34 protein-coding genes (1 of these 34 cut by a window edge) are annotated in these 45,082 nt (G+C 41.7%); 20 read left to right on the forward strand and 14 right to left on the reverse strand.

Features of this window, described 5'->3' with window-relative positions; translation table 11 throughout:
* Positions 1-1,225, reverse strand: the beginning of a protein-coding gene (gene fdnG, locus AABS66_RS15150; protein ID WP_349415923.1) for a formate dehydrogenase-N subunit alpha. 1,823 nt of this gene lie to the left of the window's left edge; only the first 1,225 of its 3,048 coding nucleotides appear in the window; the start codon lies at positions 1,223-1,225; its stop codon lies off the left edge, out of view.
* A gap of 173 nt (positions 1,226-1,398) precedes the next feature.
* On the opposite strand from fdnG, the gene fdhD reads away from it, so the two are divergent.
* The gene (gene fdhD / locus AABS66_RS15155) at positions 1,399-2,229 is read left to right on the forward strand and encodes a formate dehydrogenase accessory sulfurtransferase FdhD (protein ID WP_430225125.1); all 831 of its coding nucleotides are present in this window, start codon (positions 1,399-1,401) and stop codon (positions 2,227-2,229) included.
* A gap of 198 nt (positions 2,230-2,427) precedes the next feature.
* Here fdhD and AABS66_RS15160 read toward each other — a convergent pair whose 3' ends face one another.
* The 6 genes from AABS66_RS15160 to rpmH form a co-directional block, all read right to left on the reverse strand.
* A complete protein-coding gene (locus tag AABS66_RS15160; protein WP_206085634.1) occupies positions 2,428-4,098 on the reverse strand; it encodes a trypsin-like serine peptidase in 1,671 nt (556 codons plus the stop codon).
* A gap of 462 nt (positions 4,099-4,560) precedes the next feature.
* Complete coding sequence (mnmE, locus tag AABS66_RS15165; RefSeq protein ID WP_206085632.1) at positions 4,561-5,925, reverse strand: tRNA uridine-5-carboxymethylaminomethyl(34) synthesis GTPase MnmE; 1,365 nt, start codon at positions 5,923-5,925, stop codon at positions 4,561-4,563.
* 115 nt (positions 5,926-6,040) lie between these two features.
* Positions 6,041-7,690, reverse strand: a complete 1,650-nt coding sequence (yidC, locus tag AABS66_RS15170) for a membrane protein insertase YidC (protein ID WP_206085629.1) — start codon at positions 7,688-7,690, stop codon at positions 6,041-6,043.
* A 2-nt stretch (positions 7,691-7,692) separates the two neighbouring features.
* Positions 7,693-7,953, reverse strand: coding sequence for a membrane protein insertion efficiency factor YidD (gene yidD, locus AABS66_RS15175; RefSeq protein WP_036959180.1), 261 nt, complete (start codon positions 7,951-7,953; stop codon positions 7,693-7,695).
* On the reverse strand, positions 7,917-8,276 hold the full coding sequence (gene rnpA / locus AABS66_RS15180) for a ribonuclease P protein component (RefSeq protein WP_004906229.1): 360 nt from the start codon (positions 8,274-8,276) through the stop codon (positions 7,917-7,919). The genes yidD and rnpA overlap by 37 nt, the downstream gene beginning before the upstream one ends.
* 21 nt (positions 8,277-8,297) lie before the next feature.
* The gene (gene rpmH / locus AABS66_RS15185; RefSeq protein WP_004906236.1) at positions 8,298-8,441 is read right to left on the reverse strand and encodes a 50S ribosomal protein L34; all 144 of its coding nucleotides are present in this window, start codon (positions 8,439-8,441) and stop codon (positions 8,298-8,300) included.
* Positions 8,442-9,200: 759 nt separating this feature from the next.
* On the opposite strand from rpmH, the gene dnaA reads away from it, so the two are divergent.
* The 7 genes from dnaA to AABS66_RS15220 all read left to right on the forward strand — a co-directional run bounded on the left by dnaA (position 9,201) and on the right by AABS66_RS15220 (position 20,672).
* Complete coding sequence (gene dnaA, locus AABS66_RS15190; RefSeq protein ID WP_206085627.1) at positions 9,201-10,592, forward strand: chromosomal replication initiator protein DnaA; 1,392 nt, start codon at positions 9,201-9,203, stop codon at positions 10,590-10,592.
* A 5-nt stretch (positions 10,593-10,597) separates the two neighbouring features.
* Positions 10,598-11,698 (forward strand): DNA polymerase III subunit beta, encoded by a 1,101-nt coding sequence (gene dnaN / locus AABS66_RS15195; protein WP_430225126.1) that lies wholly within the window; start codon positions 10,598-10,600, stop codon positions 11,696-11,698.
* Positions 11,699-11,707: 9 nt separating this feature from the next.
* Positions 11,708-12,802, forward strand: coding sequence for a DNA replication/repair protein RecF (gene recF / locus AABS66_RS15200; RefSeq protein ID WP_206085623.1), 1,095 nt, complete (start codon positions 11,708-11,710; stop codon positions 12,800-12,802).
* 18 nt (positions 12,803-12,820) lie between these two features.
* Entirely contained in the window at positions 12,821-15,235 is a 2,415-nt protein-coding gene (gene gyrB / locus AABS66_RS15205; RefSeq protein WP_206085621.1) for a DNA topoisomerase (ATP-hydrolyzing) subunit B, read from the forward strand.
* A 299-nt stretch (positions 15,236-15,534) separates the two neighbouring features.
* Positions 15,535-18,432, forward strand: a complete 2,898-nt coding sequence (locus AABS66_RS15210; RefSeq protein WP_430225127.1) for an autotransporter domain-containing protein — start codon at positions 15,535-15,537, stop codon at positions 18,430-18,432.
* A gap of 243 nt (positions 18,433-18,675) precedes the next feature.
* The gene (locus AABS66_RS15215) at positions 18,676-20,256 is read left to right on the forward strand and encodes a phosphoethanolamine transferase (protein WP_272539760.1); all 1,581 of its coding nucleotides are present in this window, start codon (positions 18,676-18,678) and stop codon (positions 20,254-20,256) included.
* 68 nt (positions 20,257-20,324) lie between these two features.
* Complete coding sequence (locus AABS66_RS15220; RefSeq protein WP_206085608.1) at positions 20,325-20,672, forward strand: DUF1622 domain-containing protein; 348 nt, start codon at positions 20,325-20,327, stop codon at positions 20,670-20,672.
* 77 nt (positions 20,673-20,749) lie between these two features.
* Here the strand turns inward: AABS66_RS15220 and asd are convergent, their stop codons facing one another.
* The 4 genes from asd to AABS66_RS15240 all read right to left on the reverse strand — a co-directional run bounded on the left by asd (position 20,750) and on the right by AABS66_RS15240 (position 23,348).
* On the reverse strand, positions 20,750-21,856 hold the full coding sequence (gene asd, locus AABS66_RS15225; RefSeq protein ID WP_206085606.1) for an aspartate-semialdehyde dehydrogenase: 1,107 nt from the start codon (positions 21,854-21,856) through the stop codon (positions 20,750-20,752).
* A 317-nt stretch (positions 21,857-22,173) separates the two neighbouring features.
* Positions 22,174-22,314, reverse strand: coding sequence for a type B 50S ribosomal protein L36 (ykgO, locus tag AABS66_RS15230; RefSeq protein WP_206085604.1), 141 nt, complete (start codon positions 22,312-22,314; stop codon positions 22,174-22,176).
* A gap of 2 nt (positions 22,315-22,316) precedes the next feature.
* Positions 22,317-22,577, reverse strand: a complete 261-nt coding sequence (locus tag AABS66_RS15235; protein ID WP_206085597.1) for a type B 50S ribosomal protein L31 — start codon at positions 22,575-22,577, stop codon at positions 22,317-22,319.
* Between the two features lie 147 nt (positions 22,578-22,724).
* On the reverse strand, positions 22,725-23,348 hold the full coding sequence (locus AABS66_RS15240; RefSeq protein WP_206085583.1) for a YagU family protein: 624 nt from the start codon (positions 23,346-23,348) through the stop codon (positions 22,725-22,727).
* Between the two features lie 278 nt (positions 23,349-23,626).
* Here AABS66_RS15240 and nagK point away from each other — a divergent pair, with 278 nt between their 5' ends.
* From nagK to AABS66_RS15265, 5 genes are all read left to right on the forward strand, one after another.
* Positions 23,627-24,538 (forward strand): N-acetylglucosamine kinase, encoded by a 912-nt coding sequence (gene nagK / locus AABS66_RS15245; RefSeq protein WP_272539761.1) that lies wholly within the window; start codon positions 23,627-23,629, stop codon positions 24,536-24,538.
* A gap of 314 nt (positions 24,539-24,852) precedes the next feature.
* The gene (locus AABS66_RS15250; protein WP_272539762.1) at positions 24,853-25,488 is read left to right on the forward strand and encodes an OB-fold-containig protein; all 636 of its coding nucleotides are present in this window, start codon (positions 24,853-24,855) and stop codon (positions 25,486-25,488) included.
* A gap of 76 nt (positions 25,489-25,564) precedes the next feature.
* Positions 25,565-27,766 (forward strand): flotillin family protein, encoded by a 2,202-nt coding sequence (locus AABS66_RS15255; protein ID WP_206085573.1) that lies wholly within the window; start codon positions 25,565-25,567, stop codon positions 27,764-27,766.
* A gap of 75 nt (positions 27,767-27,841) precedes the next feature.
* Positions 27,842-32,782 carry a DNA repair ATPase gene (locus tag AABS66_RS15260; RefSeq protein ID WP_206085571.1) on the forward strand — a complete coding sequence of 1,647 codons (4,941 nt, stop codon included), beginning with the start codon at positions 27,842-27,844 and terminating at the stop codon, positions 32,780-32,782.
* Positions 32,779-33,327, forward strand: a complete 549-nt coding sequence (locus AABS66_RS15265) for a rhomboid family intramembrane serine protease (RefSeq protein ID WP_371007474.1) — start codon at positions 32,779-32,781, stop codon at positions 33,325-33,327. The genes AABS66_RS15260 and AABS66_RS15265 overlap by 4 nt, the downstream gene beginning before the upstream one ends.
* Here the strand turns inward: AABS66_RS15265 and AABS66_RS15270 are convergent.
* A complete protein-coding gene (locus AABS66_RS15270) occupies positions 33,324-33,983 on the reverse strand; it encodes a helix-turn-helix transcriptional regulator (protein WP_206085565.1) in 660 nt (219 codons plus the stop codon). The genes AABS66_RS15265 and AABS66_RS15270 overlap by 4 nt on opposite strands.
* A gap of 74 nt (positions 33,984-34,057) precedes the next feature.
* Here AABS66_RS15270 and AABS66_RS15275 point away from each other — a divergent pair, with 74 nt between their 5' ends.
* On the forward strand, positions 34,058-35,467 hold the full coding sequence (locus AABS66_RS15275; protein ID WP_430225128.1) for an MFS transporter: 1,410 nt from the start codon (positions 34,058-34,060) through the stop codon (positions 35,465-35,467).
* Between the two features lie 34 nt (positions 35,468-35,501).
* On the opposite strand, the gene AABS66_RS15280 is transcribed toward AABS66_RS15275, so the two are convergent.
* Complete coding sequence (locus AABS66_RS15280) at positions 35,502-37,001, reverse strand: MFS transporter (RefSeq protein WP_272539766.1); 1,500 nt, start codon at positions 36,999-37,001, stop codon at positions 35,502-35,504.
* Between the two features lie 94 nt (positions 37,002-37,095).
* Here AABS66_RS15280 and AABS66_RS15285 point away from each other — a divergent pair, with 94 nt between their 5' ends.
* The 6 genes from AABS66_RS15285 to AABS66_RS15310 all read left to right on the forward strand — a co-directional run bounded on the left by AABS66_RS15285 (position 37,096) and on the right by AABS66_RS15310 (position 43,826).
* Entirely contained in the window at positions 37,096-37,644 is a 549-nt protein-coding gene (locus AABS66_RS15285; protein ID WP_430225129.1) for a TetR/AcrR family transcriptional regulator, read from the forward strand.
* Positions 37,645-37,699: 55 nt separating this feature from the next.
* Positions 37,700-38,599: a hypothetical protein gene (locus AABS66_RS15290; protein WP_206085557.1), complete on the forward strand. Its 900-nt coding sequence runs from the start codon at positions 37,700-37,702 to the stop codon at positions 38,597-38,599.
* A 129-nt stretch (positions 38,600-38,728) separates the two neighbouring features.
* Positions 38,729-39,571: a helix-turn-helix domain-containing protein gene (locus tag AABS66_RS15295; protein WP_430225130.1), complete on the forward strand. Its 843-nt coding sequence runs from the start codon at positions 38,729-38,731 to the stop codon at positions 39,569-39,571.
* Positions 39,572-39,706: 135 nt separating this feature from the next.
* Positions 39,707-41,851, forward strand: a complete 2,145-nt coding sequence (locus AABS66_RS15300; protein ID WP_430225131.1) for a TonB-dependent siderophore receptor — start codon at positions 39,707-39,709, stop codon at positions 41,849-41,851.
* Between the two features lie 5 nt (positions 41,852-41,856).
* Positions 41,857-42,723 (forward strand): PepSY domain-containing protein, encoded by an 867-nt coding sequence (locus tag AABS66_RS15305; protein WP_430225132.1) that lies wholly within the window; start codon positions 41,857-41,859, stop codon positions 42,721-42,723.
* Entirely contained in the window at positions 42,723-43,826 is a 1,104-nt protein-coding gene (locus tag AABS66_RS15310; RefSeq protein WP_272539772.1) for an ABC transporter substrate-binding protein, read from the forward strand. Before AABS66_RS15305 ends, AABS66_RS15310 begins: the two co-directional genes overlap by 1 nt.
* 73 nt (positions 43,827-43,899) lie before the next feature.
* Here the strand turns inward: AABS66_RS15310 and AABS66_RS15315 are convergent, their stop codons facing one another.
* The gene (locus tag AABS66_RS15315) at positions 43,900-45,066 is read right to left on the reverse strand and encodes a hypothetical protein (protein ID WP_272574337.1); all 1,167 of its coding nucleotides are present in this window, start codon (positions 45,064-45,066) and stop codon (positions 43,900-43,902) included.
* Between the last annotated feature and the right edge of the window lie 16 nt (positions 45,067-45,082).

Consider the following 45,082-nt stretch of genomic DNA (forward strand, 5'->3'; position numbering starts at 1 on the left):
CATATAAGAACGATGCTGTTTTATCTTTAACACTGGTTTCTGCAAGGTATTCACAGACTTGCAGGAAGTCTTTGATTGGCGTACCACAGATGTTATTCACCACTTCTGGTGTATAACGGCTAACGTGTTCTTTTAATAAATTCAGTACACAACGTGGGTGTTTTAGAGTCGGATCGCGCAGCGCAAGGCCGTTTTCATCCATCTCATAGTTCCACGTGGTCTTATCATATTGGCGTTTTTCTGCATCATAGCCAGTAAATAGACCATCATCGAAGCCAAAATCTTCACGGATCACTAAACTCGCATTGGTATACGCTTCCACGTATTCACGCTGAATTTTTTCATTATCCAGTAAGTATTTGATAACACCTGATAAAAACGCAATATCTGTACCTGAACGGATAGGCGTGTAGAAATCCGCCACTGCCGCTGTACGGGTAAAGCGTGGGTCAATAACAATTAATTTGGCTTTATTATGGATTTTAGCTTCCATCGCCCAGCGGAAACCAACTGGATGCGCTTCTGCCGCATTACCACCCATAACAACGATTAGGTTTGCATTTTTAATGTCAACCCAATGGTTGGTCATCGCACCGCGACCAAATGTTGGAGCAAGACTTGCTACCGTTGGTCCGTGTCAGACACGCGCTTGGTTGTCTACGGCAAGCATGCCGAGAGCGCGGGTGAATTTTTGTGTTACAAAACCAGTCTCATTGCTTCCAGCTGATGCACACAGCATACCGGTGGTTAGCCAACGGTTAACCGTGACACCGTCTTTATTTTTTTCGATAAAGTTCGCATCGCGGTCTTCTTTCATCAACTTAGCGATACGGTCAAAAGCGTCGTTCCACGTGATACGTTTCCACTCATTGGTACCAGGCTCACGCACTTCGGGGTATTTTAAGCGGCTTTCACTGTGGATGAAATCGATAAGTCCAGCACCTTTCGGACAAAGTGCACCACGGTTTACCGGATGATCCGGGTCCCCTTCAATATGGAAAATGCTCTCTTTTGCATTTTTCGCGCCATCACCGAGGCTGTACATTAACAGCCCACAGCCGACAGAACAGTAGGTACAGGTATTTCTGGTTTCCTTCGCACGCAGTAATTTATACTGGCGCGTTGACGCTAACGCGGTTGCAGGTGCAAAACCTAACGCCGCTGCCGTCGTACCTGCCATACCGCCAGCGCAGATCTTAAAGAACTGCCTTCTGCTGACTTGCATGGGGATCTCCTCATTTACATTGCTCATGTTTACCTAACGTCAATTGCGATAATCAGGTAAACTGTTTTTATTCAACGTCTTCCTTACGTCCCAGGTTCATTGCCTGGCAAATGGTGTAAATTCTTTTTACCCATAATTAATATTATGTATCATTAATGCTAGGAATTCATCTAATGTATGAAACAAATACTACAAATGACTCCCAAATCACCCAAATGATTGGCTTAAACAGCACAATTGCGCAACAAAAAGGCAACCTTGATTCACCAGTGAAAGATTACGTTGCAGAAGAATATCCTGTTGCATTAGTGTTCAATGGCATATCCCATGTGGTAATGATGGCAACCCCAAAAGATCTTGAGGATTTCGCTGTCGGGTTCTCACTTTCGGAAGGCATAATACAGTCCAGTGATGAAATTCGTGGAATTGATATCGTTGAAGGCTGCAATCGGGGCATTGAAGTTCACGTGGAATTATCTAGCCGCCGCTTTATGGAACTCAAAGAACGTCGTCGTAATTTAGCAGGCCGCACAGGCTGTGGTATTTGTGGCACAGAGCAGCTTGATGAAATTTTTAAGCCTATCTCTCCCCTACCTTTCAGCCAAACCTTCTCTCTCTCGCACCTTGATAATGCATTGCATGAATTGAAAAAAGTACAGGAAATTGGCGCACTAACAGGCTGTACCCATGCCGCTGCATGGATATCCCCAGAAGGTCAATTAGTCGGTGGTTGTGAAGATGTCGGCCGCCATGTTGCTCTTGATAAACTACTGGGAATGAAAAGCCGTCATCAATGGCAACAAGGAGCCGTTTTGGTTTCCAGCCGTGCCAGTTATGAAATGGTGCAAAAAGCCGCAAGCTGCGGCGCGGAAATTCTGTTTGCTGTTTCCGCCGCGACCGCACTTGCCATCGAAGTAGCAGAGAAAGCCAATTTAACCTTAGTGGGTTTTTGCCGCCAAGGTAAAGCGACGGTGTTTACCCATGGTAGCCGTATTACGGATTAACGTGTTGAGCCTGAAAGTGAATGCAGCACCCCACCCACAAACAAGAAAGGGATTAATAGCAGATTAAAACGCTCACATTCGAACTTGGCCTTAATAAACAGTGCATACACTAAATTTCAGCTAATACACTGGATGGCAATATTGATTTACTAAACACCTTAATTCATTCAAATACAGAGAAATATTAAATCACGACAGTTATTCAGACTGCAAAGAGACCTTAATTAAAATGTTTTTGCTGGGTTCCCCTTGCCATGATTTTGCCTGCAACGGAATGATCCCTTCATAAACACTATTTTCTAATACAAGGTGTGGGTTATCTTTAGGAAAGTATTCCAATACTAGCCGAGAGAATTTATTCTGGGAAGCACATGAAGCAGCCGTATTCATTGAGTTCGTAGCGCACTCTGTTTGGCGAGAAGCTCTGAAATTAACAAGGACTTCATCACCTAATGAATTCTTTAACAGCCCCTTTACCTGTGAGTATGCTTTTTCAATCCAGACCAAAGACAGTGGCCCCTGCCCGCGATACAACGCAACAAACCCATAATAATCATTGCCATTTACCGTGTAGCTTGTCGCATTTTTTTTATCTTGGCTAAGGTTCAATGCTAACATTTCAGCACTTTCGATATCAAATGGGGCCACATAAGGATCATATCTATCATAAATCAACCGGATAACGTGATTTTTAATATTTTGATTATCATTAGATATTTTGAATGCAATCCAACATTTCACTAATTTTTCTGCTTCAATGTCAAAATGATAGAACTTTAAGAACACATCTCCTGTGATCTCATCATCATGGAGATGTGTTTGATGCCCCTCTTTCACTACACTTGCTTTAAATGACAACGGGAATATCTCATGAGTCACTAAATCAATAGCATCAACATACATTATTGAATAATTTTCATAGTCTTCAATTTTCACCGTATCAAAAGGAATAATACTACTCCCTTCATTCAGTGATATCGGTATTAATGTTTCTAACGCATTAATGGGATTTAGTTCCAGGTTGGTTGATGCAACATGACCAAGCCCAATAACGGATATATTGCTATTTCCAATCAACCCGCCTAATTCAGCATTCAAATTTTGAACTGCGACACCCACATTGACAGTCCCGCCCCCCCAATGTAATCCAATAATTTGATTACTGGCTCTTGATATAACTGGAGAACCTGATGATCCCCCTTGGGTATCAGCATTATGAACTATTTTATTGCCATTATTTTCAACGTTTAATATCTCAGCAAATTTGCCATTTTTTATATCGCCAATATGCATTGGGCGTAAACCACCATCACCATATTGTGGAATATAAATATTCTCGCCTTTAACCGGATTACTTTGGCTTAATGCTAGCCCACCAAATAATGCTTTCACATTAGAATTTAAATAGTCAAATTCATCTAAGGTAAATAATGCATAATCATTATCGCTAGCGCTGATCCCCCGCTTTAATACCCTGCCTGGCTTTAAACGAACAGGTTCAGTCACTGCGGATGTCGAACTACAAGTCTCATTAAACCAATTAAACCATATTTCGCCATTGATTAAATTAGGATCACTTTCGACAACATGGTTATTAGTGAGAACATGGTTTTCACTACCAATTAAGGAACAAGACCCCCATCCACCAATACGTGCAGCTGCACTTGATAACGCATACTCCGCAATTGTGCTTCCTTCATAACACATATAAGGTTTTCGTTCGTCTTGGCCGATAATCACCCTTGAGTGATTATCGTGCTCAATCGAATCTAGGAAAAAAGAAAAAACATTTTCTACATCAGTGAGTAATGGTAATCTAACACGAATATTAACGCCGCTACTCGGGATCGTCATTATCGCCTCATTCATCTGATAAAAACTTTCTCGCTGTATAACGCTATCCCCATATTCAAATTCAACAAAACTATTTTTAGGTAAATTAATATGTGAGAAATACAACTTTAAAAAATTCGAATTAGTGCGTTCGAAAAAAAAGGTATGAAGCTTTTCTTTGCTATTTTTTTTAATAATATCAATATTAATTTTTTCATTAACACTTTTTACATCATATATTTCCATCATTGAGCCCTTTATTTAAAATTTAAATTACAGGGTTAATGATAGTTTTTTTATTCATGTAAAAAATAACATAAAAATTAATATTGTTTTTTATTATTTAATTAAAATAAAAATAACAGGGTAAATAACAATTTTAGTAGTGATTTAATATTCAAAAGTGAATGATGACTTATATGTAATGCGTTGCTCAGCTGTTTTTAGGTCAGGTATCAGCACGAATTCAATAATCGGCTGATACCCTCTCAGATTTTACTATTTTCCAATACAGAAACTGGAGAAAATACGGCCTAATAAATCATCAGAGGTAAATTCACCTGTGATTTCACTCAGCTCTTGTTGAGCTAAACGTAATTCTTCTGCCAATAACTCACCGGAGCGAGCGTTCACTAACTGGTCATATCCCTGTTCTAGGTGAACGGCCGCTGCATTCAGTGCTTGTAAATGGCGACTACGAGCAAGGAAACCACCTTCAGTATTGCTATTAAAGCCAATGGTTTCTTTTAGGTGATCGCGCAACAAATCAATACCTTTTTCTTCACGTGCAGACAAACGAATTAACGGATAACGAGTATTATCAATAAACTCAACTGGTTCGCCTGTCATATCTGCTTTGTTACGAATGACGGTGACCGGAAGTTCATCAGGTAAGCGCGCCATAAATTCAGGCCAAATTTCTTGTGGTTCCGTGGCATTGGTTGTGGTGCTATCCACCATAAACAACACATGGTCAGCTTGTTCAATCTCTTTCCATGCGCGCTCGATACCAATACGCTCAACTTCATCACTGGCTTCGCGCAGACCTGCGGTATCAATGATATGCAGTGGCATCCCATCAATATGAATATGTTCACGCAGTACATCACGCGTGGTCCCCGCAATATCGGTTACAATTGCGGCTTCACGACCTGCTAATGCATTAAGCAAACTGGACTTCCCTGCATTTGGGCGCCCCGCAATCACCACCTTCATTCCTTCACGCAATAAACTACCTTGGCGAGCTTGGGAGCGAACTTGTTCTAAATCTGCCACAACTTCATTGAGTTTGGCTTCAATTTTACCGTCAGAAAGGAAATCAATTTCTTCATCAGGGAAATCAATCGCGGCTTCCACATAGATGCGTAAGTGAGTGAGTGCTTCCACTAACTGGTGGATATGGGAAGAAAATGCGCCTTGTAAAGAGTTCATCGCAGAGCGCGCAGCCTGTTCAGAACTTGCATCGATCAAGTCTGCAATCGCTTCGGCTTGGGCTAAATCGAGCTTATCATTTAAAAATGCGCGCTCAGAAAACTCTCCAGGATTTGCGATACGAATACCATCGATAGCTAGAATTCTTCTCAGTAATAGGTCAAGGATGACCGGGCCACCATGCCCTTGTAGCTCAAGAACATCTTCCCCTGTAAAGGAGTTGGGGCCAGGAAAATAAATCGCAATGCCTTGATCAAGAACAGCGCCTTCCACATCACGAAAAGGGAGATAATCCGCATAACGCGGCTTAGGAAGTTTCCCCAATACGGTTTCAGCAACCAGTGCCGCCTTCGGGCCTGATACACGTAAAATACCGACACCACCACGACCGGGAGGTGTTGCCTGTGCGATGATAGTATCGTTAATCAGCATGATGTTTCTCTGTCTTTGACTTTTTGAAAAGAATAAGGCGACCTTATCTGGTCGCCTTAATACTACTATAGAATCCCGCTTTGTGAAGCCATTCCCATCTTACTGAGAACCGAGATTATTTTTTCTCTTTTTTATCGCGACTGTGCAGACCACGTTTTTCCAAGCCACGGTAAATCACTTGTTGCTGGATGATGGTTACTAAGTTACTCACGATATAATACAGTACCAGACCTGATGGGAACCACAGGAAGAAGATAGTGAACACAACTGGCATGTACGTCATAATCTTCTGCTGCATTGGGTCAGTGACTGCTGTTGGTGACATTTTCTGGATAACAAACATCGTCACACCCATTAATACTGGCAGGATGTAGTACGGGTCTTGTGCAGACAAGTCTTGGATCCAACCAAAGAACGGTGCATGACGCAGTTCAACAGAACCCATCAACATGTAGTAAAGTGCAAGGAAAATAGGCATTTGGATAAGCAGCGGTAAACAACCACCCAGTGGGTTTACTTTTTCTGCTTTATACATCGCCATCATTTCTTGGCTCATACGCTGTTTATCATCACCAATACGCTCACGCATTGCCGCCAGTTTTGGTTGCAGTAAACGCATTTTCGCCATGGAGGTGTACTGCGCTTTAGTCAGCGGATACATGATACCACGAACGATAAAGGTGATAACGATGATGGCAATACCCCAGTTACCCACGAAACCGTGAATAAATTTCAGCAATTTAAACAATGGCTGAGAGATAAACCATAACCAACCGTAATCAACAGTTAAGTCTAAGTGTGGTGCAACTGCTGCCATCTCAGACTGAATTTCTGGGCCAACCCATAACGTTGATGAATAAGTACCTGCGCCATTTGCGGCAATCGTCATTGGTTCACTCTTATAACCAATGATGGCAGATTTTTTATCAAGGTCGATGGTGTAGAACGTGCTTTTCTCTGCGCTTGCAGGGATCCAAGCTGTCGCAAAGTATTGTTGCAACATCGCAACCCAACCGCCTTTCGTTGTCAGGCTCAGGTTTTTATCTTCGATGTCTCCAAAGCTATATTTTTTATAGTTGTTTTCATCGGAAGAATACGCCGCACCGCGGTATGTGTGCAGAGCAAAGTTGCTGCTCCCTGTATCACGTTCTTTTGGTAATTCGATAGTTTGTTTTAACTGACCGAAAAACGCCAACGTTAGCGGCTGTGCTGTAGGGTTTTGGATGCTGTATTCAACTTCAACCGTATATTGACCGCGTTTTACAATGTACGTTTTTTGGTAAACAACGCCGTTGTTATCCGTAAATGACATTGGTACACGTAATACGTCTTGGCCGTTCGCTAATGTGAAAGTTGCAGAATCTGCAGAGTATAGCGGACGTTCACCGTTATTATTTGCTGGGTTGTCTGGGCCATGAGGGCCAATCAAACCACTTTGTGCCTGGTAGACAAAGCCTGGGTTAGTTTCCAGTAAACGGAAAGGGTCTTCCGAATGAAGGGTCGCAGGATAGGCTAACAGGTCAGCCTCATCGATATCACCACCACGAGTATTGATGCGAATATCCAGTACATCCGTTTTAACGGTGATGAGCTTACCTTGCCCACTGCTAGTTACTGCTTGGGCATCACTGCTTGGCATATCCGCTTGTTGCGAAGTTTGAACAGTTTTAACGTCCTGAGCAACTTTATCGCTCTCCCAGGCCTGCCAAACTAAGAACGACACGAACAACAAAGCGATGAGTAGAAGATTGCGTTGCGAATCCATCGTTATAATTCTCTATTATCATCAGTTTTTCTGGGTGGGACAGGATCATCTCCACCAGCGTGTAAAGGGTGGCATTTTAATACGCGTTTCGCCGTTAACCAACTCCCTTTTAGCATACCAAACCTGCGCAATGCCTCAATTCCGTAATTTGAACAAGTAGGATTGAAGCGACAACGAGGCCCTAACAACGGGCTAATCGCCAGTTGGTAGCCTCTGATCAGCATGATCAGGATTTTTGAGCCAAGCGACGGTGACGACGCCATAACTTATCCAATGCTTCCGTGATCTGTTGATTGTCGAGATTGGCAACCCCTTTCCTTACCAATACCACAAAGTCCATTGAAGGCAACTCGTGTTGATGCAGACGAAAGTATTCACGCGCTAATCGCTTAATACGATTTCGCTCATGAGCTCGTTTAACATTTTTTTTGGCGATGGTAAGACCGATGCGGGGATGCCCCAGCTCGTTTAGGCGACCAAGGATTGTTATCTCTGGGGAACTCGCCCTCTGCGGCTGCTTAAAGACATTATCGAAATGCCTGGGAGTTAACAAGCGTAACTCCCGGGTAAAAGCGAGCGTAACCACTGGAATAGAGGGCTAGCTTTATTACTTAGATGAAACGGTCAGACGAGCGCGGCCTTTAGCACGACGGCGAGCCAGGACCTGACGACCATTTTTAGTGGCCATACGAGCACGGAAACCGTGTGAACGGTTGCGCTTCAGTACGGACGGTTGAAAAGTGCGTTTCATAACGATTTCTACCTAACTTTAAAATTTATTACTGATTCAGTAAACGCGTTGGCAACCAGTGGAAACTGATTTACACCTGTGCCTCTATCGCAACAATATAGAAAGAGGCAGGATTGTAATAAAACATAGGGGGTCACGTCAATAAAATGACGCAATCAAACCACTTTTATTTATAGCCTGGCTGACCGGTTTGCCGACATATGCTGTGACAGTCAACTCATGATTCTATTTTCATACTGACTGACAACCTGCTTTTCGTCTGTATTCAAGTCTAACGTTAACGCGAGAACAGAACGCAGAACCCAACAAGTATACCTCAGTTTCGTGTAAAAACCACATCAGCACTGTGCACAGGGAGGAAGATTATACGGACTCCACCCTAAAGCGCAAGGATCTTCCCGCGATCTAAAAATATTTTTTGATCTTAAGGAATATTTTCACTAAATCGTCTAGAGTTATCCCCAGCCATGTGGAAAAACGAACAAAAATTCAAGTAGCCCAGCTAACTTCTTCCTTATAGGCGATGCCTTATCACATTTACCTGTGGATAAAAAGCATAAAAACTGTGTAAAAGAATGAAGATCTCTGGTGAATTTTGCGGTATGATCGCAGGTCTATTCTGATCCACAGATCAGCAATATGCGGTGAGTTAAAGTTAATCTAAAACCACTCTGAGTCGTTTTAAAAATGGCTCTTAGAAAATTCTGTGTTTAAATCCGTACTTCTTTGTTCCATTGACCTTGTTTAGGGGAGCCCAACGTGTCACTTTCGCTTTGGCAGCAATGTCTTGCCCGATTGCAGGATGAACTACCTGCCACAGAATTCAGTATGTGGATACGCCCCCTTCAAGCTGAATTAAACGATAATACATTGGCACTTTATGCCCCAAATCGTTTCGTTCTCGACTGGGTTAGGGATAAATACATCAATAATATCAATGAATTATTGAATGATTTTTGTGGTTCTGACGCACCTGCACTACACTTTGAAGTAGGCAATAAACCGATTACCGTCGCGCCGGCAGCCCCCCAAGCACGCACCATTCATGAAGTGCCTGCTTTTGCCGTACCGTCAGCCCCCGTTAAACCGAGTTGGGACAACTCAGCCAAAGTACAACCTGATGTCGCTTATCGTTCTAATGTGAATCCTAAGCATACATTTGATAACTTTGTTGAAGGTAAATCGAACCAATTGGCTCGCGCAGCAGCGAGGCAAGTGGCTGAAAATCCAGGTGGCGCCTATAATCCATTATTCCTTTATGGTGGAACAGGTTTAGGTAAAACCCACTTATTACATGCTGTAGGTAACAGCATCATGCAACATAAGGCCAATGCACGTGTCGTTTACATGCACTCTGAACGTTTTGTTCAAGATATGGTCAAAGCTTTACAGAACAACGCGATTGAAGAATTCAAGCGCTATTACCGTTCTGTCGATGCATTATTAATTGATGATATTCAATTTTTTGCCAATAAAGAGCGCTCACAGGAAGAATTTTTCCATACGTTTAACGCATTACTTGAAGGCAATCAGCAAATTATTTTAACATCCGACCGCTATCCGAAAGAAATCAACGGGGTGGAAGATCGCTTAAAATCACGCTTTGGTTGGGGCTTAACCGTCGCTATTGAACCACCTGAACTGGAAACGCGTGTAGCGATCTTAATGAAAAAAGCAGATGAAAATGAAATCCAACTTCCAGGTGAAGTGGCCTTTTTCATTGCAAAACGTCTGCGTTCGAACGTCCGTGAATTGGAAGGCGCGTTAAATCGTGTGATTGCCAACGCAAACTTTACTGGCCGCGCGATTACTATCGATTTTGTCAGAGAAGCACTGCGTGACCTATTAGCACTACAAGAAAAGCTGGTAACTATTGATAATATTCAGAAAACAGTTGCTGAGTATTATAAAATTAAAGTAGCAGATTTACTTTCAAAACGCCGTTCTCGTTCTGTCGCACGTCCGCGTCAGATGGCAATGGCACTAGCGAAAGAGCTAACTAACCATAGTTTACCTGAAATCGGGGATGCCTTTGGCGGCCGTGACCATACCACGGTGTTACACGCTTGTCGTAAAATTGAACAGTTACGAGAAGAAAGCCATGACATCAAAGAAGATTTTTCTAATTTAATCAGAACATTATCATCTTAATTGCTATGAAATTTATAATAGAACGCGAGCAGTTATTAAAACCGTTACAACAGGTTAGTGGTCCTTTAGGTGGGCGTCCAACTCTGCCTATTTTAGGTAACCTTTTATTACAGGTAAAAGAAGGCACCCTCCAACTCACTGGAACCGACCTTGAAATGGAGATGATGGCCAATGTCACCCTAACTGGGGAACATGAAGTTGGCGCAACAACGGTGCCCGCACGCAAATTTTTCGATATTTGGCGTGGATTACCTGAGGGTTCTGAAATTCATGTAGAGCTCAATGATGACAGACTGCTCGTCCGTTCTGGTCGTAGCCGCTTCTCATTATCGACGCTGCCTGCGGCTGATTTTCCAAACTTGGATGATTGGCAAAGCGAGGTTGAGTTTTCTCTTCCGCAATCAATACTGAAACGTTTAATTGAAGCGACTCAGTTTTCAATGGCGCACCAAGATGTCCGTTATTACCTCAACGGCATGTTATTTGAAACTGAAGACCAAATGCTCAGAACCGTTTCAACCGATGGCCACCGTTTGGCTGTTTGCGCGATGGATATTGGTCAATCACTGCCATCCCACTCTGTCATTGTTCCACGTAAAGGCGTGATTGAGTTAATGCGTTTATTAGATGGTGGCGATGCACCTCTGCAATTGCAAATTGGCAGCAATAATATTCGAGCCCATGTTGGCGATTTTATTTTCACCTCTAAATTGGTGGATGGTCGTTTCCCTGATTACCGCCGCGTATTACCGAAAAACCCAGACAAAACATTAGAAGCGCGTTGTGATTTACTTAAACAAGCGTTTTCTCGCGCGGCAATTTTATCAAATGAAAAATTCCGCGGTGTCCGTCTGTATTTTAGCGAAAACCAATTGCGCATCACGGCGAATAACCCAGAGCAAGAGGAAGCCGAAGAAATCGTTGACGTGAGCTATCAAGGCACTGAAATGGAAATCGGCTTTAACGTCAGTTACATTTTAGATGTCCTTAACGCACTGAAAAGTGAAAATGTACAGCTGCTGCTAACTGATGCAACTTCTAGCGTACAAATTGAAGATACCGACAGCAAAGCCGCTGTTTATGTCGTCATGCCAATGCGTTTGTAATCGGTATTTATGATCCTTTCGCGTTTATTGATCCGCGATTTTCGAAATATAGAAAATGCGGATCTCTCCTTAGCCAATGGGTTTAATTTTCTCATTGGCCCAAATGGGAGCGGTAAAACCAGTATATTGGAAGCAATATACACCTTAGGCCATGGCCGTGCATTTCGCAGCATTCAAGCGAACCGCGTTATACGCCATGAGCAAGAACAATTTATTCTTCATGGTAAACTTAGCCACTTAGATGAAACGCGTAACGACCTTTCATTAGGCTTAAGCAAAAACCGCGAAGGTGACAGTAAAGTCCGAATTGACGGAACAGATGGCCATAAAATAGCTGAATTAGCAAAATTATTGCCAATGCAGTTAATTACCCCTGAAGGTTTTACCTTACTCAATGGTGGCCCTAAATATCGACGCGCTTTCATTGATTGGGGCTGTTTTCACAATGACCCACTGTTTTTCTCTGTTTGGTCAGATTTAAAACGGTTATTAAAGCAGCGAAATGCCGCTTTACGGCAAGTCACTCGTTATGAGCAAATTCGCCATTGGGATGCTCAGTTAGCACCGCTTTCAGAGCAGATAAGCCAATGGCGCCAAGACTATATTTCTGGCATCGCTGAAAATATAGAGCAGACTTGCCAACAGTTTTTACCCGAATTTTCATTATCCGTTTCCTTCCAACGCGGCTGGGATAAAGAAATTGATTATTCAGAACAACTAGAACGCCAATTTGAGCGTGATAGAGCACTAACCTATACCGCTTCAGGGCCACATAAAGCGGACTTGCGTATCAGAGCCAATGGTACACCCGTTGAAGATATGCTATCACGGGGACAGCTCAAGCTGTTGATGTGTGCACTTAGGTTAGCGCAGGGTGAGTTTTTCACCCGTCAGAGCGGGCAGCAATGCCTGTATCTGCTGGATGATTTTGCCTCCGAACTCGATGCGGGCCGCCGTCAATTATTGGCAGCTCGCCTCAAAGCTACGCAAGCACAGGTGTTTGTCAGTGCCATTACACCCGAGCAAGTTAATGATATGATAGATGCAAATAGCAAGATGTTTAGCGTAGAACATGGCAAAATAGAAGTTCAACCTCAGAAATAGAAAGAGCAGGAAACGTTGATGTCGAATACATATGACTCCTCAAGTATCAAGGTATTAAAAGGACTGGATGCGGTGCGTAAGCGCCCGGGCATGTATATCGGTGATACAGACGATGGAACAGGTCTTCATCACATGGTTTTCGAGGTTGTCGACAATGCTATCGACGAAGCCCTCGCAGGCTTTTGTGACGATATCGTTATCACTATCCATGCCGATAACTCTATCTCCGTACAGGATGATGGACGTGGTATCCCAACGGGTATCCACGAAGAAGAAGGTGTCTCTGCCGCAGAAGTCATCATGACCGTTCTGCACGCAGGGGGTAAATTCGATGATAACTCCTATAAAGTTTCCGGCGGATTGCACGGTGTCGGGGTATCGGTTGTTAACGCCTTATCTGAAAAATTAGAATTAGTTATCAAACGTGATGGCAAAGTTCACGAACAAATCTACAAACACGGTGAGCCACAAGGCCCTCTGTCCGTTGTTGGTGAAACTGACCAAACAGGGACACGCGTCCGCTTTTGGCCAAGCATGGATACCTTTAAAGGCATCACTGAGTTCGAATATGATATATTAGCGAAGCGTTTACGTGAGTTATCCTTCTTAAACTCGGGCGTTTCTATCAGACTCATTGATAAACGTGATGGCAAAGAAGACCACTTCCATTATGAAGGCGGTATTAAAGCTTTTGTTGAATACTTAAGCCGTAATAAAACCCCTATCCACCCTTCTGTCTTTTATTTCTCAACCGAAAAAGACGGTATTGGTGTTGAAGTGTCAATGCAGTGGAATGATGGTTTCCAAGAAAACGTTTACTGCTTTACCAATAACATTCCACAACGCGATGGTGGTACTCACCTTGCAGGTTTCCGTGCCGCGATGACGCGTACACTGAACAACTACATGGAAAAAGAAGGTTATCAGAAGAAAAGCAAAGTCAACGCAACAGGTGACGATGCCCGTGAAGGTCTGATTGCGGTTATTTCTGTGAAAGTGCCTGATCCTAAATTCTCATCACAAACCAAAGAAAAACTGGTGTCATCCGAAGTGAAAACTGCGGTTGAAACGATGATGAATGAGAAACTGGTTGAGTATTTACTGGAAAACCCAAATGACGCCAAAATTGTCGTTGGGAAAATTATTGATGCCGCACGCGCACGTGAAGCAGCACGTAAAGCTCGTGAAATGACTCGTCGTAAAGGCGCATTAGATTTAGCAGGCTTACCGGGTAAACTGGCTGACTGCCAAGAACGCGACCCTGCATTATCCGAACTGTACCTTGTGGAAGGGGACTCTGCGGGCGGCTCTGCAAAACAGGGGCGTAACCGTAAAAACCAGGCCATCCTACCTCTGAAAGGTAAAATTCTTAACGTTGAAAAAGCGCGTTTTGATAAAATGCTTTCTTCTCAGGAAGTTGCAACCCTGATTACCGCATTAGGTTGTGGTATCGGTCGCGATGAATATAACCCAGACAAACTGCGTTATCACAGCATTATTATCATGACAGATGCCGACGTCGATGGTTCGCACATTCGTACGTTACTGTTGACCTTCTTCTATCGTCAAATGCCTGAAATTGTTGAGCGCGGCCATATCTTTATTGCTCAACCACCACTGTATAAAGTGAAACGTGGTAAACAAGAACAGTACATTAAAGATGACGATGCAATGGACGATTACCTAATTTCTATCGCTCTTGATGGTGCTGAGCTGCATTTAAGTGCTGAAGCACCCGCCATGAAAGGTGAAGAGCTTGAGAAACTGGTTGTCGAATATAATGCAGCTCACCGCATTATCCGTCGTCTTGAGCGTCTTTACCCGCAAGCACTGCTTAACAGCTTGGTCTATCAGTCAACACTCACCGAAGATGACTTAAAAGACAGCGCAAAAGTCGAAGAATGGGCTGCTACGTTAGTTAAACGCTTAGAAGATAACGAACAATTTGGTAGCACCTACAGCTACACAATTACCGAAAATCGTGAGCGCCAGCTATTCGAACCCACTATTCGTATCCGTACCCATGGTGTTGATACCGACTACAATTTAGACTTCGATTTTGTTCACGGCAGCGAATACCGTCGTATCACGCACTTAGGTGACTTAATCAGTGGCTTAATTGAAGAAGGCGCTTATATCCAGCGTGGCGAACGCCGCCAAGATATCAGTAATTTCGAAGAAGCACTGGCTTGGTTGACTCGTGAATCCCGTCGTGGCCTATACGTACAGCGCTATAAAGGCCTTGGTGAAATGAACCCAGAACAACTTTGGGAAACCACCATGAACCCAGAAACCCGCCGTATGATGCGTGTGACAGTGAAAGACGCAATCGCAACTGACCTACTATTCACCACGTTAATGGGTGATGCCGTAGAGCCACGTCGTGCATTTATCGAAGAAAACGCCTTAAAAGCAGCCAATATCGATATCTAATTATTCTGTTGGTTGAATAAAATTCAATAACCCCATACGAAAGTCTGGGGTTATTTTTTATGAAAAATTTTTATAACGATTATCTTATTTCCACGATTTAATTAAATTTATAATAAAAGAATAAAAAAACAACTCCCATCAATAAGAAGCAATTTTACTCACAAGAAAATAATTAAAAATAAAACTTAACACTTTAATTAGTATGACTTTTTCATTCCAAATAACTGTCATAAAAAATAAATATATTATCAATAAACTCCGCCAAATGAAAAATCACTAATAGCATTAGCGGGGTTACAATGAGAAAATTTTTTATTTCAGCGTCACTAACTTTATTACCATTCATATTCACGAATACTCTAACAGCAAAAACTCATGTTTTAGAATTAGAGGAAAATATTATTGATATCAGAAGTACATGGCTTGAGGATATTAAAAACAATGTTATTAATAGCACACCTAAAGAAGGCAGTGCAGTTGCTGAGCAAGATAGGCTTATTAGTCGTGAATACACCAGTATCACTGGGGAAAGGAAGAAATTAGCGCTCGCAGATAAATCCCAAGACTCGGGTTATTTATTTAACAGTTATCAAACCATACTGTTTGGTGAACATGATATTAATATAAGAGACCATAAACAATATCAAGAAATCAATTTATTACATAATACAAGTACCCGTGCTTATGACGAAAAAAAACAACGTACACGGTCGATTGATTTTATTCTTAAAGACCACTTTAAACGCGGTCGCCCTTACCAAGTCTTGGATGACGATGGTCATTATATTGCTGAATATTCAAAAATACAGGGCTCATCTTACCCAAGTGGCCATACGTGGAATGGTTTCAAACAAGCCGCAGTATTAGCGATGATTTTTCCCGAAAAAGGCAGCGAAATGTTCAACCGAGCAATTGAATATGGTGAAAGCCGCGTGATTGTTGGCGCACACTTTGCCACCGATACTATCGCTTCTCGTGTCGGTAATTATTATTTATTATCACAACTACTGTCTGATGAAAAAAACACCAAATTCATTGTTGAATCCGCAAAAAATATCCGTAAAGATATTTCATCATCATGTCCAAATAACCAAAAAAACTGCTTAACAGTATCTAGCCCTATCACCAATGAGCATATCGGCTATTATGGAAAAGAAAACACCCAAAATACGGCTAATATCGAGCCTAAAAATATCCCTAAAACTGCCAGTTATTTACTTCGATTACGTTTCCCTTACCTAAATAATAAACAATGGAATAATATTTTAGCCAGCACGGCATACCCAAGCCATTCAATTGCTGGGTGGAATATCAAAGAAAATGATCCCAATACTTATTGGGGGTTAATTAACTTACCTGCTGCTTATCAAGGCCCCGCTTATTTATATGAAAACTTGGTTGTTAATCAAGAAACTAATGATTTGGATATCGCTAATTTTGGCGAGTTAGATGAGTGGAAAAATAATATTCAAGGCGTTGGAAAATTAATTAAAAATGGCCATGGAACCCTCGTATTATCCGGCAACAATACTTTTGCAGGTCTCACCGTCAATCAAGGCCACTTAGTGTTAGCAGGCGAAAATAAATATTTGCAAAAATCCCATATTAATGGCGGCAAAGTGACCCTTAAAAAAAACTTAGACTCCGCAATTGATATTAATAAAGGAACCTTGGATCTCGAAGGGGGGCAGGTCAGAGCCCCAGTTAATATTCATCATCAGGGTCTACTGACGGGCAACGGTAGCATTCAACAATTAACCGCCAACCAAGGCGCTGCAGTTGCTCCAGGTCATTCTATTGGTACAATTAACATTGTTGATTCAATAACTTTTGCGCCTGATAGCCACTATTTGGTGGAAATCACCCCTGAAGGTAATAACGATAAAATCATTAGCCAAGGCAGCGCTTCATTAAAAGGCGGTATCGTCACCGTCTCATTTGAAAACCAAAACGAGCCTCTCTCTAAGCTCGATATTAACCGCTTGTTTGGTACTCAATATACGATCCTTAGCGCTCAAAAAGGGGTTAATGGCCAATTCGATACCGTTTTACCTAATTATCAGTTTATTGGAACCACGCTGAATTACGCCCCGAAAGAGGTCACACTTAAAATAGGGCGTAATAATACCCCATTTTCCAGTGCGGCTACCACGCCAAATCAAAAAGCTGCCGCTAACGCTATTGATAGGCTTCCGATAAGCCACCCTCTGTATGAACAAACGTTAAAAAGTCGCTCAAAGCAGGAGGCTCAAACCCTATTTAGTGATGTAACCGGGCAAATATATGCTGACGTATTATCAAACCAATTAAATGATAGCCGTCAAATTAAAGAGGCCGTACTGCAACAAGCTCGCTTATCTGAATCATTAAATAGCGAAGACAAAGGTAATGTGTGGGTTAACATGTTATACGACTGGGATAAAACCACGGGTGATAGCAATGCGACAGGGTATAAATCATCAAGCTATGGTCTATTACTCGGTGCAAACCGACGTTTTATTAATGATAAAATGACATTCGGCATCGCCGCAGGTTTTAGCCAAAGTTCATTATCTAATCACCTAGACCAAGGTCACAGTAATAACTACCATGCCGCTATTTATGGTAGTGCAGTATGGCAACCGATCGCCGTTCGTTCAGGGCTTAGCCATACTTCACACCTCGTTCACACTGAACGCGCAATCAGTGATGGCACAAGTCACTCCGCGAATTATTATACCAATACCCACCAAGCGTTTATTGAAATGGCCTATCCGATTAACACCCGTTGGATGAACCTTGAACCATTCACCAACTTCACTTATATCAACACAACGAATTATGCTATCAATGAGCACATCAACAACACCTCTTTGCAAGCAGGTAAACAGTATATTGGCTCTCGTTTATCGACAATAGGGCTGCGTCTTGATAACCAGTGGAAAGTCGGTAATGAGTCAAATATCGGTCTACATGGTGAACTTAACTGGCAATATCAATATGGCAACTTGAATAGAGGGGTCAAATTGAATTTTTCTGATACGACGAGCGCATTTACGATACATAGTGCCCCAGCAGCACGCCATGGCGTCGCGTTAAAAGTCGGTACAAATATCAATATAAAAGAAAATACTAAGCTATCAATTAACTACAATAAATTTTTATCTGGGCATTATCACGATAACAATATTGATGCCAAAGTTACGATCGCTTTTTAACCTTGTTTATTCTCCCCCGCTTATGGCGGGGGTTGTTCCACACTGCCAAGGCAGACACTCACCATGACTAAACATCACAAGATTTTACAGTTTTTTACGCCATGATTTTGATTATCTTATCTTTTTTTATGTTATAAACGAATAACAGCCAAAGTTAACTAAATGTTAATTTATAAACTTATGATTTTTAATTTATCCACATAACTTAAGGCAAGGCCAAAAACAGATAAAAAGAGCACCCTAATGCGCCAACTTATTATTCCAATTTATGCGTTATTGATATCTATCATTCCTATATTTTTCAGTGGGGATGTTAGCCTTATTGCAGACATTGCGATTGTGATTTCAGGTACCCTGATACTACTGCTTTGCGCTGGCGTCTATCGGTTTCTTCTTGGCAAGGTATTTACTGTTTTTGTTTCGCTCTTGTGGGCACTCAATTTATCCGTCTCATTCTTCTTTTATCAAAAACACGATATCCGCTTCTCTTCTTCTATCGCAGAAACCTTTATCAATACCAATAGCAGTGAGACGGTGGGAATGCTTTCCTACAATATTGGCTATGTAATTTTCTATCTATTTGTTTTTACTTTATATTTATCAAGTATTCATCTATGTGCAAAATATATGAATCGCCGTACCGCCGCGATAAGCCTGGCACTCCTTTGCGGTTATCTACTAGCCATACCAGCCTATTACGCATCACTGTTTAGTAAGCCTGATAGCGCATTATTAATCACTGAAAAATACTTACTGAATACACCGTTCTACAATGCCGCAGCGCTAGTCAAAAATTTATATGAAAACCGCGGGATCAAGAAAATATCGTCCCAGAAAGTTTCGTTTAATTATCAGAAAAAAAACTCTGAAACCCAAATCTATGTGCTTGTCATTGGGGAATCGCTACGTCGTGACCATATGAGTTTCTACGGCTATCAGTATGATACAACACCTAATTTGAATAATCGGAAACCCCAAATTTTTGCGTTTCAACAAGCCTATTCCCCCGCGCCTGTCACCATCTTGTCGGTTCCTATTTCATTGTCTAACATCCGTTTTGAGCAGATGCAGGACAAATCACATTATGCAGACAATATTATTTCATTAGCGAATCACGCGGGTTTTAAAACGTATTGGATCAGCAATCAGGGCAAAACGAACAAACGTACCAGTATCATTTCTGCAATTGCTTCGATGTCACAACAGAAAGCTTGGAACGAATTTGTTGGCTATGATGAAGAACTGCAAGATGATTTCCGTGATGCTCTCAATGACCCAACCGATAAACAAAAGCTCATCGTTTTACATACCTATGGGAGCCATGAACCTGCTTGTAACCGGTTTCCTGAAGACGAGCTAAAAACATTTAGTGGCCAAGAAGATGACGATTGCTACGACAGTTCAATTGCTTATACCGATAAATTTATCGAAAACCTTATGCAGCAACTCGAAGGTAAACCTGCGACTTTGATGTACTATTCAGATCACGCATTGCAACGCTTAGACAGTGATAACACTATTCACTACCACCATGGTGTTAATAACCCAAGAAAAGAGGCCTATGAAATTCCCTTATTAATTTGGTACAGCCAAAGTGCTAGTAAGCCAACAGTAAATACAACACATTTACACGCCCCTTATTCCACAGCAAATAATTATTGGCTAATCAGTGATTGGCTTGGTATACAACAGCGCGCGTCTCAAGCTTGCTTATCACCTCTGCGCGCATGTTACCAACCAAGCGATAATATTCAGGTAATTGACGGTAACCGAAATTTATTATCCATTAATCAATTACCAACAGAAACGGTCGACCCACAATAAAACTCGATATTTTGCCAATCTTTGCTCATAGTTAGCGCATTGAGTTTCATCTAAATATCGAGGCTTGTATGTTCGAATTAACTTTTTTACGTGAGTTATTAGGCTCTAGCGTTCATGTACTTCAATTACTGTTAGAAACCATTTCTGTCATCTGTGTGATTATTGGTTTAATCAAAACATTAATTGTATGGTTTCGCGTTAAAATAGCGCGTACCGCACGTTATTGCTTTGGTGATTGGTTAGCCACCGCATTAGAGTTTCAGTTAGCAGCGGATATTTTAGCTACCACCGTTGACCCTGATTTAGATAGCCTGATCAAATTAGGTATCATCGCCGTGATCAGGACGTTCCTAAACTATTTCTTAGCAAAAGAATTAGAACACCAGCCACAACAACATCCCCAAAAAATACAATAAATTACCAAGCCCTTTTAACGAAAAAGCCTACACAATGTTCATGTGTAGGCTTGATAAAACACGGTATTAGTTTGTCATTACAGTAAGATTCTCAACATACGGCGCAGCGGTTCAGCGGCGCCCCATAACAGTTGGTCACCGACAGTAAAGGCAGATAAATACTCTGGGCCCATATTCAGTTTACGCAGGCGCCCTACTGGCGTGCTTAGTGTGCCTGTAACTGCTGCGGGTGTTAGCTCACGCATTGTAATTTCACGGTCATTCGGCACCACTTTCACCCAGTCATTATGGGAAGCCAACAGCTGTTCAACCTCGTTTAATGGAATATCTTTTTTCAGTTTTAAAGTGAAAGCTTGGCTATGACAACGCAGTGCACCAATACGAACACATAAACCATCCACTGGAATGATGTTATTACCCGTTGCTAAAATTTTGTTGGTTTCTGCTTGGCCTTTCCATTCTTCGCGACTTTGCCCATTTTCTAAGGCTTTATCAATCCACGGGATCAAGCTGCCTGCTAATGGCACACCGAAGGCATCTGTTGGCATTGTGCCACTACGGGTAAAGTCGGTGACTTTTTTCTCGATATCTAAAATTGCAGATGCAGGGTCTTGCAGCTCTTTTGCGACTTGCGTGTGTAATGACCCCATTTGAGCTAAAAGTTCACGCATATTACGAGCACCCGCACCCGATGCCGCTTGGTAAGTGGCAACAGATGCCCATTCAACCAAATTATTGGTGAATAAGCCGCCCAGAGACATCAACATCAAACTCACTGTACAGTTACCACCAACAAAGGTCTTAATGCCTTTATTTAAACCATCTTGGATGTGTTGGTTGTTCACTGGGTCAAGGATGATAATCGCATCGTCTTTCATACGTAATGAAGATGCTGCGTCAATCCAGTAGCCATTCCAGCCTGACTCACGAAGTTTAGGGTAAACTTCATTAGTATAATCACCGCCTTGGCAGCTAATGATGATATCCAATGCTTTTAAAGCATCAATATCAAAGGCATCCTGTAAAACACCACGATGACCACCGTAAACCGGTGCTTCAGCGCCATGTTGTGAGGTCGTAAAGAAAACAGGATGAATCGCATCAAAATCACGTTCTTCGACCATTCTCTGCATCAATACTGAGCCGACCATTCCTCGCCAGCCAACAAACCCTACATTTTTCATTTTTATTCACCCTGTTTGTTTAATTTTTACCAAGAAATTTCCAGTTCCAGCTCCATTGGCGTCAATGCGGCCATTTTTTAATCATTCATTCGGCATTCACGGAAGTTGAAGCTCGAAATTTTTCGGATGTATTAAACCTGACAAAATATGAACCGGTGTGCAAGTGAATTTCATCACTATTAGCAGGATGATTAGTAATAAAACTAATGGACGCAAAGAAAAAACAAAAAAAACCACGACAAGGAGTATGTGTTGTCGTGGTTAAGCTAAAAACAAAATGAGGCAATACAGGTAAATTTTTAAAGGAAAAGCAGGAACTAACGTTTTTTCTTGCAACCTTGCACCGCTTTAAAACGCGGATTGGCTTTACAAATCACATATACGCGCCCACGGCGGCGAACCACTTGGCAATCCGGGTGGCGCGTTTTTGCTGTTTTTAATGAACTCAACACTTTCACGTTTACTTATCCTCTGTTCGCAGAAAACGCCCAAAACGTTTCTGGAATTGCGCTGTTTTCCCTTCTTGGGAAATTAATTTTTGTTTTCCCGTGTAGAACGGATGTGATTGAGAAGAGACGTCCAACGTAACATACGGAAAAGTTTCGCCTTCAAATTCAATCGTTTTTTCTGTTTTAATCGTTGAACCCACTTTGAAATAGGCATCCGCACTGGTGTCATGGAAAACAACCGTGCGATATTGAGGATGGATCCCTTGTTTCATAATAACCACCTAAATGTAATGTTATAATATAACAATACACTTTATCAAAAAGGGACGCAATGATTTTATTTGTCAAAAACAAACTAAAGAGGAAGACAGGCGTTATTTTTACCATAACGCCTGTCAGTTGGGGTGAGAATAAAAACCTTAACGATAGCCTTGCGATAAAGGAACTTCAGGGTCTGGCTCACCTGTTATGCGGTTTCTTAAATCGCGACGGATAATCTCAATCGACCAAAACCAAATTAAATGCCCGAAGATTTCAGAAACATTTTCATACCAAGGTAAGTCTAAAAGTGGTGGTGTTAAGCCCATTAAAGGGAATGAAATCATATGAACAAATAACTGTGCTAATGCCCCCGCTAACAAACCTTGCCATAATTTAATTTTTGGGAAAATCTCTGCCACGATGCAGTAACCAATCGCAAAAACCAGTGAAAATAGGATATGCGTCACACCGACCCAATTAAAAATATGTCCTGCGAATGTATACACTGCCGCATTTGGGTCTACCATCCCTAACCAATCCCTTAAAAATACATAAGGTGGATTGAGAAAATTACGTGAGCAGTCCACTTGCTCAGCAACGCGGATCAGTGTTTCTGGTGAACAAGCGGCATTAAACATATCGGTTGGACTACGTGGTGGTAAAGGCACTTCTGCCCCCCACTTCACAAAGGCAGAAACAATCCCACTGATAATACCAACAAAGAACGCAACACCATAACGGCGGCGTTTTTTTTCTGTAATATAAAAGAATCCCCGAGCCATAAAACCTCTTTATTTGACTTAAGTTTTTTTGAGATTTATTTATTCTCCTTTTATGAACATCCGTAAATGACATGAATCAATAAAATAATAATCACTGATAGAAATAATCACGCTCACCATTGCTACTCTGAGTTCACTGAACAGAAATAAAAACCAAAACGATAATTTCTCCAGCCACAATCTTTTGTATAATTAGGCCATCACACAAGATCATTTAATTGTTTATCAAATGGATACGTCATTATCGATGATAAACATACCATTTGGGGAAAAGGAAAATGTATTACGGCTTTGACATGGGCGGAACCAAAATTGAACTTGCAGTCTTTGATAATGAACTCAATCAAGTCTGGCAGAAACGTGTTCCGACACCTAAAAATGACTACCAAGCACTGCTGGATGCCTTTCTTACACTCACCCAAGAAGCCGATGAAAAATTCAATTGCCAAGGGAAAATTGGCGTTGGCGTTCCTGGTATTGTTAATCATGCAGAAGGCACCGTATTTACCACTAACGTTCCCGCAGCGCAGTACAAGCCTCTGATTCATGACTTAACCAATGCGTTACAGCGCCCAGTAAAAGTGGAAAACGATGCCAATTGCTTTGCACTATCCGAAGCTTGGGATCCTGAATTTAAGCGTTATCCAACAGTGTTGGGCTTAATTTTGGGTACAGGTGTAGGGGGTGGCTTTGTCATTAATGGCAAAGTGTTGTCAGGAAAAAATGGGATTGCAGGCGAAATTGGCCACATGAACCTCAGTGTTCGCGCAGCAAAACTATTAGGGGATACCGTCCCTGAAGTAACCTGTGGCTGCGGACAAACAGCTTGTTTCGAGACTTACCTTTCAGGCCCTGGGTTTGAACGTATTTATACTGCATTTACAGGGGAAAAACGCTCTGCTATTGAAATTATTGAGCGATATCATCAGCAAAGCCCTGAAGCAATCGAACACGTTGAACGCTACATGTCTGTATTGGCGATGTTTATGGGGCAAGTCATTACCGTATTCGACCCCGATTTAGTCGTCTTTGGCGGCGGTTTATCGCAATTTGAAGAAATTTACCGGCGTTTGCCTGAAGTTCTACCTCAATATCTGTATGGAATTGCCACTTTACCTGCCATTGAAAAAGCCCGCTATGGTGATTCTGGCGGGGCACGCGGTGCTGCGTTCCTCAACTTAATCGACTAACTTTCCTTTCATACTCCTTGGTAATTATCTGCCAAGGAGTTCATTTACCTTTATTTTCAGATGATAATCATTATCATCCATTTACAAATGGTGCTAAAATAACCGAAGATCCATCGGTTTTATTATCATTGTCATTCTAAGAATAATTTCAGCAAATTATAAATAGAAAACAGCAAGATATTATTAAATTTGGGCGATAAAGACTTGTCTGATACAGCTTGTGGCTAAAAACGCTATTATTGCATTACATACAATAAGGTAATAAACAAAAACATCCGCCGTTACCCCTTAAACAACAATAAAGAGAAAGCCTTATGGGATTGTTTTTTCAGAATAGTTTGATGTTTCCCACCATTGTTTTTAGTGGATTACTCATTATTGTTTTATTTTACTGGTTATGTGCTGCATTTGGCTTACTCGATATTGATGTCTTTAATATCGATACTGAATTTGATGCAGGACTCGACGCTACGGGCTTTGCGGGCTGGCTCACTAAACTGGGCTTAGCAGGAATTCCAGTTACCATTATTCTAACCTTATTTACGCTATTTGGCTGGGTTATCAGTTACTTTTGCGTTTATGGCTTTATCCGTTTTATTGATTCAACCCTATTACGCTACCTTGTTGGCTTTGCCGTATTTGCCATCACACTGTTTATTTCCCTTCATCTCACTGCTTTATGTTTAAAACCTGTTCGTAAAAAACTCGTCAGCCTCAATAAACCCAAAACCGTACATCAGCTTATTGGCAAATTAGCAACTGTACGTTCAGGCTCTGTGAGTGAACAAAATGGGGAAGCGATGTTAGAAGATGGCGGTGCAGGGTTAATTTTACAGATACGCGCACCATCAATCGAGAATTTAAAGCGAGGCGATCGCGTCGTCATTATTAGCTATGATGCGCAGTCCCACAGTTACCAAGTCGTGACGGAAGATGAGTTCCGTCATTAGTTTTCACGATATAGACAATAAACCTTTGCTTGCCTATTTAAAATAACGACCTCGTCGGAACCTATGGAGAAGAAATATGGATTTGGCTGCATTAATGCCCTTTTTAACCATTATTGGCGGGATCATCGTCATTATTTTAGGCTTCTTTGGATTATTTAAAGCCTTCTATATCAAAGTCCCACAAGGTACAGCACTGATTGTGAATGACATGTCTTCACAGCCCAAAGTGCATTTCACAGGTGCGCTGGTCTATCCTGTTATCTACAAAAAAGAATTTATGCGCATTTCACTTCTAACATTAGAAGTGGATCGCCGTGGCAAAGACGGTTTAATTTGCCATGATAACTTGCGTGCGGATATCACTGTTGCTTTTTACTTACGCGTAAATGAAACCACTGAAGACGTATTGAAAGTAGCAAAAGCCATTGGGGTTGACCGCGCTTCTGACCATCAAGCCGTCAGCACCTTATTTAGTGCAAAATTCTCTGAAGCACTAAAAACAGTCGGTAAACAGTTTGATTTAGCGAAACTTTTTGAAGATCGCCAAAACTTCCGTGACCGCATCGTTGATGTGATTGGCAAAGACCTTAATGGTTATGCATTAGAAGACGTTGCCATTGACTACTTAGAGCAAACACCGAAATCTGCCCTTGACCCAAACAATATCTTTGACTCTGAAGGTATTCGTAAAATCACTGAAATTACCGCTATCCATAATATTGAAACGAACCAAAAAGAACGTGACCAAGAGTTAGCGATTCAAAAGAAAAATGTGGAAACACGCGAAGCCAGTTTAGCGCTAGAACGCCAACAAGCGGATGCGGAAGCACGTCAAAAACGTGAAATTGATAATATTCGTTCCCGCGAACAAGCTGAAACCTTGCGTGTTCAAGAAGAAGAACGCTTAAAATCGGAACAAGCACGTATACAAACTCAGCAAGAAATTGAGATTCGTGAAGAAAACCGAATGCGTGAAGTTGAAGTTGCTCAACAAAACCGCACCCGTGCCGTAGCCATTGAAGAAGAACGCGTTAGTCGCGCACGAGAGCTTGAAATCGTTGCCCGTGAGCGTGAAGTTGAGCTACAACGCATTGAAAAAGAAAAAGCATTAGAAGAAGAACGCAAAAATATCTCGAATGTGATCCGTGAACGTGTTGCCGTTGAAAAAACTGTCGCACAGGAAGAGGAACGTATAAAAGAAGTCCGTGAAGTATCCGAAGCTGATCGTATGCGCCAAGTGACTGTGATCAATGCACAAGCTGAAGCTGAAGAGTTATTGGTTCGCCAAGTGAAAAGAGCCGAAGCCGATGAAGCGAGCGCTAAACACAAAGCGGAAGAAATCAGCACCATGGCACAAGCCGAATTAGAAGCTTCAGCCAAACAAGCAGAAGCGAAAAAACGCTTAGCAGAAGGAATTGAAGCTGAACACGCTGCATTAGGTTTAGCAGAAGCACGCGTTCGCCAAGCGACTGCTGAAGCAGAAGAAAAAGAAGGTTTAGTGCTTGCCAATATCACCGCCGAAAAACTGTTAGCAGAAGCGCGCGGCTTAAAAGAAAAAGGTTTAACCGAAGCACAAGTCATGGAAGCCAAAGCGAAAGCAGAGCAACAACAAGGGCTTGCTGAAGCCAAAATCCTCGAAGAGAAATTAGCAGCGCAAGCGCGTGGTGAAGAACAACAAGCTAACGCAAAAGAAAAATTAGGTTTAGCGGATGCAAAAGTCCTTGAAGAGAAACTGGCAGCACAAGCTCGAGGTGAAGGCCAATTAGGTTCAGCACAGGCGGAAGTTATTCGCCAGCGCCTGAAAGCCGAAGCAGACGGCTTAACTGACAAATTCAAATCAATGGATCACCTCAGCGATACCGCACGTTCCCATGAAGAATTCCGTATGCGCCTTGAGAAAGAATTTGAACAAGCTATGGCTTCTATCGATGCCAACAAAGAAATCGCTCGTGAGCAAGCGGATGTCTTGGCTGCAGCGCTTAGCAAAACCAATATCGAAATTGTGGGCGGCGATGGCAACTTCTTCAACACCTTCTCTAAAGCACTTAGCTTAGGTAAGGCTGTCGATGGCTTTATGGATAAAAGTAGCTTTGCCAAAGAAAATGTGGAAAAGCTGATTAACCGCAGTAAAGAAGATAAAAAAATCGATATTGCCGCTTTACTGAGAAACCCTGAAGTTCAAGACCTAATCAATGGCTTTATGGCTGCAAAAGGGGCTGGACAATTAGCAAAAACCGTAACGGCAAAACCCGTTCCACCCGCTGATGACCAACTTTAGTTAATCAAAATCTGAGGGGGCTTTTTTGCCCCCTATTGCCTTTTTTTCATCCACTTTAAGGGAATTCGCTGCACCATGTCAGATTTTCAGGAAACGGATCGCGAGCAAGAAATACTCGATAGCGCTGTTGCAGAAGGGGGCGCATATGACATTTTACGTAAGCGGCTGACCGAACAAGGCCAGCAACTTCACCAAAAAGCCATACAGCTCAATGAAAAACGCCTAGAAGAATTTGGTCAAAGCCAAATGGATATTATTGGGCGTATTCGTATTCGTACTGAAAATAACTGCCAAGCCCGAGATATTGTTCGAGTGGGTGAATGGTTGCTATTTGGCTATAACGTTTTCCTTGGATTAAAAAAAGAAACGCACCTCAATGATGTGTTTTCATTGTATCGATTGATTGAAAACGAAGGCGAATTTGATGTTGAAGCCGTCGATAATGAAGATACCTTTTTAAATGATACTCGCTTTGTTCAGGATTTTACTGAGCTCTATACCTATTATAAAAATACCCAATTACTGCAACTTGTCGAACGAGATGGCAAACTACTGGCCAGCTTCCAAATTGGCGACCGCATTACCGATGTCCGCGTTTTTCGTTGGTCGATTTCAAGCGATAAACAACGTATTGAATACATTGATAATCGAGGGGAACGCGATATCGCCCTCCCCCCCGCTTATGACTTTGAGTGGCAAAAAACCACTCGCGAAGATACTGTAAATGGCCGTTACCCTCACATTAATATCCTCGACACCGTATTCGTTGAAACTATCGGTGGTGACTTAACAATCAAGTGTGAAAATAACACTGAAGATGGTTTGGGGATTTATCGTGAAGCAGTGCTGGATAAAAATCAGTCCCTCGATGATGCGCAAATTGAATATGCCCAAACAGGCAGTTTGATTATTTTAAAGATTTTGCCTTACCGAGAAGAAAGCTGGCGCTATCTGGTTTACAACACACTAACCCAGTCTGTGCAGCGCATTGACGCCATTGGGCAGGCTTGCGTTCAACTCCCTGAAGATCACGGTATTATTTTCCCAGGGGGGTATTACCTACAAAATGGTGAATACAAAACCTTTGAACAATCGATGGATGGCATGCGTTTTCGCCGCTTACGTCGTTCACCCAATGGCGAAGACGTTTTATATGTTTTTTATTCCCCGAACCAAGGCCGTATCGCACTTTTCAACTATAACCTGATTGAACGTACCCTGTCCGTTCCATTGATTGGGCATGGTTATGCCATGCTTGAAGATGGCAAAATGGTTCTGTTCGAAGGTGAAGGGGAAGAAGCCACGCGCGTCCATCCAATGCAAGTGTGGCAAACACCATTTTATTCTGATGAATTTGCGGATAAGCAACCTACTCGAGGGGGCTTTTTTGGCCGAATTGGTAACGCAGATTTAGTCCGTGGTATTTCTGAAATATTGCATGTTGCCAAAGAGATTGAAGGTAATCATGTTTCTATCGCCCGCTATGAGCAGCTCAGCCAGCAACCTAAAAATTTATTGGATTTATACTATTGGTTCAGCGATGAGCAATGCTTAGAAATTGGTAAGTTACTGAAAGAAATCACGCAAACCAGTGAATTAGTGCTTGATGAATATGAAAAGGTAGAAAGCATCCGCCAGCAGTCGGCTAAATCGATGAATGAAGCCATTAGCCGCCAGAAATCACTATTATCGCTGACATTACCCGACAGCTGGGATGATATTCAGCAATTTGTTGATGGTTTAAATGCCCTAAATGCACAACGCGGGCACTTGATTTCGCTGCGTGAATTTCGCTATATGGATTTAGAAAAACTGAGTGAAATGGAAGGCGAAATTGAAAAAAATCAACAATATGTCTCCCAAGAAACCGCCGTTTTTCTGGCTAGCGATAAAGCGCTACAACCTTTCAAAGCACAATTAACCGTTTTTGAAGAACAAACCGAAAAAGCGCAAAACAGCGCCCAATTAGATATCCCAATGAATGACATGGAAAAAATGTCAACAGATTTGGATATGCTATCTAATTTAATGGCTTCACTGTCATTCAATGATGTGACACAACAAACCCATATCATTGATTCTATCTCACAAATTTATGCACAGCTGAATCAGTCACGGGCTCGCTTACAACAGAAACGAAAGTCCCAAACCAGCGTTGAAACCGTGGCGCAGTTTGGCGCACAATTTCGTTTATTTAGCCAAGGTATCACCAACGCATTGTCCCTTGCGACAGACCCTGAGCGTTGTGATGATCAGCTATCAAGATTACTGGTTCAATTAGAAGAACTGGAAAGCCAGTTTAGTGGCCACGATGAGTTTCTTGATGATATCTTAGCCAAGCGTGAAGAGTTACTTGAAACCTTTGAATCTCATAAACAAATTCTTATTGATGACCGCCAACGCCGTGCACAAAACCTGTTAACTGCTGCTGACCGCTTACTCGATAGCTTGCAACGCAGAACCACCCGTCTACAGTCTCAAGATGAGCTAAATGCATTTTTTGCCTCAGACCCCCTTGCGTTAAAAACGCGAGAAATCATCGAAAAACTAAGAGAGATTAACGACAACGTTAAAGCCGATGATATTGATGCTCGCTTAAAAGCATCTCGTGATCAAGCTATCCGCATTCTGCGCGATAAAACCGATATTTTTGAAGATGGCGGTAATATCATCAAATTGGGTCGCCATCGGTTTAGCGTTAACACGCAAGAGCTAGACCTCACTATCTTGCCTAAAAATAACCAACTCTGGGTATATCTCACGGGTACGGATTTTCAGGAACCGATTGAAAATGAAGAGCTCACACAGTTACAGCCTTATTGGACGGCAACTTTAGAATCTGAGTCAGAGACAGTTTATCGCGCGGAGTACCTTGCTTATTCGATTATTTATTCTGCCGCTAAACGCCAAGACGAACTCAACATGGCGTTGTTAACCAGCGCGTTAACTTCCCCTGAAAAGCTGGAAAAAATCGTGCGCGATTTTGCAGGCCCACGCTACAAAGAAGGCTATGAAAAAGGGATTCACGACCACGATGCCATTGCAATCTTAAAAAAATTAATTCCTGTCGGGGAGAGTGCCGATCTTCTGCGTTATAACCCGACTGCGCGTGCAATTGCAGCGATTTACTGGGAAATAGCCCAAAACGAAGAGTTCCCCGCTCTTTGGCCTGAACGTGCTAGAACAGCGATGAACATTCATCAGCTGTTCCATAATGATAATGCCTTACTTGACCTACAAGCGGAAATTGAAGCCAATATCAGTTTGTTTTTACAAGATAATCCTATTCAATGCCAAAGTTATGAGCAAACACAAGCTGCGGAATATCTGAGCTTTGCATTAGCACGAACGCCTATCGAACTGGTCTACAGTAAATATGCAAAAGAACTCGTTCTAGCGTTACAAGAACGCTTAGAAGAAGCCCATATGTGGCTCGATTTCAATCGTTCCCAACAAAATTTAGGTACACGCTACGCCCAACGTTGGTCACTTATTCAAAATTGGCTGCAAGGGCTGTGCTCAACCCCTCAATTCGCACATCTAGTACCTTATATACCTGGTGCAATTGCCATTATTATTTTAGATAAAGTAGCTTCTGCCCGTTACAGCGAAGCTGATCTTTACTTTAAAGTCAGCGGTTTACTGGGGGAACACCCAACCATTGAAAACCAAACGCTATCACTCAGCTTAGATAATTACTTTAGCCGGATGCGCGGGCAGCGAAAACGCTTTATCCCTGAATTCCGCCAATACCAAGCTTTGCGACAACGCATCGTAACAGAGGAACGTAGCCGCTTAAAATTGCATGAGTTTAAAGCTAAGCCATTGAGCTCTTTCGTACGTAACAAACTGATTAATGATGTCTACTTACCCATTATTGGCGATAACATGGCGAAGCAAATCGGCGCACTCGGTGAAGGAAAACGTACCGACTTAATGGGGCTACTGTTAATGATCTCCCCGCCTGGTTACGGTAAAACTACTTTAATGGAATACGCCGCTGATCGCTTGGGGCTGATTTTCATGAAAGTCAATGGCCCTGCACTTGGTCATGATGTGCTTTCACTTGACCCTGCACAAGCACCGAATGCTACCGCGAGGCAAGAGCTAGAAAAACTCAATTTAGCCCTTGAAATGGGAAATAACGTCATGCTGTATGTGGATGACATCCAACATACACACCCTGAATTCTTACAGAAATTCATTTCCCTGTGTGATGGAACACGGCGTATTGAAGGGGTTTGGAAAAACAAAACCAAAACCTATGATATGCGCGGCAAAAAATTCTGTGTGGTGATGGCAGGGAACCCCTATACCGAATCTGGCGAAGTGTTCCGTATCCCAGATATGTTAGCTAACCGTGCCGATATCTATAACCTCGGGGAAGTATTAGGTGGGATGGATGAGGCTTTCGCATTAAGCTATATCGAAAATAGCTTAACCTCGAACCCCGTTTTAGCCCCTCTGGCACTCAGAGATCTCAATGACTTATATCTCCTTGTAGATAAAGCCATGGGGAAATCGGTTTCAACCAATACACTGAGTTACCCTTACTCTGACGCCGAAATAAACGAAATAGTTTTAGTCATCAAACAATTAGTTAAACTTCGCGACATTGTGTTGAAGGTCAATCAGCAATATATTGCCAGCGCAGCTCAATCGGACAAATACCGCACTGAACCTGCATTTCGTTTGCAAGGCAGTTACCGAAATATGAATAAACTCAGTGAAAAAGTCTCTTCTGTTATGAATGATGAAGAGCTGGAGCGGTTATTAGATGACCACTACCTCGGTGAAGCCCAATTGCTCACAACGGGTGCAGAGGAAAATTTATTAAAACTCGCAGAGTTACGAGGAACACTAACCGAAAAAGAAGCCGCACGCTGGCAACAAATCAAGAAAGACTTTATGCGTAATAAAGCCCTTGGTGGTGATAATACTGATATTGGTGACCGAGTGGTTGTCCAACTCGCCTCTTTAGTCGAAAGTGTTCAAGCATTAGGTAAAGCCGAATGAAATACCCCCGCGTGACACTATTAGTCGCTTTAGTTGCCATATTAGTTGGCATTCAGTTGATTAATAGCCTAACAGCGGGTGAGCTTATTCATTTTGGTATTGTCCCTCGTACTCTCAGTGGTTTGATAGGGATTTTGCTTGCCCCTTTTATTCACGGAAGTTGGGATCACTTATTCAGTAATCTTCCACCGCTGATTATACTCAGTGCCCTATTACTCCATCGCACCATCAAGTTTTATCTCGTTGCTTCACTATTTATTATTGTTGTTGGCGGGCTGATGGTATGGCTAGTAGGCCGTAATGCCGTACATGTTGGCGCGAGTGGTTGGATTTTTGGGTTGTGGGGGTTGTTGATTGCCCAAGGTTTTTTGCGCCGAAAATTCGCGGATATCGCCATCGCATTGTTAGTGTTATTTTATTTTGGTGCAATGGCGAGCGGCTTGTTACCCGTTCATCAATATATTTCGACAGAATCCCATATTGCTGGCGCGTTATCGGGTATTTTATTTGCTTGGTTGATCAACAAAAGCGAGAAAAAACGTTAGCGCGCTGAAATACGGTAAACACAGCGCCCTGCGCCCTCTAACAAATACTGTTCACGTTCAATACTTGCCTCGTTACCTATCACTTCTTGAAAAAGCGCTAACTCTGAGCGGCAAAAATTTTGGCAAGCCGTTGCGGCGGCGCAAATAGGGCAATGGTTCTCAATAAAGAGCCAATCTTCCCCCTCTTGCTCAACTTTTGCCATATAGCCTTCTTCGCTGCGTACTTCAGCTAATGCAGCAAGGCGCTCTGCTAACGGTAAGTTTTGGCAGCGGGCGATATATTTTTCACGGCTTTCAATCTCTCTTTGGTGAATAAGCTTTTCCAAGCCATCATCGCCAAAAATAGTCCGAACAGAATCAATCAGCTGTAACGCAAGCTGTGCATGAGTATCAGGAAAACGCTGATGCCCCAATTCGGTTAATACCCAATTTTGCCGTGGTCGACCAGCGCCTGTTTGTGATAAACACTGAGCCCCTTCAACTAACCCCATCGAAGTCAGTTTTTGAATATGTTGCCTTGCGGCTTCCCCTGTCATATTTAAATCGTTAGCAATCACTGACGTCGAAATCGGCCCTTTGGTTTTAATACAAAAAAGCACTTTATCGACGGCTTGTGTTAGATTTAAATTATCAAAGTAATTACTTGCATTAATCATTATTCGACTCTATTATCCAAGCTATTACTTGGATAATACCTCTTTTTTCCCTATTCCGTCTAGCGGGTCTCTCTATGAGCAATGAAACATCGACCTTACCACAGGCTAAGTGGGCTGATTTACTCAGCGGCACCAATGCATTACTGACTATTGCCCTTACTGGGGGCGTTGCACTACATGCTATCAATATTTATATCGTCACCACAATCTTACCCAGTGTCGTTAATGATATCGGCGGCCTCGAATATTATGCATGGAATACCACGTTATTTGTAGCTACCTCGATTGTCGGATCCGCACTTTCAAGCAAAGTGCTCGACTATTTTGGGCCAAAGATGGCGTATTTAATCGCCCTCACCCTCTTTTCATTGGGCTCCATTTGGTGTGCAGCCTCCCCCTCAATGTTGGTGTTATTGGGAGGACGTGCATTGCAAGGGCTCGGTGGGGGAATTTTATTTGCACTCAGTTATGCCTTAATCCGCATCGTCTTTACCGAAAACTTATGGTCTCGGGCCATGGGGGTGGTCTCTGGGATGTGGGGGATTGCGACATTATGCGGCCCTGCCATTGGCGGAATTTTCGCACAAGGTGGCCACTGGCGCTGGGCATTTTGGGCGTTACTTCCTGTTGCAGTATTCCTTGCTATTATCGTTATTAATCAATTACCTAAAAAACAAACTCAAACACCACAAAATAATAAAATACCCTTCTTGGCAATTTTATTATTAGTCATTTCAGTACTCGCCATTTCCATTGGTAGTCTGTCTGACAAACTATTGATAAACCTTATCGGTTTAGCTATCGGTATTGCCTTGCTAGTCACGATGGCACGTTTAGACGGTAAAAATGGAAAGCGGTTGTTACCAACAGGCGCTTATTCGCTGAAAAATCCACTTGGTGTCATTTTCTTAACCATGTGTTTACTCGTTGGCGGTATGACAACTGAAATTTACGTGCCTTATTTCCTACAAACTATCCATCAGTTCTCACCTTTGTCAGCTGGATATTTAACCGCAATCATGGCGGCAGGCTGGACTATTGGTGCGTTATTTAGCGCCAATAAAACAGGCCCAATTGTTGTGAAGATAATTAGAACGGGTCCAATCATCATATTTATCTCTCTGATTGTGTTAGCTGTTTTAACGCATAATCAGCAACTTATTGAGTCTCTACCGCTATTTATTGTGTATTTAGTCGCAATGGCGGGTGTGGGACTCGGGATTGGTGTGTGTTGGCCTCACCTAGTTCTGCGCGTTTTCAATGCCGCACCAGAAGGTGAGGAAAATTTAGCCTCTTCATCCATCATTACAATCCAGTTGTATGCAACTGCCCTTTCTGCTGCTTTGGTTGGTGTGGTTGTGAATAATAGTGGCTTAATGAACCCTGGAGGTATTGTGGGTGCACAACAAGCATCAATTTGGTTGTTTGCGTTATTCGCTCTTAGCCCTCTTTTAGCTATCTTTTTGATTCGTAAAGTGAAGTAAAAAAGAAGGGAGCCTATTGCTCCCTCTTTACTAATTAATAGGCTGATGACGTCTTTTTTGACCTCAAGAATGCAGGCAAAACGATAATACTGATTAACAAAACAAATATTGTTGCGACCATCACCGCTAAAAATGCATGGTCAAAAGCAATATTTGCCTGACTGACCAATAGACTAGCTTTATCTTGTGGTAATTTTTCTGCGACTAATAATGCCTCATCAATGCTGTCATACACTTTATCACTAACCGCTATACCTTCTGGTAGAGAGAGCTTTAACGTATAAATAGCGCTCATCAGCCCACCCATAAATGTCACGCCAAGTACACTACCTATTTCGTAAGCAACCTCTTCAATTGAAGCTGCCATACCTGCTTTTTCATCAGGCGCGTTTAACATCACCGTAGTCGAAGCCGTCGTAAAAATAGCACCTAAACCAAAACCTATCAAAAAGAGGAATGAAAGTAACAGAACACCTGCTGAGGTTTGGTACACCATCGTTAAACCAACAACACCGACTAATGTACAAATAAAACCAAAAAGGGTCAGTTTTACTTCACCAAATTTATGCAGATACATACCCGCCAATGGTGCCGCTATCACAGAAGCCAGTGGAATAGGAATGATATACAACGCGGCGACAAATGGGCTATAACCTAAAACAAGCTGTAAACGCTGGCTAAGTAATAATTCAACCCCAACAATAACCACGATGGATAAAATAGCCATCATGATGCCTGCGCTGAATTTCGGTTGTTTTAATAATGCAAAATCAATCATTGGTGATTCTGACGCCATCTGCCGGCGTTTGAATACCACCAAAAAGAAAGCCCCGATCCCCCCTGCAACCACTACATTCATCCAATCAATATAAGGTTTACCAAGCTCTTTTAATGCATAAATTGAACTAATTAAGCCAACCAGCACTAAAACAGAGCCTAAAATATCGATTTTTTTATTACTTTGCCCCCCACATTGCGGGATCAAGAAATACGCAAAAGGGATAACTAATAACACAACGGGAACATTAATCAGGAAAACAGACCCCCACCAAAAGTGGTTAAGTAAAATTCCGCCAATTAAAGGGCCTATCGCTGCACCTCCTGATGCTACAGCGGACCATATGCCAATCGCCAACGCCCTTTCTTTTGGGTCTATAAAGACGTGCCTAACAATGGCAAGCGTTGCAGGCATACTGACAGCTGCGCCAACAGCAAGAAAACCACGCGATAAAATTAAGCTGGTTGCTGTGGGTGAAAATGCCGCACACAAAGAGGCAATACCAAATAGTGGCAGCCCTAATAAAAACATCCGCTTATGGCCGACTTTGTCACTCAACATCCCCGCAGCAGGCAATAACCCAGCCACTACCAGCGGGTAAGCATTCATAATCCACAGCTTTTCAGATGATGTCGCCCCTAAATCGTGCGTTAATTTAGGTAATGCGGTATAAAGCACCGTGACATCAATAACGATAAGAAACAACACACTTGAAACTAACAGAAGCACTATCCAGCGCTTGTAATCGGTTAACATAACATTCTCTCAATGAGTTTATTTGATCATCATTTATTGGTGATCGTGCTATAATATAAATCCATACGTACGTATTGAAAAGAGGTTTTCCTAAATGGGACGTCAACGAACTATCGACAGAGAAAAGCTACTTGATGCTGCTGAAGATATTGTTATTCATCAAGGTGCTGCGGCTCTGACGCTCGATGCGGTTGCGAAAGCGATGGGTATCTCCAAAGGGGGCGTTCAATACTGTTTTGGCAACAAAGATGCTTTAATCGATGCCATGTTTGAGCGATGGGGGCAGTCTTATGATGAAATTTTTAATCAAGCGATAGAGCGAGATAACTCCCCAGAAGGGCAAGTTTTGGCACACATGCAAGCCACCCACCAGCACGATAAAATCGCCATGGCAAAAGGCGCTTCATTGATGGCATCACTACTGCAAACCCCTGAATACCTCGAAAGCACGCGTATTTGGTATCGGGAACGCATCGCAAACCTCGACACATCAACAGAAAAAGGTAAATTAGCTCGCATTGTGTTTCTGGCAACGGAAGGGGCTTTTATGTTGCGCTATATGGGGTTAATGGAAATCGATGATAATGAATGGCAATCTATATTTAGTGATATTGAAAAATCATTAATAGCATCATTTTTTTAAATAAATAATATCCTAATCCAATATTATTGGATTACATACTAAAAAGGATATGATTATGAGAAAAATAATTACCCCTGCGATTCCAAGCCATAACTACCATTATCAATCTCAGAGAACGAATAAAAACTTTATTTTAGATAATATAAATAGCATAAAATCAAATAATAATGATAGATTTAACAAACCTAACTATAAAAAAGAATATAAATTCAATGTTGATATCCCCTATCTTGCATCAAAAGAAAAAAAATCCACGCCTATAGCAGAAAAACAAAAACCAGTACTCCCAGTAAGTAGAACCAAACTTGAAGATATCAAAACCATTGACTCTTTTGTTAGGAGAATAAAAGATGAAAACATCTGTTACAGTGCAATAGATGATGAAAAAATTATTCATCGAGGCGTCTTGAATATTGCGAAAAAGGAAAAAATCACAGGTTTATACCTCAATAGTACCAATTCATTAGGCCATGGTGCTTATGGAACAGCCTACCGTATTGGAAATTTTGTTATTAAAGTCCCTTTTTATGATGTCTATCATAACAGTCCCCATAGTGATGTATACCGCTGTTCCTCTTTACTTAATAAACTCAATAAAAACACTAATTTTTCAAGAGCAATAACTTTAAATAATGGAAAAGATGTTTTAATTTCTAAATATATATCTGGAAAAAATATTAGAGATAATGCTGCTTATGACTTTGTTAAACAAAAAGGTCATATCATTTTTGATTATGGTTCCAATGGCAATATCAAAGTGGATAATAATGGTAAAAAATATGTGATTGATGCCGACCTTATAGCTCAACCTACTGAATTAAAACGTTATCCCTCATTAGGGACACTAGCTATACGTAAAGTCTATAAAAATATATTTATTAAAAATCCACTTGGCACTAACGAAAAAAAACCGCTCTATTATTCTGAAATAGAAGACCTGTTACCTAGTAAGTAAGATTGTTTCACAGGTATTCTCGATGAGAATACCTGTGAAATACCACGATAAAATTGAAAATAATGAACAGGTGAAATAATATCCTCAAGTAAAAGCTCTGACACAGTGAAATTAACAAGGTGATAAGGCATGGATAATAACCAGATAACGGCACTATTACCTGATACAGGGTCATTTTTCTTGCGGGGAAAAATGACCCCAGAGGCAGGGAAATGGGTCAGCGAACCTTTATGGAAAGGCGTAAAACTCGTCTTAATGATGAATGGTGAACTTGAATGCCAGCCTGATAATAAAAAAACGGTTTCGTTGTCGGGTGCATCACTGTGCGTTATCGCCAATCAACATGATAGAGAAAGCCAGCAACGCTTTTTACAAACGGAGGACGTACGTTATGTCTCTGTGTGCTTATCTGAACACTTACTCGATTCTTTTCACATTAAACAACCCGAGTTGCTACTTGCTGCCAAAAATCAAGGGCCACAATTACTTTCTAAACACGCAGGTAATGTCCTCACTGCGTTAGGAAATCAAATACTGAACAGCCCTCTCAGTGGCGTACTTGGAGACATGTATTTAACAGGCAAAATACTCGAACTTTGTGCTCATTCATTTGAACATATCCAACAAAGCCACCAATCTATTCATCATCCAAAACTTAGCAGCCATGACATAAGCAAACTCAATGAAGCCAAGGCGTTGATTTTATCCGATTTAGCGCAACCGCCAAATTTATACCAACTTAGCCGACTCTCAGGGCTCAACATTCGTAAACTCAATTTTGGATTTAAACAACTGTTTGGCTCTTCCATTGCGCCATTTATTCAAGAACAACGCCTCCAGTTAGCTTACCGCCTATTATCAACTGGCGCAGAACAAGTTTCGACTATTGCATGGAAAGTCGGTTACTCCCCAGCACACCTTTCAACAGCCTTTCGTAAACGATTTGGTTTTTCACCTAAAACATTATGTTGATTATTAATCAATCCAATCAATAGGATATTTATATTCACAAATAAATAGTCTGAATAGCCAAAGCGACGCGAATACCAGAAAAGTGTAAATGAGATACATTCTCGTTTTATCTTTCTTGCTAGGGTTTGCGTCTCAATGAAAAATTATCTGTATTCACCTATTTATCTTACTGTTATTTCATTAATTTTTTCGTCTGCTGCCTATTCAAAAGAAAACAATCAAGCCAAAAACGAGAAAATTGTTGTCACCGCATCCCCAGTACAATCCCCAACAGGGGAAGTAGGGGGCTATGTGGCAACACGCAGTACCAGTGCAACAAAAACCAATACTGCATTAATTGAAACACCCCAAGCTATCAGCGTCGTCACACGCGACGAAATGAGCGCTCACAACGCGCAATCAGTGGGTGAAGCGCTACGTTATACCTCAGGTGTACTACAAACCAACGGAGCGGCATCATCGCGCTTTGATAGCTTAAATATCCGTGGCTTTAATGCATCCAGCACAGGGATGTTAAGGGATGGTTTACGCAGTACCACTGCACAAGCATGGCCTAAAGTAGAACCTTATGGCTTAGAGCGAGTTGATGTGATTCGGGGCCCTTCGTCCGTTTTATATGGACAAAACTCGCCAGGTGGGATTGTTAACCAAATCACTAAGCGGCCTTTGTACCAGCCACTTCATGAAATTGAAGTACAAGGTGGCAACTTTGACCGCCGCCAGCTACAAGGGGACTTTAGTGGGCCAATTGATGGTAGCGACAAATATTTTTATCGCCTAACAGGTCTTGTACGTAAAAGTGATACGCAAATAAAACACATCAAAGACGATAAAGTCTATATCGCCCCAGCCTTTACTTGGTTACCGAATGACAATACGACATTCACGGTATTAGCCGATTACAGTCATGATAAGTTTGGTGCCCCGCGCCCTTTCTTACCGTTGAATGGCACGCTGCTTCCTAATCCTAATGGTAAGGTGAACCCCAATGTTTTCCTCGATGAGCCTGGGTTAAAAAATGATAGGACACAAGCATCTCTGGGCTATCAATTAGATACTGATTTTAACGAGACCTTTTCGGCTCACTCAGGCGCACGTTTTAGCCATACCGATTTAAATACCAATATCGCACAGGGGATGTATCTTTCCCCCGATATGAAAACGTTAAACCGTGTGGCTTACCATTTTCGCATTAAAGGCGATGTTCTGAGTTTAGACAACAACTTACAGGCTAACTGGTGGATAGATAACATCGAAATGACCTCACTTACTGGTGTGGATTATCGTCATACTCGTGAAGACTATATTTTGATGACCGGAAAGGCGAGCTCAATCGATATTTACAACCCAAGCTACGGCGGTGATTACGGCCCCGTCAATAATATGATGTCCAATACACTACAAACTAGCGACCAAGTGGGCATTTATGCACAACAGCAAGCGAAATTTGATAACGGCGTGATCTTGGTCTTAAGCGGGAGAGAAGATTGGTCGAATAGCAAAACACACAATCGAAAAAGTGAAGCATCTACCGAGCAGCGGGATAGCAAATTTACCTACCGTACAGCCGCTATGTATGTCACTGACTTTGGGTTAGCCCCTTATGTAAGCTATTCCACTTCATTTAACCCACAACTTGGGGTTAATTTTTATGGCAATAACTATAAGCCGATTACCGCTAAACAAATGGAGGCAGGGCTGAAATATCAGCCAGAAGGCAGCAACACTAACCTCACTTTAGCGGTGTTTGAACTGAAGCAACAAAACATGCTCACCGCCGATCCTGAAAATAATTTAAATAGCTTACAAACTGGAGAAGTTCGCTCCAGAGGCGTTGAATTACAGGGGGTTTACTCACCATTTGATGGGCTAAATTTAACCGCGGCTTACACTTATAACCAATTAGAAAATACCAAAACCAATAATGCGGCAGAAAAAGGTAAGCGCCCAACAGGCTTACCCGAACACACTGCCTCTGCATGGGCCGATTACACCCTACAGAGTGGGCAACTTCAAGGCCTGGGCTTCGGTGCAGGTGTTCGTTATACCGGCTCATCCCCTGTAAATAACGATGACACCATTTCCAATCCATCAAATACCCTCTTCGATGCCGCTGCACATTATGATTTAGGTGGGATCAATTCCAACCTGAATAACTGGCGAGTGGGGGTGAACGTCAACAATATTACCAATAAACAATATTATACCAGTTGTTCAATGGGTGGATGTTCTGTTGGCTTTGATAGAACCGTGATTGCCTCATTACGGTACCGTTGGTGATCGTGATGGCTAAGCATTCTTCACGTCAATATTGGCTAAAAATCCATTTATGGCTCGGCTTAGTGATCGGTTTTTTCATTGCTATTTTAGGCATTTCTGGGTCGCTACTATTACTGAAGAAACCTATTTTAGAATGGGAAATTGGCCAACATGTGTTGTATGCCACGCCGCATACACAAGGGGCATTGCTGTCGTCAGACATTTGGCGACAGCAAGCGACAAATAGCTATCCACAGCTCAATAAAGTAATGGGAGTTGCACCACCGAACAGTGGCTTTATTCCTGCAACGAATGCGATGGTGTTTGGCTCTGTTACCCCATCGAATAAACTGGGTATCGCCTTTATTGACCCAATCAATGCAGATGCAAAAGGGTTTGTTATTTTTGATGATTTACTCTTTGCCAAAGTGGTTTCATTACACCGTTTGCTGCTATTACCTCCTGAAATAGGAAGCTGGTTGGTATTGACTTGTGGCGTGGTGTTGATCGTATCAATAGTGAGTGGTGCCCTATTATGGTGGCCAAGAAAAAACGTATTTTCCATGTTAGTGCATTGGAAAAAAGGCCTAAAAAATGGGGCTAAATGGCGTCAATGGCACTATTTCTTTGCTATCTATTTTACTCTCCCACTTTTTATTATTGCCTTCAGCGGTATGCTTCTAGCCCGCCCCGATTTATTCACTTCATTAATTTCAGCCCAAGAAATCAAAGGTTTGGTTTCAACTCTCCATAGCGAAATTGGACTGGGTTTCTTTGGGCTGCTTATTGTGTTTTTTTCCGGCTTTTTATTGCCCTTTCTGTATATCAGTGGCGTGGTGATTTGGTGGAAAAAACGGCGCTCTTCTGCGCTATCGGTTAACAGGATAACATAATGAAATTATTACTTTCTTTACTCTCATTCGGTCTCTTTTCATTTTCAATCTACAGCCAAGCAGTAACTGTGACTGATATTACTGGCCGGCAAGTGCAAGTTCCTGATCACGTTCAGCGCATTTTGCTGGGGGAAGGACGGATGATTTACCCCCTTTCCATTTTAGAAAAAGAAGCACCGTTCCAACGAATAATTGGGTGGCAAGGGGATTTTCGCGATTTAGATGTGCAAGGTTATGCCGCTTACAAGGTCGTGTTTAAACAAATTGATGATATTCCGACTGTCGGCGGTGGCTCAGAAGATACATTCAGTATCGAGAAAGCCTTAGCCCTGCAACCTGATTTAGTTATTTTACCGTTAACCGGTGGACATGGCCCCGGAGCTGGCAGTGAAGCCGCCCGTTTATTAGAATCCGCAGGGATTGCAGTGATCCACGTGGATTTTAGCCAGCACCCTATCAAACACACCCAGCTGAGTATGAAAATACTCGGTCAAGCCATTGGAAAAGAAGCTCAAGCGAATCAGTTTAATGCCTATTACCAACAAAAAATGGATGAAATTATTGCACGCATTCCAACCAATATAGAGACAAAAAATAAACCAACAATTTTTGTGGATTATCTTCCCGGCTTACAAGAATGTTGCGGCTCACCGGGAAAAGGCAGCATGACGGATATGATAAACCTTGCTGGTGGTATCGCAATTGGTGAAAAAATTATTCCTGGGGCAATTGGTAAACTCAACCCAGAGTTTATTTTGGCAAGCCAACCCGATGTATATGTCGCAACTGGCGTTTTCCCTGAAGGTAAAGCAGGAGTCACCGTTGGCTATTCCGCCACAGAACAAGCTGCACAATCGAGTTTAAAAGCCATTTCGATGCGCAAGCCTATTGGGCAATTACGGGCTGTCGAACAAGGGCGAGTACATGGCTTATGGCATATTTTCTATGATTCACCTGAAAATATTATCGCCTTTCAATCATTAGCTAAATGGTTGCACCCAGAGTTGTTTAACGATATTGACCCTGAAGCTACCCGCAAAGAAATGTACCAACAATTTATGCCAATCCCCGCGACTGGGGTATTTTCCTTGACGTTGAAATAACATTTTATTTGGGTGAGTCAGTTATAGAAACTCATAGCCGACTCACTATTTAAAAAGATGCTGTTTGTGCCACTTAAGGCGCTGAAAAAATACCTCTTTTATCCTCAATTATAATTTGATTCAACGGTTTATGAATTCCACCATCATCCGTATGCAAAATAAATACAAATAAAATCTGACAAAGTACTGATTGAGGATAATCTCTAGGCCGGTATTTTGAATATATCTGCCACCCATTTGCAGAGTACCTTTCATACATTCTTTTCATTGCATCAACAACAGAATTAGCCGCTTGCCCCTTATTGATTTTAGTCGATTTTTTTTGGTGATAGATAAAGGCATCCGTAACCGTCTTAGTGATAATATGAAAAACTTGCCCAACAGATATACTTTCTAGTAAATTAACTATGTTTTTCGTTGTTTTTTCACCAATTTGAAAAGAAGTAAATCCGTATTCAGACATTTCATTATTAAGATAAAAAAAACACTCATATAAATTATTTTCTTTGCATAGATTGATTAAAATTTCTTTATTTATATTTATAAAATAAATATCTGATAATTTATCTTCCAATAAATCAATTATAACTGATAAGTTATCTGTTTCCGCGACAATAACCTCCCAACACATTGATATTTTATTAAAGTGAATATCATCTTCGCTCACCGTTAACCGTTTTAAATTCGTTGCTGAGCTAATAGCCAGTACACCTTCAGCATAGAGTTTCTCAATAATATACCTGTCAAATTCACAACTCGGCGTCAGTTTTTTACACTTCTGACTTTCAATACTTTCTAAATACATTAGGTTTTCATCTGCACTATGGCGTATCAACGCAAGCAAATAAACACAGTTTTCAAATGAAATATCATTGATACTTATTGCTTTTTCTTTTTTACAAAGCATCATCATATCAATGTACTCTATCTTTTCGAGTCGTTCCTTTTCATTTTCAATACGAATACAATCAATGCATATATGTTCTAAATGACTTAAATGACTAAAGTGGCTTCTATCTTTTAGTGGTTCCATTTCGCCACAGGAAACACATTGTAGTTTTAAACAATAGGCTTTACAGCTTTTAGCAACTATTGCTTTTATTTCTTTCGTTTTTAACTGTGTTTTTTCTTCTAATTTAAGCATTGAATATGAAAAACGACCATTTTCATTAACTTGCCAATATAACTGACAAAAAGATTCATATTCTTTATCAATTACATCAATAAATATAATTTCCATATTTTATTTCCTTATT

This window comes from Providencia sp. SP181, assembly GCF_050446505.1.
GTDB lineage: Bacteria > Pseudomonadota > Gammaproteobacteria > Enterobacterales > Enterobacteriaceae > Providencia > Providencia vermicola.

Excerpts from the sequence above, each read along its gene's own strand:
- fdhD (WP_430225125.1), top strand. The coding sequence starts at position 1,399 with ATGTATGAAACAAATACTACAAATGACTCCCAAATCACCCAAATGATT.
- AABS66_RS15160 (WP_206085634.1), bottom strand. The coding sequence starts at position 4,098 with ATGAATGAGGCGATAATGACGATCCCGAGTAGCGGCGTTAATATTCGT.
- mnmE (WP_206085632.1), bottom strand. The coding sequence starts at position 5,925 with ATGCTGATTAACGATACTATCATCGCACAGGCAACACCTCCCGGTCGT.
- yidC (WP_206085629.1), bottom strand. The coding sequence starts at position 7,690 with ATGGATTCGCAACGCAATCTTCTACTCATCGCTTTGTTGTTCGTGTCG.
- yidD (WP_036959180.1), bottom strand. The coding sequence starts at position 7,953 with ATGGCGTCGTCACCGTCGCTTGGCTCAAAAATCCTGATCATGCTGATC.
- rpmH (WP_004906236.1), bottom strand. The coding sequence starts at position 8,441 with ATGAAACGCACTTTTCAACCGTCCGTACTGAAGCGCAACCGTTCACAC.
- dnaN (WP_430225126.1), top strand. The coding sequence starts at position 10,598 with ATGAAATTTATAATAGAACGCGAGCAGTTATTAAAACCGTTACAACAG.
- recF (WP_206085623.1), top strand. The coding sequence starts at position 11,708 with ATGATCCTTTCGCGTTTATTGATCCGCGATTTTCGAAATATAGAAAAT.
- gyrB (WP_206085621.1), top strand. The coding sequence starts at position 12,821 with ATGTCGAATACATATGACTCCTCAAGTATCAAGGTATTAAAAGGACTG.
- AABS66_RS15210 (WP_430225127.1), top strand. The coding sequence starts at position 15,535 with ATGAGAAAATTTTTTATTTCAGCGTCACTAACTTTATTACCATTCATA.
- AABS66_RS15215 (WP_272539760.1), top strand. The coding sequence starts at position 18,676 with ATGCGCCAACTTATTATTCCAATTTATGCGTTATTGATATCTATCATT.
- AABS66_RS15220 (WP_206085608.1), top strand. The coding sequence starts at position 20,325 with ATGTTCGAATTAACTTTTTTACGTGAGTTATTAGGCTCTAGCGTTCAT.
- asd (WP_206085606.1), bottom strand. The coding sequence starts at position 21,856 with ATGAAAAATGTAGGGTTTGTTGGCTGGCGAGGAATGGTCGGCTCAGTA.
- AABS66_RS15235 (WP_206085597.1), bottom strand. The coding sequence starts at position 22,577 with ATGAAACAAGGGATCCATCCTCAATATCGCACGGTTGTTTTCCATGAC.
- AABS66_RS15240 (WP_206085583.1), bottom strand. The coding sequence starts at position 23,348 with ATGGCTCGGGGATTCTTTTATATTACAGAAAAAAAACGCCGCCGTTAT.
- nagK (WP_272539761.1), top strand. The coding sequence starts at position 23,627 with ATGTATTACGGCTTTGACATGGGCGGAACCAAAATTGAACTTGCAGTC.
- AABS66_RS15250 (WP_272539762.1), top strand. The coding sequence starts at position 24,853 with ATGGGATTGTTTTTTCAGAATAGTTTGATGTTTCCCACCATTGTTTTT.
- AABS66_RS15255 (WP_206085573.1), top strand. The coding sequence starts at position 25,565 with ATGGATTTGGCTGCATTAATGCCCTTTTTAACCATTATTGGCGGGATC.
- AABS66_RS15260 (WP_206085571.1), top strand. The coding sequence starts at position 27,842 with ATGTCAGATTTTCAGGAAACGGATCGCGAGCAAGAAATACTCGATAGC.
- AABS66_RS15265 (WP_371007474.1), top strand. The coding sequence starts at position 32,779 with ATGAAATACCCCCGCGTGACACTATTAGTCGCTTTAGTTGCCATATTA.
- AABS66_RS15270 (WP_206085565.1), bottom strand. The coding sequence starts at position 33,983 with ATGATTAATGCAAGTAATTACTTTGATAATTTAAATCTAACACAAGCC.
- AABS66_RS15275 (WP_430225128.1), top strand. The coding sequence starts at position 34,058 with ATGAGCAATGAAACATCGACCTTACCACAGGCTAAGTGGGCTGATTTA.
- AABS66_RS15280 (WP_272539766.1), bottom strand. The coding sequence starts at position 37,001 with ATGTTAACCGATTACAAGCGCTGGATAGTGCTTCTGTTAGTTTCAAGT.
- AABS66_RS15285 (WP_430225129.1), top strand. The coding sequence starts at position 37,096 with ATGGGACGTCAACGAACTATCGACAGAGAAAAGCTACTTGATGCTGCT.
- AABS66_RS15290 (WP_206085557.1), top strand. The coding sequence starts at position 37,700 with ATGAGAAAAATAATTACCCCTGCGATTCCAAGCCATAACTACCATTAT.
- AABS66_RS15295 (WP_430225130.1), top strand. The coding sequence starts at position 38,729 with ATGGATAATAACCAGATAACGGCACTATTACCTGATACAGGGTCATTT.
- AABS66_RS15300 (WP_430225131.1), top strand. The coding sequence starts at position 39,707 with ATGAAAAATTATCTGTATTCACCTATTTATCTTACTGTTATTTCATTA.
- AABS66_RS15305 (WP_430225132.1), top strand. The coding sequence starts at position 41,857 with ATGGCTAAGCATTCTTCACGTCAATATTGGCTAAAAATCCATTTATGG.
- AABS66_RS15310 (WP_272539772.1), top strand. The coding sequence starts at position 42,723 with ATGAAATTATTACTTTCTTTACTCTCATTCGGTCTCTTTTCATTTTCA.
- AABS66_RS15315 (WP_272574337.1), bottom strand. The coding sequence starts at position 45,066 with ATGGAAATTATATTTATTGATGTAATTGATAAAGAATATGAATCTTTT.